General features: G+C 74.9%; 54 protein-coding genes and 1 pseudogene (1 of these 55 only partly in view). 41 read left to right on the top strand and 14 right to left on the bottom strand.

What is annotated here, in order from left to right; all coding sequences use genetic code 11:
- The 4 genes from GC722_RS13790 to GC722_RS13775 all read right to left on the bottom strand — a co-directional run.
- Nucleotides 1-1,308 carry the 5' portion of a thiamine pyrophosphate-requiring protein gene (locus GC722_RS13790; RefSeq protein ID WP_331714834.1) on the bottom strand. The gene continues 489 nt to the left of window position 1, outside the view, so 1,308 of the gene's 1,797 nt are visible here — the first part of the coding sequence; its start codon is at nucleotides 1,306-1,308; its stop codon lies beyond the left edge, outside the window.
- Between the two features lie 122 nt (nucleotides 1,309-1,430).
- A complete protein-coding gene (locus GC722_RS13785; protein WP_197430168.1) occupies nucleotides 1,431-2,222 on the bottom strand; it encodes a DeoR/GlpR family DNA-binding transcription regulator in 792 nt (263 codons plus the stop codon).
- Nucleotides 2,223-2,226: 4 nt separating this feature from the next.
- Nucleotides 2,227-3,261 (bottom strand): 4-hydroxythreonine-4-phosphate dehydrogenase PdxA, encoded by a 1,035-nt coding sequence (gene pdxA, locus GC722_RS13780; protein WP_156611158.1) that lies wholly within the window; start codon nucleotides 3,259-3,261, stop codon nucleotides 2,227-2,229.
- The gene (locus GC722_RS13775) at nucleotides 3,258-4,439 is read right to left on the bottom strand and encodes a four-carbon acid sugar kinase family protein (protein WP_156611156.1); all 1,182 of its coding nucleotides are present in this window, start codon (nucleotides 4,437-4,439) and stop codon (nucleotides 3,258-3,260) included. Before GC722_RS13775 ends, pdxA begins: the two co-directional genes overlap by 4 nt.
- Nucleotides 4,440-4,532: 93 nt before the next feature.
- On the opposite strand from GC722_RS13775, the gene GC722_RS13770 reads away from it, so the two are divergent.
- Nucleotides 4,533-5,519 carry an aldo/keto reductase gene (locus GC722_RS13770; RefSeq protein ID WP_331714833.1) on the top strand — a complete coding sequence of 329 codons (987 nt, stop codon included), beginning with the start codon at nucleotides 4,533-4,535 and terminating at the stop codon, nucleotides 5,517-5,519.
- Nucleotides 5,520-5,547: 28 nt separating this feature from the next.
- On the opposite strand, the gene GC722_RS13765 is transcribed toward GC722_RS13770, so the two are convergent.
- The 4 genes and pseudogenes from GC722_RS13765 to rhaI form a co-directional block, all read right to left on the bottom strand.
- Entirely contained in the window at nucleotides 5,548-6,045 is a 498-nt protein-coding gene (locus tag GC722_RS13765) for a hypothetical protein (protein ID WP_156611154.1), read from the bottom strand.
- Nucleotides 6,046-6,145: 100 nt separating this feature from the next.
- Nucleotides 6,146-7,487 (bottom strand): annotated as a pseudogene (locus tag GC722_RS19505) (rhamnulokinase).
- A 112-nt stretch (nucleotides 7,488-7,599) separates the two neighbouring features.
- Entirely contained in the window at nucleotides 7,600-9,636 is a 2,037-nt protein-coding gene (locus GC722_RS13755; protein WP_156611153.1) for a bifunctional aldolase/short-chain dehydrogenase, read from the bottom strand.
- Nucleotides 9,637-9,672: 36 nt separating this feature from the next.
- Entirely contained in the window at nucleotides 9,673-10,839 is a 1,167-nt protein-coding gene (rhaI, locus tag GC722_RS13750; protein WP_156611151.1) for an L-rhamnose isomerase, read from the bottom strand.
- 165 nt (nucleotides 10,840-11,004) lie between these two features.
- On the opposite strand from rhaI, the gene GC722_RS13745 reads away from it, so the two are divergent.
- Nucleotides 11,005-12,021, top strand: coding sequence for a LacI family DNA-binding transcriptional regulator (locus tag GC722_RS13745; protein WP_331714832.1), 1,017 nt, complete (start codon nucleotides 11,005-11,007; stop codon nucleotides 12,019-12,021).
- Nucleotides 12,022-12,076: 55 nt separating this feature from the next.
- Here GC722_RS13745 and GC722_RS13740 read toward each other — a convergent pair whose 3' ends face one another.
- On the bottom strand, nucleotides 12,077-13,588 hold the full coding sequence (locus GC722_RS13740; protein WP_156611148.1) for an aldehyde dehydrogenase (NADP(+)): 1,512 nt from the start codon (nucleotides 13,586-13,588) through the stop codon (nucleotides 12,077-12,079).
- A 42-nt stretch (nucleotides 13,589-13,630) separates the two neighbouring features.
- Nucleotides 13,631-14,452 (bottom strand): NAD-dependent epimerase/dehydratase family protein, encoded by an 822-nt coding sequence (locus tag GC722_RS13735; protein WP_156611146.1) that lies wholly within the window; start codon nucleotides 14,450-14,452, stop codon nucleotides 13,631-13,633.
- A gap of 118 nt (nucleotides 14,453-14,570) precedes the next feature.
- On the opposite strand from GC722_RS13735, the gene GC722_RS13730 reads away from it, so the two are divergent.
- From GC722_RS13730 to GC722_RS13675, 12 genes are all read left to right on the top strand, one after another.
- Nucleotides 14,571-15,695, top strand: a complete 1,125-nt coding sequence (locus GC722_RS13730) for a hypothetical protein (protein WP_156611144.1) — start codon at nucleotides 14,571-14,573, stop codon at nucleotides 15,693-15,695.
- A gap of 159 nt (nucleotides 15,696-15,854) precedes the next feature.
- A complete protein-coding gene (locus GC722_RS13725) occupies nucleotides 15,855-16,673 on the top strand; it encodes a (Fe-S)-binding protein (RefSeq protein WP_156611142.1) in 819 nt (272 codons plus the stop codon).
- Nucleotides 16,670-18,157 (top strand): LutB/LldF family L-lactate oxidation iron-sulfur protein, encoded by a 1,488-nt coding sequence (locus GC722_RS13720; protein ID WP_156611140.1) that lies wholly within the window; start codon nucleotides 16,670-16,672, stop codon nucleotides 18,155-18,157. Before GC722_RS13725 ends, GC722_RS13720 begins: the two co-directional genes overlap by 4 nt.
- Nucleotides 18,154-18,813: a LutC/YkgG family protein gene (locus GC722_RS13715; protein ID WP_331714831.1), complete on the top strand. Its 660-nt coding sequence runs from the start codon at nucleotides 18,154-18,156 to the stop codon at nucleotides 18,811-18,813. The genes GC722_RS13720 and GC722_RS13715 overlap by 4 nt, the downstream gene beginning before the upstream one ends.
- A gap of 54 nt (nucleotides 18,814-18,867) precedes the next feature.
- Complete coding sequence (locus tag GC722_RS13710) at nucleotides 18,868-19,428, top strand: DinB family protein (protein WP_156611138.1); 561 nt, start codon at nucleotides 18,868-18,870, stop codon at nucleotides 19,426-19,428.
- A gap of 121 nt (nucleotides 19,429-19,549) precedes the next feature.
- On the top strand, nucleotides 19,550-20,089 hold the full coding sequence (locus GC722_RS19330) for a protein-tyrosine phosphatase family protein (RefSeq protein ID WP_197430167.1): 540 nt from the start codon (nucleotides 19,550-19,552) through the stop codon (nucleotides 20,087-20,089).
- 78 nt (nucleotides 20,090-20,167) lie between these two features.
- Entirely contained in the window at nucleotides 20,168-21,619 is a 1,452-nt protein-coding gene (locus tag GC722_RS13700) for a glycoside hydrolase family 43 protein (RefSeq protein WP_156611136.1), read from the top strand.
- Nucleotides 21,620-21,680: 61 nt separating this feature from the next.
- A complete protein-coding gene (locus GC722_RS13695) occupies nucleotides 21,681-23,009 on the top strand; it encodes a M20/M25/M40 family metallo-hydrolase (RefSeq protein ID WP_156611134.1) in 1,329 nt (442 codons plus the stop codon).
- A 168-nt stretch (nucleotides 23,010-23,177) separates the two neighbouring features.
- Complete coding sequence (locus GC722_RS13690) at nucleotides 23,178-23,915, top strand: SDR family oxidoreductase (RefSeq protein WP_156611133.1); 738 nt, start codon at nucleotides 23,178-23,180, stop codon at nucleotides 23,913-23,915.
- Between the two features lie 74 nt (nucleotides 23,916-23,989).
- Nucleotides 23,990-24,904, top strand: coding sequence for an SDR family NAD(P)-dependent oxidoreductase (locus GC722_RS13685; RefSeq protein WP_156611131.1), 915 nt, complete (start codon nucleotides 23,990-23,992; stop codon nucleotides 24,902-24,904).
- A 97-nt stretch (nucleotides 24,905-25,001) separates the two neighbouring features.
- The gene (locus GC722_RS19020; protein WP_331714830.1) at nucleotides 25,002-25,613 is read left to right on the top strand and encodes a TetR/AcrR family transcriptional regulator; all 612 of its coding nucleotides are present in this window, start codon (nucleotides 25,002-25,004) and stop codon (nucleotides 25,611-25,613) included.
- Nucleotides 25,614-25,671: 58 nt separating this feature from the next.
- Nucleotides 25,672-25,899 (top strand): DUF5703 family protein, encoded by a 228-nt coding sequence (locus GC722_RS13675; RefSeq protein WP_156611127.1) that lies wholly within the window; start codon nucleotides 25,672-25,674, stop codon nucleotides 25,897-25,899.
- 18 nt (nucleotides 25,900-25,917) lie between these two features.
- On the opposite strand, the gene GC722_RS13670 is transcribed toward GC722_RS13675, so the two are convergent.
- Nucleotides 25,918-26,883, bottom strand: a complete 966-nt coding sequence (locus GC722_RS13670; protein ID WP_156611126.1) for an aldo/keto reductase — start codon at nucleotides 26,881-26,883, stop codon at nucleotides 25,918-25,920.
- Between the two features lie 72 nt (nucleotides 26,884-26,955).
- On the opposite strand from GC722_RS13670, the gene GC722_RS13665 reads away from it, so the two are divergent.
- A complete protein-coding gene (locus GC722_RS13665; RefSeq protein ID WP_156611124.1) occupies nucleotides 26,956-27,996 on the top strand; it encodes an LLM class F420-dependent oxidoreductase in 1,041 nt (346 codons plus the stop codon).
- Between the two features lie 42 nt (nucleotides 27,997-28,038).
- On the opposite strand, the gene GC722_RS13660 is transcribed toward GC722_RS13665, so the two are convergent.
- Nucleotides 28,039-28,872 (bottom strand): undecaprenyl-diphosphate phosphatase, encoded by an 834-nt coding sequence (locus tag GC722_RS13660; RefSeq protein ID WP_156611121.1) that lies wholly within the window; start codon nucleotides 28,870-28,872, stop codon nucleotides 28,039-28,041.
- Nucleotides 28,873-29,009: 137 nt separating this feature from the next.
- On the opposite strand from GC722_RS13660, the gene GC722_RS13655 reads away from it, so the two are divergent.
- From GC722_RS13655 to GC722_RS13640, 4 genes are all read left to right on the top strand, one after another.
- A complete protein-coding gene (locus GC722_RS13655; protein WP_331714829.1) occupies nucleotides 29,010-29,525 on the top strand; it encodes a flavin reductase family protein in 516 nt (171 codons plus the stop codon).
- Nucleotides 29,526-29,642: 117 nt separating this feature from the next.
- Nucleotides 29,643-31,196: an aldehyde dehydrogenase family protein gene (locus GC722_RS13650; RefSeq protein WP_156611119.1), complete on the top strand. Its 1,554-nt coding sequence runs from the start codon at nucleotides 29,643-29,645 to the stop codon at nucleotides 31,194-31,196.
- Nucleotides 31,197-31,279: 83 nt separating this feature from the next.
- Nucleotides 31,280-32,710, top strand: a complete 1,431-nt coding sequence (locus GC722_RS13645) for an aminotransferase class III-fold pyridoxal phosphate-dependent enzyme (protein WP_197430166.1) — start codon at nucleotides 31,280-31,282, stop codon at nucleotides 32,708-32,710.
- A 10-nt stretch (nucleotides 32,711-32,720) separates the two neighbouring features.
- The gene (locus tag GC722_RS13640; protein ID WP_197430165.1) at nucleotides 32,721-34,049 is read left to right on the top strand and encodes an aminotransferase family protein; all 1,329 of its coding nucleotides are present in this window, start codon (nucleotides 32,721-32,723) and stop codon (nucleotides 34,047-34,049) included.
- Here the strand turns inward: GC722_RS13640 and GC722_RS13635 are convergent.
- Complete coding sequence (locus tag GC722_RS13635; RefSeq protein WP_197430164.1) at nucleotides 34,021-34,578, bottom strand: GNAT family N-acetyltransferase; 558 nt, start codon at nucleotides 34,576-34,578, stop codon at nucleotides 34,021-34,023. The two genes, GC722_RS13640 and GC722_RS13635, sit on opposite strands and share 29 nt — an antisense overlap.
- A gap of 118 nt (nucleotides 34,579-34,696) precedes the next feature.
- Here GC722_RS13635 and GC722_RS13630 point away from each other — a divergent pair, with 118 nt between their 5' ends.
- The 7 genes from GC722_RS13630 (at nucleotide 34,697) to GC722_RS13600 (ending at nucleotide 39,949) form a co-directional block, all read left to right on the top strand.
- A complete protein-coding gene (locus tag GC722_RS13630) occupies nucleotides 34,697-35,407 on the top strand; it encodes an MSMEG_4193 family putative phosphomutase (protein ID WP_156611114.1) in 711 nt (236 codons plus the stop codon).
- A gap of 51 nt (nucleotides 35,408-35,458) precedes the next feature.
- Entirely contained in the window at nucleotides 35,459-36,064 is a 606-nt protein-coding gene (locus GC722_RS13625) for a DUF3090 domain-containing protein (RefSeq protein WP_156611112.1), read from the top strand.
- 6 nt (nucleotides 36,065-36,070) lie between these two features.
- A complete protein-coding gene (locus GC722_RS13620; protein WP_331714828.1) occupies nucleotides 36,071-36,889 on the top strand; it encodes an SCO1664 family protein in 819 nt (272 codons plus the stop codon).
- Nucleotides 36,890-36,958: 69 nt separating this feature from the next.
- The gene (gene mshC / locus GC722_RS13615) at nucleotides 36,959-38,203 is read left to right on the top strand and encodes a cysteine--1-D-myo-inosityl 2-amino-2-deoxy-alpha-D-glucopyranoside ligase (RefSeq protein ID WP_156611110.1); all 1,245 of its coding nucleotides are present in this window, start codon (nucleotides 36,959-36,961) and stop codon (nucleotides 38,201-38,203) included.
- Nucleotides 38,204-38,317: 114 nt separating this feature from the next.
- Nucleotides 38,318-38,581 carry a phosphoribosyl-ATP diphosphatase gene (locus GC722_RS13610; RefSeq protein ID WP_156611985.1) on the top strand — a complete coding sequence of 88 codons (264 nt, stop codon included), beginning with the start codon at nucleotides 38,318-38,320 and terminating at the stop codon, nucleotides 38,579-38,581.
- A gap of 20 nt (nucleotides 38,582-38,601) precedes the next feature.
- Nucleotides 38,602-39,459, top strand: a complete 858-nt coding sequence (hisG, locus tag GC722_RS13605) for an ATP phosphoribosyltransferase (RefSeq protein WP_331714827.1) — start codon at nucleotides 38,602-38,604, stop codon at nucleotides 39,457-39,459.
- Nucleotides 39,460-39,466: 7 nt separating this feature from the next.
- The gene (locus tag GC722_RS13600) at nucleotides 39,467-39,949 is read left to right on the top strand and encodes a PH domain-containing protein (protein ID WP_156611105.1); all 483 of its coding nucleotides are present in this window, start codon (nucleotides 39,467-39,469) and stop codon (nucleotides 39,947-39,949) included.
- An 11-nt stretch (nucleotides 39,950-39,960) separates the two neighbouring features.
- Here GC722_RS13600 and GC722_RS13595 read toward each other — a convergent pair whose 3' ends face one another.
- Nucleotides 39,961-40,485, bottom strand: a complete 525-nt coding sequence (locus GC722_RS13595; RefSeq protein WP_156611103.1) for a hypothetical protein — start codon at nucleotides 40,483-40,485, stop codon at nucleotides 39,961-39,963.
- A 184-nt stretch (nucleotides 40,486-40,669) separates the two neighbouring features.
- Between GC722_RS13595 and GC722_RS13590 the strand changes: the two genes are divergently transcribed.
- From GC722_RS13590 to tyrS, 15 genes are all read left to right on the top strand, one after another.
- On the top strand, nucleotides 40,670-41,188 hold the full coding sequence (locus GC722_RS13590; RefSeq protein ID WP_197430163.1) for an SseB family protein: 519 nt from the start codon (nucleotides 40,670-40,672) through the stop codon (nucleotides 41,186-41,188).
- A 328-nt stretch (nucleotides 41,189-41,516) separates the two neighbouring features.
- A complete protein-coding gene (gene infC / locus GC722_RS13585; protein WP_331715021.1) occupies nucleotides 41,517-42,206 on the top strand; it encodes a translation initiation factor IF-3 in 690 nt (229 codons plus the stop codon).
- A gap of 112 nt (nucleotides 42,207-42,318) precedes the next feature.
- Nucleotides 42,319-42,513, top strand: a complete 195-nt coding sequence (gene rpmI, locus GC722_RS13580; RefSeq protein WP_156611097.1) for a 50S ribosomal protein L35 — start codon at nucleotides 42,319-42,321, stop codon at nucleotides 42,511-42,513.
- A gap of 91 nt (nucleotides 42,514-42,604) precedes the next feature.
- Entirely contained in the window at nucleotides 42,605-42,976 is a 372-nt protein-coding gene (gene rplT, locus GC722_RS13575; RefSeq protein WP_156611095.1) for a 50S ribosomal protein L20, read from the top strand.
- Nucleotides 42,977-43,023: 47 nt separating this feature from the next.
- The gene (locus GC722_RS13570) at nucleotides 43,024-43,842 is read left to right on the top strand and encodes a TrmH family RNA methyltransferase (RefSeq protein ID WP_331715020.1); all 819 of its coding nucleotides are present in this window, start codon (nucleotides 43,024-43,026) and stop codon (nucleotides 43,840-43,842) included.
- A 97-nt stretch (nucleotides 43,843-43,939) separates the two neighbouring features.
- On the top strand, nucleotides 43,940-45,028 hold the full coding sequence (gene pheS, locus GC722_RS13565) for a phenylalanine--tRNA ligase subunit alpha (protein WP_331714826.1): 1,089 nt from the start codon (nucleotides 43,940-43,942) through the stop codon (nucleotides 45,026-45,028).
- Entirely contained in the window at nucleotides 45,025-47,526 is a 2,502-nt protein-coding gene (pheT, locus tag GC722_RS13560) for a phenylalanine--tRNA ligase subunit beta (RefSeq protein ID WP_156611093.1), read from the top strand. Before pheS ends, pheT begins: the two co-directional genes overlap by 4 nt.
- 64 nt (nucleotides 47,527-47,590) lie before the next feature.
- Nucleotides 47,591-48,622: an N-acetyl-gamma-glutamyl-phosphate reductase gene (argC, locus tag GC722_RS13555; RefSeq protein WP_156611091.1), complete on the top strand. Its 1,032-nt coding sequence runs from the start codon at nucleotides 47,591-47,593 to the stop codon at nucleotides 48,620-48,622.
- Nucleotides 48,619-49,815 (top strand): bifunctional glutamate N-acetyltransferase/amino-acid acetyltransferase ArgJ, encoded by a 1,197-nt coding sequence (gene argJ, locus GC722_RS13550; RefSeq protein ID WP_331714825.1) that lies wholly within the window; start codon nucleotides 48,619-48,621, stop codon nucleotides 49,813-49,815. Before argC ends, argJ begins: the two co-directional genes overlap by 4 nt.
- On the top strand, nucleotides 49,812-50,807 hold the full coding sequence (gene argB / locus GC722_RS13545) for an acetylglutamate kinase (protein ID WP_156611090.1): 996 nt from the start codon (nucleotides 49,812-49,814) through the stop codon (nucleotides 50,805-50,807). Before argJ ends, argB begins: the two co-directional genes overlap by 4 nt.
- On the top strand, nucleotides 50,804-52,069 hold the full coding sequence (locus GC722_RS13540; RefSeq protein WP_408609317.1) for an acetylornithine transaminase: 1,266 nt from the start codon (nucleotides 50,804-50,806) through the stop codon (nucleotides 52,067-52,069). Before argB ends, GC722_RS13540 begins: the two co-directional genes overlap by 4 nt.
- Nucleotides 52,066-53,016: an ornithine carbamoyltransferase gene (gene argF / locus GC722_RS13535; RefSeq protein ID WP_331714824.1), complete on the top strand. Its 951-nt coding sequence runs from the start codon at nucleotides 52,066-52,068 to the stop codon at nucleotides 53,014-53,016. Before GC722_RS13540 ends, argF begins: the two co-directional genes overlap by 4 nt.
- Complete coding sequence (locus tag GC722_RS13530; RefSeq protein ID WP_331714823.1) at nucleotides 53,013-53,525, top strand: arginine repressor; 513 nt, start codon at nucleotides 53,013-53,015, stop codon at nucleotides 53,523-53,525. Before argF ends, GC722_RS13530 begins: the two co-directional genes overlap by 4 nt.
- Nucleotides 53,526-53,712: 187 nt before the next feature.
- A complete protein-coding gene (gene argH / locus GC722_RS13525; protein ID WP_156611981.1) occupies nucleotides 53,713-55,086 on the top strand; it encodes an argininosuccinate lyase in 1,374 nt (457 codons plus the stop codon).
- Nucleotides 55,087-55,096: 10 nt separating this feature from the next.
- A complete protein-coding gene (gene tyrS, locus GC722_RS13520) occupies nucleotides 55,097-56,356 on the top strand; it encodes a tyrosine--tRNA ligase (protein ID WP_331714821.1) in 1,260 nt (419 codons plus the stop codon).
- Nucleotides 56,357-56,745 lie beyond the last annotated feature (389 nt).

Genomic DNA, 56,745 nt, shown 5'->3' with positions numbered 1-56,745 from the left:
CGGCCGTTCCGGGCGGGCCAGCTTCGCGGCCAGCCCGTACGGCAGCGCCGACCCCATCGAGGCCAGCGTGCTGGACAGGTGCGCCGGCACGCCCGGGGGCAGCCTGAGGTGGCGCGCGTACCAGTAGACGACGGAGCCGACGTCGACCGAGACCTGCGCGTCGGCCGGCAGCCGCGCGCTCAGCGACCGGACGACGTGCTGCGGGTTCAGCGGCTCGGCCGGCGCGGCGGCCCGCGTGGCGGCGACCTCGTGCCAGCGGCGGACCCAGCCCTCGACCTGGGTGCGCCAGGCCGTGTCCTGGCTGGGCGGCACGACGGCCAGCAGGGCGCGCAGCGTCTCGCGGGCGTCGCCCACGAGCGGCACCTCCACGGGGTAGCGGACCCCGAGGCGTCGCCCGTCCACGTCGACCTGCACGGCCCGGGCCTGCCCGGGCCGCGGGTAGAACTCGGTCCACGGGTCGTTGGTGCCGATCAGCAGCAGGGTGTCGCAGCCGCGCATCAGCTCGGCGCTGGCGGTGGTGCCCAGGTGTCCCATGACCCCGGTGTGGAAGGGCAGGGCCTCGTCCAGCACCGGCTTGCCGAGCAGGGAGGTGGTGATCCCGGCGCCCAGCCTCTCGGCCAGCTCGACGACCTCCTCGGCGGCGCCGTAGGCACCCTGGCCGACGAGGAAGGCCACCCGCTCACCGGCGGCGAGCACCTCCGCCGCGGCGCGGACGTCGTCGTCGTGCGGGACCACCCGCGCCGGGCGCAGGCCCGGGCTGGTCACCAGGACACCGTGCTGCTGCGCCGTCGGGTCCGGCGCGGGTGCCGTCTGCACGTCGTGCGGCAGCACGACGCAGGTGGGGCTGCGGGTGGCGATCGCGGTCCGGAAGGCCCGGTCCACCAGCATCGGCACCTGCTCGGGCGTGTGCGCGGACTGGACGAACTGCGCGCACACGTCGCCGAACAGGCGCACCAGGTCGATCTCCTGCTGGTAGGCGCTGCCCAGCACGGTGGACAGCTGCTGGCCGACGATCGCGACGACGGGCTTGGAGTCGAGCTTCGCGTCGTACAGGCCGTTCAGCAGGTGGACCGCACCCGGCCCCTGGGTGGACAGGCAGACACCCACCCCGCCGGTGTACTTGGCGTGCCCGACCGCCATGAAGGCCGCCGTCTCCTCGTGGCGCGCCTGCACGAAGACCGGCTGCCCGGCCCTGCGCAGCGCACCCAGCACGCCGTCGATGCCGTCCCCGGCGTAGCCGAACACCCGGTCCACGCCCCAGGCGGCGAGCCGTTCGACGAGGACGTCCGCCGCGGTGCGTTCAGGCACGGCGCGCACCTCCGGCTCGCCGGCGGGTCGCAAGGTCCATGGTCTCCTCCTCGGTCGGCTCCCGCTGTCGACTACCCGGCGGGCCGGTGGTGAATCCCCACCCGGCGGGAGGAGCCGCGCCGTCAGCCCGGGAGGTGGCGGTCGGCGGCCGGCACGGCGACGACCACCGCACCCGCGCGCTCCAGCCGGGCCACCAGCGCGTCCTCGACGCCGTCGTCGGTGACCAGCGTCCACCGCGGCGGCATCCGCACCCAGGCGTTGAACGGCTCGCTGCCGAGCTTGGAGGAGTCGGCCAGCACGTACACCTCGCGACCACGCCGCCACATCAGCTCCTTGAGGCGGGTCTGGGCCACGGTCGCCTCGCACAGCCCCCGCTCGGGGGAGACGCCGTCGGCGCCCAGGAAGACCCGGTCGAAGGTGAAGACCTCCAGCGCCGCCTCGGTCACCGGGCCGACGAAGCCCTGGCTGATCGCCCGGTAGTGCCCGCCGAGGCAGACGACCTCCCGGTGCGTCCCGGCGTCGAGCGCCTGCAGCGGGGTCAGCCCGGTGGTCACCACCGTCAGGTCGCGGGAGCTCAGCGCCCCGGCGAGGGCCGCGGTGGTCGTGCCGGCGTCCAGCAGCAGGGTCTCCCCGTCGCCGACCTGGCCGGCGGCCCACCGCCCGATCGCCCGCTTCGCCGCGCGCGCCTGCCCCGAGCGCTCGTCGGGGGCGGTCTCGCGCGGCGGCGTCATGGCGATGGCCCCGCCGTAGGTGCGGGCCAGCCGTCCCTCCGCCGTCAGCCGGGCCAGGTCGCGGCGGATCGTGGAGGCGGTGACCCCGAAGGTGGCCGACAGCTCCTCGACCTGGGCCAGCCCGACCGAGGCGGCCAGCTCGGCGATCCGCTCGCGGCGGGCGGCGGCGTCCGTGGTGCCCACCCGCTCAGCCCACCGAGGCCAGCTCGACGGCCTGGCGGAGGGCCTCCACCATGCTCTCGGTGCGGACCCTGCCGGTGCCGGCGATGTCGAAGGCCGTGCCGTGGTCGACCGAGGTGCGGATGACCGGCAGCCCCACGGTGATGTTCACCCCGGCCTCGATGCCGAGCACCTTGATGGGCCCGTGGCCCTGGTCGTGGTACATCGCCACGACGAGGTCGTAGTCGCCGCGGCCGGCCAGGTAGAAGGCCGTGTCGGCCGGCAGCGGCCCGGCGGCGTCGACGCCGTCGGCACGCAGCCGCTCGAGCGCGGGGACGATCTTCTCCTCCTCCTCGCCGTAGCCGAAGAGCCCGCCCTCGCCGGCGTGGGGGTTGATGGCGCACACGCCGATCCGCGGGTGCGGGATGCCGCTGCGGGTCAGCGCCTCGTGGCCGCGCCGCACCGTGCGCTCGACCAGGCCCGGCTCGATCATGGCCACCGCGTCGACGAGACCGATGTGGGTGGTCACGTGGATCACCTTCAGGCGCGGGCTCGACAGCATCATCGACACCTCGCTGGTCCCGGTCAGCTCGGCCAGCATCTCGGTGTGCCCGGGGTAGCGGTGGCCGCCCAGGTGCAGGGCCTCCTTGTTCAGCGGCGCCGTGCAAATGGCCTGCACCCGTCCGGCCACGGCCAGCTCGGCGGCGGTGCGCACGTAGTGGAAGGCGGCGTCACCGGCCACCGCTGACAGCTGCCCCCACGGCAGGTCCTCGGGCAGCAGGCCGAGGTCGACCACGTTGATCCGACCGGGCGCCACCACGGCCTCCGCGGGGGACCCGACGGCCACCACCTCGGCGTCCAGCCCGAGGACCGCGGCGGCCTGCTGCAGCCGCCGGCGGTCGCCGATCACGACCGGCACGCAGATCCGCTGCACCTGGGGGTCCAGGGTGGCGCTGACGGTGCACTCGGGCCCGACGCCCGCGCCGTCGCCCATGGTCACCGCCACCACGGGCAGCGGGCGGTCCGGGGAGCCGGGGTCGGGGTGGTTCGCGGTCGTGGTCATGCGGGTCCTTCCAGCCAGTCGAGCACCTGGGTGAGCGAGTCGGGGGAGCCGTGGCTGCCGGGTCGGGTGACCAGCAGCCGGCCCGTGGGGTCGAGCGAGGCGACGGCGCCGGGGTGGATCTGGGCCACGACCTCCAGCCGCTCGACGCCGGCCGCGGCCAGCACGCCGCGGGCGGTGGCGCCGCCGATGAGCACCAGGTCGACCGGCTGCTCCTCGACGGCCCGCACCACGGCGGCACCGAGCTGGGCGGCCAGCCGCGCGGGCTCCACACGGGCGGCCCGGTCGGGGAGCGGCAGGGTGACCACCACGTCGCCCCCGGCCAGGGCGGCGGTGAGGGAGGCGGAGAAGGCGGCCGTGTCGAGCCCGTCGTCGGGATGCAGCGGGGCCGGCAGCAGGCGGACGTGGTGGCGGGCGAGCAGCCGCCGGGTCTGCTCGGCCGCCTCCGCCGACGCCGACCCGACCACCACCAGCCGGCGGCCCGGGGGTGTCGTGCGGTGCCCGCGGGCCGGGGTGGCGCCGGCCACGGCGGCCAGCAGCCCGGAGGAGCCGACGGCCACCGTGCCCGGGTGCGCGCGGACGGCGGCGCCGAGCCGGGCCAGGTCGTCGGGACCCTCGGCGTCGCACACCAGGACGGGTGCCGGCGGATCGGCGAGGAGCTGGTGGAGCCCGCCCGCCCGCTGCCGGTCGCGGCCCACCACCGCTCCCGTCAGACCGGGGGGCAGCAGCCGGGCCACCCGGTCCGGTGCCGGCACGGGCTCGAGGTGCCAGGCGGTGGTGCGGTGCAGCGGCACCCCGTCCAGGTGCAGCACCCCGCCGCGGACGGAGCGTCCGTGGGCGGGCAGGGCCGGGCAGAGCACCACCGTGCCGCGCCGGGCGGCCACCGACACGGCCGCGGCCACCGGACCGCGCAGCAGCGAGTCGATCTTCACGAACAGGGTGTGCCCGGCGAGGGCCCGCGCGGCCCCCTCGAGCGCGCCCGCCGCAGCCGCGCCCGACCGCAGCCGGGCGTCGGCGTCCACCACGACGGGACCGGCGGGCACCCCGTGGTCGAGCAGCGGCTCCGGCGAGAGCAGCACCGGGGTGCCCGCGCCCAGCACGGCGGCGCACTCCACGGCGCCGGAGAGGTCGTCGGCCAGCACGCCGAGGGGACGCCCGGCGCTGGTCCCACGGTCCGGCATGTCCACCTCCTGGCGCTCGACCTGCGCGGATCACGCTACCGCCTGCGCACAACGCGCACTACAGTGCTGCCACCACCGGACGAAGGACGTGTCGTGACGCATGCCCCCTCTGCCGCCACCACCCTGCCCGGGCTGGAGGTCCCGCTCAGCCGCGCCGTGCTCGGCACGATGTCCTTCGGCGACACCACCGACGCCGCCCGCGCCGAGGAGGTCTTCGAGGCCGCGGTCGGGGCGGGCGTGAGCGGGGTGGACACCGCCAACGGCTACGCCGGCGGGGAGACCGAGCGCATCATCGCCCCGCTGGTGCGCCGGCACCGCGACCGGATCGTGCTGGCCACCAAGGCGGGGATCCCGCACCCGGACGCCGGGGGCCGTCCACCGCTGTCGGCCGAGGCGCTGCGACGGAGCCTGGAGGGGTCGCTGCGCCGCCTCGGCGTGGACCACGTCGACCTGTTCTACCTGCACCAGCCCGACCGCGCCACGCCGCTCGCCGAGACCGTCGACGCCCTGGCGGGCCTGCACGCGGCGGGACGGTTCACGGCCCTCGGGGTGTCGAACCACGCCGCCTGGCAGGCTGCCGACGTGGCCGCGGCGGCCGGTCGGGCCGGGATCCCGGTGCCGGTGGTGGGGCAGAACGTGTACAACCTGCTGGCCCGCCGGATCGAGGACGAGTGGCTGGAGTACGCCACCACCCACCGGGTCCACACCATGGTCTACAACCCGCTGGCCGGCGGGCTGCTGGGCTCGCGCCCCGACCCCGACGCGCCGCCCAGCCGGTTCCGGACGTCGCGGCTGGCCCAGATGTACAGCCGGCGGTACTGGTCGCCCGAGCTGCTCGCCGCCGCCGGCGCGGTGGCCGACGTGGCGGACGAGGCGGGGATGCCGCTGGCCGAGCTGAGTCTGCGGTGGGTGGTCTCCCGCCCGGGCGTGGGCAGCGTCCTGCTCGGCGCCAACCGGACCGCGCACGTGCTGGCCGGCGTCGAGGCGCTGGCGCGCGGACCGCTGCCCGCCGACCTGGTCGAGCGGCTGGACCGGCTCACGGAGCCGCTCCGGGGTGCCATGCCGGCCTACAACCGCTGAGCGCCGCGACGACCTGGCCGAGGGCCGGTCAGTGGCTGGTCCGTCCCCGCCGCGACCGGAGCGCCGGGCGGAGCAGCCGGTCGGCGACCATCCCGGTCACCACCGAGAAGACCGCCTTGTGCAGCACGTCGACGGCCTGCTCCCGTCGGGGCCAGCTCGGCGGGGGCGCGCCCGCCCCGGTGCCGTTCTCCAGGGTCTGGTCGAAGGCCAGCCGGACCACCGTGTGCCAGGCGTTGGCGTACGGCCCGCGGATCCCGGTGGCGGCCCACACCCCGCGGACCGCGCCCAGCACGGCCCCGGTGCCGAAGTGCATCACGTGGTTCCACACCACCGGCCGCTCGTCGTCGCCGGGGTGCCGGCCGAGCAGGGTCAGCAGCGTGCGGGCGGGCACGTAGGAGTCCGGGCGGGAGGTGAGGGCCTGCTCGAGCTTCTCGCCCAGCGACATCACCGCGGCTCCCGCCAGCCCGGCCAGGGCGCCGGTGGCGGCCGCGCGGCCGATGCCGCCGCTGCGTGCTGTGTCGGTCATGGCCTCCACCTACCCACCCGCGCGCGGCCCACCGCGCGGGCCCCCAGGTGCGCGACCGCGGGCCGTCCAGGTGCGCTACCGCGCGGGCCGTCCCGGTGCGCTACCGCGCGGGGACGCTCCTCGGCTCGAAGCGGTCCGGGGCGTGGTGGCGCGCCACCAGCCGGCGCAGCTCGTCCAGCCCGCCGTGCACCAGCCCGGCGGTGCGGGCCTGCACCAGCAGGTTGCCCATCGCCGTGGCCTCCACCGGTCCGGCCAGCACGGGCAGCCCCGCGTGGTCGGCCACCAGCTGGCAGAGCAGGGTGTTCAGCGCGCCGCCGCCGACCACGTGCACCACGTCCACCTCGCGGTCGGCCAGCGCGCACGCGGTCCGGACGGCCCCGGCCATGGCCGCGGCCAGGCTGGCCACGATGCTGGCCACCCACGCCTGCGGGGAGTCCGGGACCGCTCGGCCCTCGGCCCGCAGCAGCGCGGCGATCCGCGGCGTCATGGGGCCCGGCGCCAGCAGCGAGGCGTCGTCGACGTCGAAGAGCGGGGCCTNCGCCGGGACGACCCTCGGACTGCCACTCCCGCAGCGTCTCCGAGAGCACCCACAGCCCCATCACGTTGTGCAGGAACCGGATGGTGCCGTCCACGCCGAGCTCGTTGGTGAACCCGGCCTCGCGCGCCTCGAGGGTGGCCACCGGACGGTCCAGCTCGAGCCCGACCAGGCCCCAGGTGCCGCACGAGATCCACGCCGCCCGCGGGTCGGTCATCGGCACCGCGACCACCGCGGAGGCGGTGTCGTGCGAGCCGACCGCAACCAGCTCCACGCCCCGGTCGAGCCGGGTGCGCCCGGCCACCTCGGCGGCGAGGGTTCCGGTGCGGGTGCCGGGCGGCACCAGCGGCGCCAGCACCTGCCGCGGCAGACCGAGCCGCTGCAGCAGCGGCTCGTTCCACACCGGCGGCGAGTCCAGCGTGAGCAGGCCGGTGGTCGAGGCGTTGGTGGCCTCGCTGACCGCCTCGGCGCCGAGCCAGCAGGCCACCAGGTCGGGGATCATCAGCAGCCGGTCGGCCACGTCCAGCAGCCCCTGCTCCTGCTCGGCGGCCAGCTGGTACACCGTGGTGAAGGGTAGGAACTGCAGCCCGTTCTGGGCGTGCAGCTCGGCGAAGGGGACCCGGTCGTGCACCAGCTCTACCCCCCGCTCGCAGCGGGCGTCGCGGTAGTGCATCGGTGCGGCGAGCAGTCGCCCGCCCCGCAGCAGCCCGTAGTCGACCGCCCAGGAGTCGACGCCCACGCTGACCGGCTGCAGCCCGCGGCGGCCGGCCTCGGCCAGCCCGGCGGTGATGCCCCGGTACAGCGCGAGCAGGTCGGTCTGCAGGCCGTCCGGCGTCGGCACCGCCTCGTTGGGGAAGCGGGACAGCTGCTCGAGCTCGAGGACGTCCGGGCCCACCCGCCCGGCCATCACCCGGCCGCTGGTGGCGCCCAGGTCGACGGCCAGGACGGTGCCGTCGCCGCTCACCGCAGCCCTCCGACGTACGGTCGGTTCATCGGAGGCCCGCCGACGTACGGTCGGTTCATCGCAGAAACGCTGCGGCCACGCCGGCGTCGACGGGCACGTGCAGCCCCGTGGTGTGGGAGAAGTCCGAGGTGCACAGCGCGAACGCGGCGTTGGCCACGTGCTCGGGCAGCACCTCGCGCTTGAGGATGGTGCGCTGGGCGTAGAACTTGCCGAGGTCCTGCTCCTCGATGCCGTAGGTCTTGGCCCGGTTGGCGCCCCAGCCGGAGGCGAAGATGCCCGAGCCGCGGACGACCCCGTCGGGGTTGATGCCGTTGACCCGCACGCCGTGCTCGCCCAGCTCGGCCGCCAGCAGCCGGACCTGGTGGGCCTGGTCGGCCTTGGTCGCGGAGTAGGCGATGTTGTTGGGCCCGGCGAACACGGAGTTCTTGCTGGAGATGTAGAGGATGTCCCCGCCCATCTGCTGGTCGATCAGCACCCGGGCGGCGGCCTTGGAGACCAGGAAGGAACCCTTGGCCATCACGTCGTGCTGCAGGTCCCAGTCGGCGGCGGTGGTCTCCAGCAGCGGCTTGGACAGCGACAGCCCGGCGTTGTTGACCACCAGGTCCACACCGCCGAAGGCCAGCACGGCGGCGTCCACCATGGCCTGCACCGCGTCCTCGTCGGAGACGTCGGCCGCGACACCGATCGCCACGTCCGTGCCACCGAGCTCGGCGGCGGCGGCCTGGGCCTTCTCCAGCGAGAGGTCGGCGACGACGACGCAGGCGCCCTCGGCCGCCAGCCGGGTGGCGATGGCCTTGCCGATGCCGGAGGCGGCGCCGGTCACCAGGGCCACGCGGGTGGCCAGCGGCTTCGGCTTCGGCATCCGCTGCAGCTTGGCCTCCTCCAGCGCCCAGTACTCGATGCGGAACTTCTCCGACTCCTCGATGGGTGCGTAGCTCGACAGGCCCTCCGCACCCCGCATCACGTTGATGGCGTTGACGTAGAACTCGCCGGCCACCCGGGCGGTCTGCTTGTCCTTGCCGTAGCTGAACATGCCCACCCCTGGCACCAGCACGACGAGCGGGTCCGCACCGCGGATGGCGGGGGAGCCGGCGTCGGCGTGGCGCTCGTAGTAGGCCTGGTAGTCGGCCCGGTACTCGGTGTGGAGCTCGCGGAGCCGCTCCTTGACCTGCTCCAGCGGCGCGTCGGCGGGCAGGTCCAGCACCATCGGCTTGACCTTGGTGCGCAGGAAGTGGTCGGGGCAGGACGTCCCGAGCGCCGCCAGCCGCGGGTGCTCGCTCGCGGCCAGGAAGTCCAGCACCACGTCGGAGTCGGTGTAGTGGCCGACCATCGGCCTGTCGGTGGAGGCGAGGCCGCGGATCAGCGGGGCGAGGGCCGCGGCGCGGGCGTGCCGCTCGGCCTCGGGAAGGGGACCGTAGCCCTGCAGCGGTGCACCGAACGGCTCCGGCCGGGAGTTGGCCTCGATGTACTCGGCGGCGGTGCGGATGATCTCCAGCGAGTGCGCCTCGGACTCCTCGGCGGTGTCGCCCCAGGCGGTGATGCCGTGCCCGCCGAGGATGCAGCCGATCGCCTGCGGGTTCTGCTCCTTGATCGCGGCGATGTCGAGACCCAGCTGGAAGCCGGGGCGGCGCCAGGGCACCCACACCACCCGGTCGCCCCAGATCTTGCGGGTGAGCTCCTCGCCGTCGGCCGCGGTGGCGATGGCGATGCCGGAGTCGGGGTGCAGGTGGTCGACGTGGGCGGCGTCGACCAGCCCGTGCATCGCGGTGTCGATCGAGGGCGCGGCCCCGCCCTTGCCGTGCAGGCAGTAGTCGAAGGCGGCGACCATCTCGTCCTCGCGCTCCACGCCCGGGTAGACGTCGACGAGGGCCCGCAGCCGGTCCAGCCGCAGCACGGCCAGCCCCTTCTCGGTGAGGGTGCCGAGGTCGCCGCCGGAACCCTTCACCCACAGCAGCTCGACCGGCTGACCGGTCACCGGGTCGTCCTCGGTGCCCTTGGCGGAGGTGTTGCCGCCGGCGTAGTTGGTGTTGCGGGGATCGGCGCCGAGGCGGTTCGAGCGCTCGATCAGGCTGGTCACGGTGGGGTTGGTCATCGTTTCCTCGTTGTCGCTGCTGTGGTCGGTGGTCGCTCAGGCGCCCCAGCCGGCCTGCTGGCCGCCCACGCGCTCGGACTCGATCTGCTGCTGGTAGCCGGAGGCGGCGTAGGCCGCCATCGGGTCCGCGGGCAGCCCGCGGGTCTCGCGCCAGGCGGCGAGGTCGGCGCGGACGTCGGTCCAGAAGGCGTCCATCAGGATGCCGTTGGCGGCCAGCACGTCGCCGTCCTCCTGGGCCCGGGCCAGGGCCGCGGTGTCGACCAGCAGCGCCTTGGCGGTGGCCTCCTGGACGTTGAGCACCGAGCGGATCTGGCCGGGGATCTTGGCCTCGACGTTGTGGCACTGGTCGAGCATGAACGCCACCGGCGAGCCGGGCTCCATGCCGCCGCCGCGCACCACCTCGACCAGGATGCGGAAGAGCTGGAAGGGGTCGGCCGCCCCCACGATGAGGTCGTCGTCGGCGTAGAAGCGGGAGTTGAAGTCGAACGAGCCGAGCTTCCCGAGCCGCAGCAGCTGCATCACGATGAACTCGATGTTGGTGCCCGGGGCGTGGTGGCCGGTGTCGAGGCAGACCATCGCGCGGTCGCCGAGGGCGCTCACCTGCGCGTAGGAGGTGCCCCAGTCCGGGACGTCGGTGTGGTAGAAGGCCGGCTCGAAGAACTTGTACTCCAGCACCAGCCGCTGCTCGGGCCCGAGCCGGTCGTAGATGACGGCCAGGCTCTCGGCCAGCCGGTCCTGACGGCCGCGGAGGTCGCCCTGCCCGGGGTAGTTGGTGCCGTCGGCGAGCCAGATCTTCAGGTCGCGCGACCCGGTGGCGTCCATCACGTCGATGCAGGCCAGGTGATGGTCGATGGCCTGCTTGCGGACCGCGTCGTCGCGGTGGGTCAGGCTGCCGAACTTGTAGATGTCGTCCTGGAAGGTGTTGGAGTTGATCGTGCCCAGGCTGACGCCCTGGTCCTCGGCGTGGCGGCGGAGGGCGGCGTAGTCGTCGACGGCGTCCCAGGGGATGTGCAGGGCGACCGTGGGGGCCAGCCCGGTGAAGCGGTGGACGGTGGCCGCGTCGGCGATCTTCTCCTGCACGGTGCGCGGGGTGCCCGGGGTGCCGAACACCTTGAAGCGGGTGCCGGAGTTGCCGAAGGCCCAGGACGGCAGCTCGATCGCCTGCCTGGACAGCACGTCGGTGATCTGGTCGAAGGTCGGCATCATTGCTCCAGGGTCTCGGCGACGGTGACGCGGTCACTGTACACACCCGTGAAACGATTCAACAAGAGGGCCCGGCGGTGCGCCCTGACGGTCTCGCCGGGGTCGGCTACGCTCCGCCGCAAGCCGCGCGGTCCGTGCGGACGTCGAGGCAGACTGGAGGACCACGTGCCCACCGTGAGCATCCGCGAGGTCGCCCTGCAGGCCGGGGTCTCGGTCGGCACGGTGTCCAACGCGCTGAACTCCCCGGAGAAGGTGGCCGAGGCCACGTTGCAGCGGGTGCAGCAGGCGATCGAGAGCCTGGGCTACGTGCGCAACGACGCCGCCCGCCAGCTCCGCGCCGGCACCTCGCGCAGCATCGGGTTCATCGTGCTCGACGTGGCGAACCCGTTCTTCACCGACGTGGCCCGCGGCGCCCAGGCCGCCTCCGCCGAGGTGGGGCTGAACGTGCTGCTGGGCACCAGCGACCACGACCCGGCCAAGGAGCTGGCCTACCTGGACCTGTTCGAGCAGCAGCGGGTGCAGGGCGTGCTCTTCACCCCGATCGACACCGACGCCGAGGGGCTGGACCGGCTGCACCGGCGCGGCGTGCCGATCGTGCTGGTGGACCACCCCACCGAGGACCCGCGGTTCTGCTCCGTCGCGGTCGACGACGTCGCCGGCGGGGAGATGGCGGTGCGCCACCTGCTCGAGCAGGGCCGGCGGAGGATCGTCATGCTGGCCGGCCCTCCCGGGATCCGGCAGGTGGCCCAGCGCACCGAGGGTGCGCGCCGGGCGGTGGCCGCGGTGCCGGACGCCCGCCTCGAGGTGCTGCCGACGCCGTCGCTCACCGTGCTGGAGGGTCGCGCCGCGGGAGCCGCGCTGGCCGACCGCGCCCCGCAGGACCAGCCCGACGCGGTCTTCGCCGCCAACGACCTGCTCGCCGTCGGGTGCCTGCAGGGGCTCAGCCTGATGGGCCGGCCGCGGCGACGGGAGCCGGTCGCGCTGATCGGCTACGACGACATCGACTTCGCCAGCGCCACCGTGGTGCCGCTCAGCTCGATCCGCCAGCCCAAGGAGCTCCTCGGCCGCACCGCGGTGGAGCTGCTGCTCGCCCAGGTGGCCGGTGGTCCCGGCGCCCGGGCGGTGCACCACGTCTTCCAGCCCGAGCTGGTGGTCCGGGAGTCCAGCACCCGAGGGGTGTGAGCCCGGGCGCGGCCGCCCGCCGACGCGAGGTCGGGGGCGGCACGCGCCGGACGGCTCAGGAGGGCAGCACCAGCCTGCCGTCGACGCGGCGGGGGACGTCGGTGGCGTCGTCGCGCAGCTCGGGCGGCAGCACCTCCTGGGGTGCGTTCTGGAAGACGACCGGTCGCAGGAAGCGGCGGATCGCGGTGGCCCCCACGGAGGTGTGCAGCGAGTTGGTGGCCGGCCACGGGCCGCCGTGGTGCTGCGCCCACGACACCGCCACCCCGGTCGGGTAGGCGTTGAACAGGATCCGTCCCGCGTGGGCCTGCAGCGTGGTGGTGAGCTCGCCGAGCTGCCCGCCCTCGTCGCTGCCGGTGTGCACCGTGGCGGTCAGGGAGTCCTCCACCGCGGCCAGCACCCGCTCCAGCTCCTCGGTCGTGCTCCAGCGCACCACCAGCGAGGCGGGGCCGAAGATCTCCTTGATGTCGTCGCCGCTGAGGTCGGCCGCGTCGGCCTGGAACAGCGCGGTGCCGACGCTGAAGCCCTCGCCGGAGGCCTCGCCGCGAGCCACCTGCTGCACGCCGGGGGTGGAGGCGTAGGCCTCGGTGAAGGAGCGGTAGGAGTCGAGGATGCGGGAGTTCAGCAGCGGGACGGTGGTGGCCGAGCCCATCGCGCGGCCCATCGCCTCGACCACCGCGTCGCCCTCGGCGCCGGTGGGCACGAGCACCAGGCCGGGCTTGGTGCACAGCTGGCCGGCCGAGCCCGTGACGGCGACCGCCAGGCCCTCACCGACCTCCTGGCCGCGCTCGGCGGCCGCGGAGCGGGTGACCACCACCGGGTTGATGCTGCTGAGCTCGCCGTAGAAGGGGATCGGGGCGTCGCGCTCGGCGATCGCCTCCAGCAGGGCGCGGCCGCCCTGGGTGGAGCCGGTGAAGCCCACCGCGGTCACCTCCGGCGCCTGCACCAGGGCGATCCCGGCCTGCTGGCCGTGCACCATCCCGAAGACGCCCTCGGGGGCGCCCTTCTCGCGGGCGGCGGCGACCATCAGGTCGTGGCAGAGCACGCTGGTGGCCGGGTGCGACGGGTGGGACTTGACCACCACGGGGCAGCCGGCGGCGAGCGCGCTGGCGGTGTCGCCGCCCGGCACGGAGAAGGCCAGCGGGAAGTTGGAGGCGCCGAAGACGGCCACCACGCCGATCGGGACCAGCATCCGGCGCAGGTCGGGCCGGGGACCCATCGGGGTGTCGCCCGGCGGGTCGATGGTCACCTCCAGGTAGCTGCCCTCGGTGATCACGGAGCCGAAGAAGCGCAGCTGGTAGATCGTGCGCGTCAGCTCGCCGTTGAGCCGGGTCTCGCCCAGCCCGGTCTCGGAGTCGGCGGTGGCCACGATCTGCTCGCGGCCCCCCTCCAGCGCGTCGGCCATCGCCTCCAGCAGCGCGGCCCGCTCGCGGCGGGGCAGCCCGGACAGCCACGGGAAGGTCGCCGCGGCCCGGGCGACGACCTCGCGGACCTGCTCGGGGCTGGTCTCCTCGACCACCGGCTCCAGCGGGGCTCCGGTGTAGGGGTTGGTGGCGGTGATCATGGTCATCGCGTACCTCTCTTCGTCGTCGTCGGCGCAGGTCGGACGGCGTCAGGCCATCGGGACGCCCAGCGGCGCCGTCCTGAACGAGCCTCCCAGATGGGACACCGTGGGGTCGTCGGCGGGTGTGCTCCCGAGGGGGTGCTCGGCGACCAGGTGGGGCAGCTCGCGCTCCGCGTCGCCCTTGGGGGTGTAGCCCTCGATGGTCGGGTGGTGCACGTCGAACCAGCCGCGGGTGTTGGGCGAGATGCCCCAGACGATGCGGTACTGGCTGGTCCGCTCCTGCAGCCAGGCGAGCAGCATCGCGTCGTGGTCCCCGGGAGAGAACCAGGTGACCAGGGTGCGGGCGCCGGTGGGCTCCGCCAGCAGGGTGCCGATCCGCACCACCAGCACGTCGATGCCGAAGCGGTGGTGGTACAGCGCGCCGAGGGCCTCCATGGTCGCCTTGGAGACGCCGTAGTAGGTGTCGGGCAGCGGCAGGCAGTCGGCGGGCAGGCCCCCGGGCGGGGCGTCGGCGGCCCGGTACCAGCCCACGGCGTGGTTGCTGGAGGCCAGGTGCACCTTGCCGACGCCGGCCTGGCGCGCGGCCTCGAGCACCTTCTGGGTGCCGTCGATGTTGATCTCGAGGATCTCCTGCCAGGGGCGCTCGCGGGGCAGCCCGCCGAAGTGGAGCACGGCGTCGACGCCCTCGGTGGCCCGGGCGAGCAGCTCGGCGTCGGTCACCGAGCCGCGGAACAGCTCGGCGCCCTCGGGCGGGTCCGCCACCTCCCGGACGTCGAGCAGCCGGACCCGGTGGCCGGCGCCGGCGAGCGCGTGCGCGGCGCGTGAGCCCAGGTAGCCCGCGCCTCCGGTGATCAGCACCAGCTGGTTCATCGTGAGTCGTCCTCGTCTCTTCGGGGTGGGGTCCTGGTGTCGCGCACCTTAGCCTGAGCGGGGCCGAGCAGGGGAGGGGGACGTGGGCCCGGCCGGGGCGTAGGCCATCATCGTCGCCATGCGCACCATCGGCTACGCCTACCCCTGGGACCTCACCGAGGACCCCCGCCGCCGCGACCGCATCCTCTCCCTCGGCGTGGACGCCGTGGCCGTGGCCGGCGCCTACCACGCCGTGCGGGCGGCCACCCCCAGCCACCCGCGCCACCGGGTCAAGGACGCCCGCCACGCCGCCTTCTACCGCCCGGTCGAGCCCGCCCGCTTCCAGACGCTGGTGCCCGCGCCGGCGAGCTGGACCGAGGTCGAGGACGCCTTCGGCGAGGCGGTGGCGACCCTGCACGCCGGCGGTACCCGGGCGCTGGCCTGGACCGTGCTGACGCACTCCAGCGAGCTGGGTGAGCGCCACCCCGACCACACCGTGGTCAACGCCTTCGGCGAGGGGTACCCGTGGGCGCTGTGCGGCAGCTCCGAGGACGTCGTCGAGCTCGCCGCGGCGCTGGTGGGGGCCCTGGCCGCGGGCACCGACCTGGACGGCTTCGTGCTGGAGGCCCTCGGCCACCTGGGCTTCGAGCACGGCAGCCGGCACGACAAGACGATGTCCTACACCGCCGCCGACCGGGCGCTGCTGTCGATCTGCTTCGCCCCGGCGTGCCGGGCGCTGCGCGACGACCGCGGGGACGAGCTCGCCTCGGCCGTGCGGGCGGCGCTCGGCCCCGACGCGCCGCCGCGGGCGGCTGACGCGACGCTGGAGGAGGTGCTGGCGCCCGAGCTGGCCGCCGCCGTCAGCCGCGGCCGGGAGGCGGCGACGGAGCGGATGGCGTCCAGGGTGGCGGCGGCGCTGCCCGCAGGGGAGGTCCACCTGCACGCCAGCCCGGACGTCCACTCCACCGGCCCGTTCGCCCCGGTCGTGCCCGCGCTGCGCGGTCTGGGCCCGGGGACCGCCGTGGCCGCCAGCGCCTGGGGCTCCCCGGAGCGGATCGAGCGGCAGGTGCGGGCGCTGGCCGGCGCCGCCGGCGGCGCCGAGGTGGGTGCCTACCTCACGGTGCTGGAGCCGGGCTCGCCGCCGCTCGCCGAGCAGCTGGAGCGAGCCGCGGCCGCGGGCGCCACCACGGCGCACGTCTACCACCTGGGGCTGTGCTCGGAGGCCCAGCTCGACGAGGTGGCGGCGGTGCTGGCCGGCGGCTGAGCCGGGTCCGCCCGGTTGAGTCGTTTCAACGCCGAGGTCCGGACGCACTAGGCTCAGCCCCAGGTCGCGCGCCGTCCGTGCCACGTCCCGGTTCGTGGCAGATCAGCACCGTGGGCGGTGCCGCGCGGCCCCGAGCGGAGAGAGAGGTGACGGCGCCCGATGAGGATCGCGCTGTTCATCACCTGCCTGGCCGACGCGATGTTCCCCGACGTGGGGCGCGCGACGACCACGCTGCTGAGGCGCCTGGGCCACGAGGTGGTCTTCGACGCCGACCAGGTGTGCTGCGGGCAGATGCACGTCAACACCGGCTACCAGGCCGAGGCGCTGCCCATGGTGGAGCGCTTCGCCGACCTCTACGCCGAGGCCGATCTGGTGGTGGCCCCGTCCGGCTCCTGCGTGGGCTCGGTGCGCCACCAGCACCCGCTGGTCGCCGACCGGTTCGGCTCGCGGTCGCTGCAGCGCCAGACGCGCAAGGCCGCCGAGCACACCTACGAGCTCTCCGAGCTGCTGGTCGACGTGCTGGGTGTCACCGACGTCGGGGCGCACTTCCCGCACCGCGTCACCTACCACCCCACCTGCCACTCGCTGCGGATGCTGCGGGTGGGCGACAAGCCGCTGCAGCTGCTGCGGGCGGTGGACGCCATCGACCTGGTCGAGCTGCCCGGCGCGGACCAGTGCTGCGGCTTCGGCGGCACCTTCGCGGTCAAGAACGCCGACACCTCCACGGCGATGCTGGTGGACAAGATGCGGGCCGTGCTGGACACCGGTGCGGAGTTCTGCACCGCCGGCGACTCCTCCTGCCTGATGCACATCGGCGGCGGGCTGAGCCGGGCCCGCGCCGGTGCCCGGACCATCCACCTGGCCCAGATCCTGGCCTCCACCGCCGAGGACCCCTTCCAGCCCGACGTCGCGCCGGGCTCGGTCACCGCCGACGCGCCGGTGGTCGCCGCCCCGCGGCGGAGCGGAGGGGTGGCATGAGCACCGTCCTGCTCGGCATGCCGGGTCTGCCGCCCGCCTCGCCCCGCGGCACCGGCAACCTCCGCGGCGACGAGGCCTTCCCCGACGCCGCCCGCTCGGCCCTGGGCAACGCCCAGCTGCGCCGCAACATCGCCCACGCGACCACCACCATCCGCGGCAAGCGGGCCGCCGTGGTGGGGGAGCTGCCGCACTGGGAGCAGCTGCGCGAGGCGGGCCGGCAGCTGAAGAGCCACACGATGGCCCACCTGGACGAGTACCTGGTCCAGCTGGAGGCCGCGGTCACCGCCCGCGGCGGCGTGGTCCACTGGGCCCGCGACGCCGCGGAGGCGAACCGGATCGTCACCGAGCTGGTGCGGGCCACCGGCAGCGACGAGGTGGTGAAGGTCAAGTCCATGGCCACCCAGGAGATCGGGCTCAACGAGCACCTGGAGGCCGAGGGGATCGCGGCGGTCGAGACCGACCTGGCCGAGCTCATCGTCCAGCTCGGGCACGACAAGCCGTCCCACATCCTGGTGCCGGCCATCCACCGCAACCGCACCGAGATCCGCGAGATCTTCCTGCGCGAGATGGGCGACGCCCCCGCCGACCTGACCGACGAGCCGTCGGCGCTGGCCGCGGCGGCCCGGCGGCACCTGCGCCGCAAGTTCCTCTCCGCCCGGGTGGCCGTCAGCGGTGCCAACTTCGCCGTGGCCGAGACCGGCACCCTCAGCGTGGTGGAGTCCGAGGGCAACGGCCGGATGTGCCTCACCCTGCCGCAGACCCTGATCACGGTGATGGGGATCGAGAAGGTCGTGCCGCGGGTGCAGGACCTCGAGGTCTTCCTGCAGCTGCTGCCCCGCTCCTCCACGGGTGAGCGGATGAACCCCTACACCTCGATGTGGACCGGCGTCACCCCCGGCGACGGACCCCAGGAGTTCCACCTGGTGCTGCTGGACAACGGCCGCACCCGGGTGCTGGCCGACGAGCACGGCCGCGACGCCCTGAACTGCATCCGCTGCAGCGCCTGCCTCAACGTCTGCCCGGTCTACGAGCGCACCGGCGGGCACGCCTACGGCTCGGTGTACCCGGGACCGATCGGGGCGGTGCTGAGCCCGCAGCTGACGGGGGTGGAGGACAACGCCTCGCTGCCCTACGCCTCCTCGCTGTGCGGCGCGTGCTACGACGCCTGCCCGGTGAAGATCGACATCCCCAGCATGCTGGTGCACCTGCGCGCCGAGCACGTCGAGGAGCACCGGCGCCAGAGCCGGACGCCGGCGGTGGAGTCGGTGGTGATGCGGACGCTGTCGTGGGTGATGGGTCATCCGCGTCGCTGGACGGCCGCCGCCCGGATGGGCCGGCTGGGACGTCTGCTGCGCGGCCGGCGGGGGACCATCGGTGCCCTGCCGGGTCCGGTCGTCGGCGGCTGGACCAGCGCCCGCGACCTGCCGGCGCCGCCCACGCAGACCTTCCGCGACTGGTGGCGGGGTCAGGAGGACCAGAAGTGAGCAGCCCGGACGCCGGCTCCGCCCGCGAGGAGGTGCTGGGCCGCATCCGCCAGGCGCACACCGCCGCCGCCCCGCAGCCCTGGCCCTACGACGACATCGACCGGGGCTACCGCGAGCCCGAGCGGGCGACCGCGCTGACCGGCGAGGCCCTGGTCGAGCTGCTGGTCGACCGGCTGGTCGACTACAAGGCGGTCGTGCACCGGTGCGCCGCCGACGCGGTGGGGGAGACCGTCGCCGCGCGGCTGGCCGGGCGCGGCGCCCGCCGGGTCGTCGTCCCGGTGGGGCTGGACCCGTCGTGGCGCACCGCCGAGGTGGAGTGGCTGACCGACGAGCCGGCCCTGACCGTGGACCAGCTGGACGGGGCCGACGCCGTGGTGACGGGGTCGGCGGTGACGGTGGCCCTGACGGGCACCATCGTCCTCGACGCAGGCCCGGACCAGGGTCGCCGCGCGCTGACCCTGGTACCGGACCACCACGTCTGCGTGGTGCGTGAGGAGGACGTGGTGCACGGCGTCGGCGAGGCGCTGACCCGTCTCGACACCGGTCGCCCGCTGACCTGGATCAGCGGCCCCAGCGCCACCAGCGACATCGAGCTGAGCCGGGTCGAGGGCGTGCACGGCCCACGGCTGCTGGACGTCGTCCTGGTCGGGAGCTGACTGCCTGGCGGCAATCCCCTGGCGGGGCCGGGCGGTGCGGACCAGCATGGGCCCATGAGCGAGTCCCCGACGCGGTGGACCAGGGCCACCGTCTACCCCGACATGTGGGTCGACCCGGACGACGACCCGCGCAACAGCGACGGCCCCAGTCCGGACGGTGAGCTGGCGACCCTGCAGGAGTACCTGCGCGACTACCGGATCACCCTGCGGATGAAGTGCGAGGGTCTGGACGCCGAGCAGCTGGCCCGCCGCTCGGTGCCGCCGTCGACGATGTCGCTGCTCGGGCTGGTGCGCCACCTCGCCCAGGCCGAGCGCGACTGGCGCGGCTGGATCGCCGAGAGCGACCCGCCGCCGAAGCTGTACGGCCCCCGGGATGCCGACTTCGACGGCGCGGTGGCGGACCCGGCCGTGGTGGAGGCCGCCTGGTCCGCGCTGGCCGAGGAGCAGGCCGCCACCGACGCGGTGCTGGCGGCCCACGCCGACCTGGGGGAGCGGCTGGGCCCGGAGCAGATCGCCGTCCGCGACCTGATGGTGCACCGGATCGAGGAGTACGCCCGCCACTGCGGGCACGCGGACCTGCTGCGCGAGTGCGTCGACGGTCGCGTGGGTCAGTGAGGGCGACGCGGATCGGTGAGGCGGCGGCGAGCGGTGAGGTGGGCGCCCGGGTCCGTCCCGCGGGTCGACGTGCTCGTCCCCCGGCCGAGGCTGTGGCCAGGTGGTGGTCGAGGGAGGTGACGTGAGCGGGAGCCGGGTCCACGTCTGGTGCCCGGAGCGCGGCGTCTCCTGGGTCGCCGGCGTGGAGCCGGCCCGGTGCACCGAGCCGGGGCACCGGCACCAGCGGCACGAGGTGCACCGGCACCGGGACGTGGTGCTGCTGCCCGACCGGACGCCCGTCACGGCGGTGTCCTTCGACCCCGTCGAGCCCTACGCCCGGGACCGGCCCCCCGACTTCGCCCTCTACCTGGACCCCCGCTGGCGGCCGGGCTGGCCGCACGACCACCACGCGTGGCCGGACCTCGGCGTGCCCGACGACGCCTCCGCCGCGCTCGCCGCCCTGGCGGCGCTGCTGGCCCGGGCGCGGGACGGCGAGCAGGTCGAGATCGGGTGCCTCGGCGGCCACGGGCGCACCGGGACCGCGCTGGCCGCGCTGGCCGTGCTCACCGGCGAGGACCCCCGCTCAGCGGTGGCCTGGGTGCGGGCGCGGTACTGCCCGATGGCGGTCGAGACCGCCGAGCAGGAGGAGTGGGTGGCCTCGCTGCCTCCCGCGACCGGCTGACCGATCCTCTTTACATCGATGAAATCGTGTGCCTATGGTGCCGGGACCGCAGCGACGACGCTGCCCGGGAGGAGAACCATGAGCCTGTCCATGACCCGACGCACCCTGCTGGCGGGTGGCCTGGCCGCCGTCGCCGTCCCCGGCTCGGCGGTGGCGCGCGACCGGTCGCCGGTCCCGCCGACGTGGGTGAGCGCCTCCGTGCACGACCCCGACCTGGTCCGCTCGGGACGCTGGTCCTACGTGTTCGGCTCCCACGCCGCCTTCGCCCGGACCGACGACCTGCTCCGCTGGGAGCAGCTGGGCGGGGACGGGCTGGCCGCCAGCCCGCTGTTCGAGGACGGTCCTGCCGAGCTGGCCGAGGCGCTGAGCTGGGCCCGCGCCTCGACGCTGTGGGCCCCGGGCGTCACGCAGCTGCGCGACGGGCGCTGGGCCTACTACTACTGCGCTTGCGAGGGCACCTCACCGCGCTCGGCGATGGGCCTCGCCGTGGCCGACCAGGTGACCGGCCCCTACCGCGACACCGGGCTGCTGCTGCGCTCGGGCATGGGCCAGGGCGAGGAGGACCCGACCAGCGAGGACGGCACCCCCTACGACGCCCGGGTGCACCCCAACGTCATCGACGCCGACCTGGTCACCGACGCGGAGGGCCGGCCCTGGATGGTCTACGGGTCCTTCTCCGGCGGCATCTTCCTGCTCGAGCTCGACCCGGGCACCGGACGGCCCCTCCCGGGGCAGGGCTACGGCCAGCACCTGATGGGGGGCAACCACGCCCGGATCGAGGGCCCGGCGGTGCTGCACCACCCGGGGAGCGGCTGGTACTACCTCTTCGTCACCTTCGGCGGGCTGGACGCCCACGGCGGGTACAACGTGCGGGTCGCGCGGGCCCGCGAGCTCGCCGGGCCCTGGCGGGACGTCGAGGGCACCGACATGTCGACCGTGCGCGCCGACCCCGACCTGCCGCTGTTCGACGACGCCTCGATCGCCCCGCACGGGGTCAAGCTGCTCGGCAACCACCAGTTCCGGGCGCCCGACGGCACGCCCGGGCACGGCTACGTCTCGCCGGGAGGGGTGTCGGCCGAGCTGGATCCCACGACGGGTGAGCCCTTCCTCGTCTTCCACACCCGCTTCCCCGGCCAGGGCGAGCGGCACGAGCTGCGCACCCACCCGATGGCGCTCACCGCCGACGGCTGGCCGCTGGTGCTGCCGCTGCCGCACGACGGGCGACGCGACCCGCGCCCGGTCCGCGGCGCCGACGTCCCCGGCCGCTACCAGGTGGTCCACCACCGCAAGCCCATCACCGCCGACGTCGCCACCCCCGTGGAGGTGGAGCTGCACCGCGACGGCCGGGTCAGCGGCGGGCTGCAGGGCCGCTGGCGCCCGTCGGGTCGCTCCCGGGCCGTGCTGGACGTGCAGGGCGGGCGGCACCAGGTGGTGCTGGCGCGGCAGTGGAGCGCCGACGCCGACGGGATCCGCACCACCTTCGCCGCCCTCGCCCCCGACGGCACCACCCTGGCCGGCATCGCCCGCTGAACCGCGGCCCCGGCCGGGCCCGCCCGCGACCCGGGCGCGCCCGTCACGGGAGGATGGGGTCATGGACACTCCCACGCCGACCCGGTCCGACCCGGCAGCCGAGGTCGTCGAGCTCTGCCGGCGGCTGATCCGCTTCGACACCTCCAACTACGGCTCCGACCCCGGACCGGGGGAGCGGGCGGCGGCGGAGGACGTCGCCCTGCTGCTGGACGAGGTGGGCATCGGGTCCCGGCTGTACGAGTCCGAGCCGGGACGCACCACGCTGGTCGCCCACTGGGAGCCGGAGGGCTGCGACAGCTCGGTCTCGCCGCTGCTGGTGCACGGCCACCTGGACGTGGTGCCGGCCGACGCCGCCGACTGGACCTACCCGCCCTTCGCGGCCGAGGTGGCCGACGGGTGCGTCTGGGGCCGCGGGGCGGTGGACATGAAGGACTTCGACGCCATGCTGCTCAGCGTGGTCCGCGACCGGGTCCGCAGCGGCCGGCCGCCGCGGCGCCCGCTCCGCATCGTGCTCACCGCCGACGAGGAGGCCGGCGGTGCCAAGGGCGCGGTGTGGCTGGCCGAGAACCACCCCGAGGCGCTGGAGGGGTGCGAGGAGGCCATCGGCGAGGTCGGCGGCTACTCGATCACCGTCCGCGACGACCTGCGGCTGTACCTGGTGCAGACCGCCGAGAAGGGCATCGCCTGGCTCAACCTCTTCGCCGAGGGGCGGGCCGGCCACGGCTCCTTCCGCCACGAGGACAACGCGGTCACCGAGCTCGCGGCCGCCGTGGCCCGCATCGGCGGCCACCGGTGGCCGCAGCGGGTCACCGCCGCGCAGCAGGCCTTCCTGGAGGCGGTGGCCGAGGCCTTCGAGGTCGAGCTCGACCTCGACGACGTCGAGTCCCTGCTGTCGCGGCTGGGCAGCATCAGCCGCATCGTGGGCGCCACCATGTCCAACACCGCCAACCCGACCCGGCTCGCGGCCGGCTACAAGCACAACGTCATCCCGGGCCGGGCCAGCGCGGCGGTGGACGGGCGCTTCGTGCCCGGCTACGAGGCCGAGTTCTTCGAGACCATCGCCGAGCTGGCCGGCCCGCGGATCCGGGTCGAGACCGAGCAGCACGAGCGCTCGGTCGAGACCGAGTTCGCCGGCGACCTGGTGGAGGCGATGAAGGCCAGCCTGCTCACCGAGGACCCCGGCGCCCGGGCGGTGCCGTACCTGATGAGCGGCGGGACCGACGCCAAGGCCTGGGACCGCCTCGGCATCCGGAGCTTCGGCTTCGCCCCGTTGCGGCTGCCGCCCGAGCTCGACTTCGCCGGCATGTTCCACGGCGTGGACGAGCGGGTGCCGGTGGAGTCGCTGGAGTTCGGCGCCCGGGTGCTGGACGCCTTCCTGGACCGCGCCTAGGGACCTGCCCGGGGCGGCGACCCGCCCCGGGCTGCTCCGTCGCGGTGCGGACCCGCGCCGGCGGGGGACGGACGGGCCGGGCAGATCTACCTGCTCGGAACTTGTGGACGCGGCGTCCACTATGTGCTTATATGGACGTAACGTCCACATCACACCAGAGGAGCAGCCATGAGCACCACCCAGAGCCGCGTCGCCCTCGTCACCGGCGGATCGGGCGGCATCGGCCGCGCCGTCGTGCGGCGCCTCGCCTCCGACGGCTTCGACGTCGCCGTGCACTACGTCGGGAACGCCGCACGAGCCCAGGAGGTCGTCGAGGAGGCCACCGCGACCGGGAGCCGGGCGATCGCCGTCGGCGGGGACGTCGCCGACGAGACGGCGATGGCCGAGGCCTTCGACGCCGTGCAGGCCGAGCTCGGCGGCGTCGACGTGGTCGTCAACACCGCCGGCGTGATGGTCCTCGGCCCCATCGCGACCTTCGACCTCGACGCCCTCGACCGCATGCACCGCACCAACATCCGCGGGACGTTCGTGGTGTCCCAGCTCGCGGCGAACCGGCTCCGCCGGGGTGGCGCGCTGATCAACTTCTCGACCAGCCAGACCCGGGCCCAGCACCCGACCTACGGTCCCTACGTCGCCAGCAAGGCCGCCGTCGAGGGCCTGACGCTGGTGCTGGCCCGCGAGCTGCGGGGACGGGACGTCACGGTGAATGCCGTCGCCCCCGGGCCGGTCGCCACCCCGCTGTTCCTCGACGGCAAGGACGAGGAGACCGTCGCCGGTTTCGCCCGCCTCGTGCCGCTCGAGCGGCTGGGAGAGCCCGCCGACGTCGCCGAGACCGTCGCCTTCCTCGCCGGCCCCGCACGCTGGGTCAACGGCCAGGTCCTGTTCACCAACGGCGGGCTCGTCTGACCCGACCGCGCACCCCCTCCCAGCCCCCCCTCCCACCACGCAGGCCCGTCCCACACGCAGAGGAGCAGCACACCATGTCCGAGAAGATCGTCCTCATCACCGGGGCCTCCAGCGGCTTCGGCGCTCTCACCGCCCGCGCCCTCGCCGACGCCGGGTCCACCGTGTACGCCGGCATGCGGCACACCGACGGGCGCAACGCCGCCCAGGTGCGGGCCGCCGCCGACTACGCCCGTCAGCACGACGTCGACCTCCGTGCCCTCGAGCTCGACGTCGGCTCCCAGGACTCCGTCGACGCGGGGGTGGCGCGCGTCCTGGCCGAGCAGGGGCGCATCGACGTGCTGGTCCACAACGCCGGCCACATGGTCGTCGGTCCCGCCGAGGCCTTCACCCCGCAGCAGCTGGCCGAGCTGTACGACGTCAACGTCCTGTCGACCCAGCGGGTCAACCGGGCGGTCCTGCCGGGTATGCGGGCACGTGGCGCGGGTCTGGTCGTCTGGGTCTCCAGCTCCAGCGTCAAGGGCGGCACCCCGCCGTACCTGGCCCCGTACTTCGCCGCCAAGGCCGCGATGGACTCCCTGGCGGTCAGCTACGCCGGCGAGCTCGCCCGATGGGGTGTCGAGACCTCGATCGTCGTCCCGGGCTCCTTCACCCGCGGCACCAACCACTTCGCCCGCAGCGGGAGGCCCGCCGACACGGCGGTCGAGGCCGCCTACGGAACCCGGTACGCCGGCCTGGTGGACCAGGTCGCGCAGAAGCTCGCCGCTCTGGCCCCGGCGGACGCGGAGGCCACCATGGTGTCGGACGAGATCGCCCGGGTGGTCTCGCTGCCCGCGGGGCGGCGCCCGTTCCGGGTCCACGTCGACCCGGCCGACGACGGTTCGCAGGAGGTCTCCGAGGTGGCCGACCGCGTCCGCCGGCAGTTCCTGGCCCGGGTCGACCTGTCCGACCTGCTCGAGGTGGCGTCCCGGCCGGGCTCCGCCCCCGCGTGAGGTCGCCCAGGAGGGGGCGGCGCCCGCCGGCCGCCCCCTCCCGGCGTCGGGCGTCCCTAGACTCCCGATGGCCATCCCGGCACAGGAACGAGGACGAGTGAGCACGCCACAGGACGCCAGCACGACACCGCGCCCACGGGGGAGGGGCCGCCGCCCGGCCGACGAGGTCCGCGCGGACGTCCTCGCCACGGTGGGCCAGCTGATGCTCACCGAGGGCATCGCGGAGCTGACCTTCGAGCGGGTCGCGCGTCTCGCCGGGGTCAGCAAGACCACGCTCTACAAGTGGTGGCCCTCCCGGGGAGCCCTGGCGCTGGACGGCTACTTCCACGCCGTCGAGAACACGCTGGCCTTCGACGACACCGTGGACGTCCGCGAGGACCTGCGCCACCAGCTGCACTCCTTCGCCGACGTGATGACCACACCGGGAGGACGGGCGCTGCTGCAGCTCATCGGCGAGTCGCAGACCGACCACGACCTGGCGAGCGCCTACCGCGCGCTGTACTCCTCCGGCCGGCGCGAGCTGGCCTACCAGCGGCTCCGCCACGCCCAGCGCGACGGCCAGATCCGGGACGAGGTCGACGTCCGTGTCCTCGTCGACCAGCTCTGGGGGGCGGTGTACCACCGCCTGCTCATCCGCGACGAGCCCGTGACCCCCGCCTTCCTCGACGCCCTGGTGGACAACCTCTTCGACGGCATCGCCCCGCGCTGACCGGGCGGGGCGGCGCCCGGGGCTGCCGCGGCGGGTCGGCCGGAGTAGCCTGCACGCCATGTCCGTGCAGGGAGTGGAGTACGAGGTGCGCCGGGTCCGGCTCGACCGCGACCTGTCCCGCAACGCCGTCCGCCGGCTGCTGACCGACCACGCCGAGTACGGCGGCTGGGAGCTCAGCCGGCTGCGGCGCTACCGCGACGGCAGCCGGGAGGCCTGGATGCGCCGCAAGATCATCCGGGTCCGCCGTCCCGACGACTTCTGGCCGGTGGGCGCCGACGTCGGCTGAGGCGGTCCTGCCCGCCGGTCAGGCGTCCCGGGCCGACAGCGGACCGCCGCTGACGTCGTCCAGCGCGCGGGCGATCTCCTCGGGCAGCTCGAGCTCCTCCACCGACAGGCAGGCCTGCAGCTGGCTGACCGTGCGGGCCCCCAGCAGCGGGGCCGTCACCGTGGGGGCGTCGCGCACCCACAGCAGCGCCACCTGCAGCGGGGTGAGGTCGAGGCCGTCGGCCGCCCTGGCCACCGCCTCCACCACCGCCCGCGAGCGCTGCTCGAGGTAGGGCTCGACGAACCAGGCGAAGTGGTCCGAGGCGCCGCGGGAGTCGCGCGGCGTGCCGGTGCGGTACTTGCCGGTCAGCACCCCGCGGCCCAGCGGCGACCACGGGAAGAAGCCCATCTCGAAGGCCCGCACCGCCGGCAGCACCTCGATCTCCGCGCGCCGGGCCAGCAGCGAGTACTCCACCTGGGTGCTCACCACCCGGGCGCGGCCCGGCACCGCCCGCTGCCAGGTGGCGGCCTGCGCGGTCTGCCAGCCCACGTAGTTGGAGACCCCGACGTAGCCCACCCGGCCCGAGCTCACCGCCTGGTCCAGCGCGGCCAGCGTCTCCTCCAGCGGCGCCTGGCCCCAGGCGTGCACCTGCCACAGGTCGATGTGGTCGGTGCCGAGCCGGCGCAGCGACCCGTCGAGGTCGCGGAGCAGGGCGCGGCGCGAGGTGTCGACGACGCGCTCGCCCTCCCGGACGCCGAAGCCGGCCTTGGTGGCGATCACCAGCTCGTCCCGCGGCACCACCCGGTCCAGCATCGAGCCGAGCATGGACTCCACCGCCCCCGACCCGTAGGCGGCGGCCGTGTCGACGAGCGTCCCGCCGGCGTCCACGAAGGTGGTGAGCAGGTCGCCCGCGGTGTCCAGCGAGACGTCGCGACCCCAGGTCAGGGTGCCGAGACCGAGCCGGGAGACGCTGAGCCCCGAGGCTCCCACCGAACGCTGCCGCATGGGCTCCGACCCTAGACCAGCCGGCCACCGCCTCCGGCCAGCCGGACGCGGGCGGCGGCTAGGTTGGCGGCCATGCGACTCGGACTGAACCTCGGCTACCTCGTCGGCGGCGACGACCCGGCCGGCCAGCTGCGGCTGACCCGGCACGCCGAGACGCTCGGCTTCGACGTGGTCTGGGCCGCGGAGGCCTACGGCTCGGACTCGCCGACCGTGCTGGCCTGGCTGGCCGGGCAGACCAGCCGGATCCACCTGGGGTCGGCGGTGATGCAGATCCCCGGCCGGACACCGGCGATGACGGCGATGACCGCCGCCAGCCTGGACATCCTGAGCGGCGGCCGGTTCCGGCTCGGGCTGGGCGTGTCGGGGCCGCAGGTCTCGGAGGGCTGGCACGGGGTCCGCTTCGCCCGGCCGCTCGAGCGCACCGCGGAGTACCTCGACGTGGTGCAGGCCGCCCTGCGCGGCGAGACCGTCCGCTACAGCGGCCGGCACCACCAGCTGCCGCTGCCCGACGGGCCCGGCAAGGCGCTCCGGCTGATGGTGCGACCGCGCAGCGAGCAGCTGCCGGTCTACCTGGCCGCCGTCGGGCCCCGGAACCTGCGGCTGGCGGGGGAGCGGGCCGACGGCTGGCTCGCGGTCTTCTACGCCGTCGAGCACGCCGCGGAGCAGCTGGCCGAGATCCGGGCGGGCCGCGAGAGCCGCGGTCTGCAGATGACGGGCTTCGACGTGGTGCCCACGTTCCCCCTGGTGGTCGGCCCCGACGTGGCGGCCTGCGCCGATCCGGTGCGTCCCTACGCGGCGCTGTACGTCGGCGGGATGGGCAGCCGCGAGCAGAACTTCTACAACGCGCTGGCGGTCCGGATGGGCTACGCGGAGCAGGCCCGGGTGGTCCAGGACCTCTACCTCGACCGGCGGCCGCGGGAGGCGGCGGCGGCCGTGCCGGCGGAGCTCATCGACGCCACCTCCCTGCTCGGGGACCGCTCCCGGCTGGCCGAGCGGCTGGCGGCGCTGCGCGACTCCGGGGTCACCACCTGCACCGTCACCCCGTTCGGCCCGGACCTGGAGGCCAGGTGCCGTGCCCTGACCGTGCTGGCCGAGGCCCACGCCACGCTCTGACCGCGGGCGGGGTGACCGCCGCCGGGCGTCCGGGAGGAGGGCTCAGCCCTGCGGCAGGGGTTCCAGCACGCCCGCGAGGAGCAGCCCGGCGACCACCGCGGCCAGCACGACGCGGTAGACGACGAACGGCATGAAGCTGTGGGTGCTGATGTAGCGCAGCAACCAGGCGATGACCGCGTAGCCGACCACGAAGGAGACCACCGTGGCCAGCGCGATGGGTCCCCAGGCGGGCGGGACGGGGTCGGTGCCGACGTCGGTCAGCTTGTACAGCCCCGAGCCGACGACGGCCGGCACCGCCAGCAGGAACGAGTACCGGGTGGCGGCCTCGCGGCGGTAGCCGAGCGCCAGACCGGCGGCGATGGTCGCCCCCGAGCGGGAGACGCCGGGGACCAGCGCCAGGCACTGCGCCAGTCCCATCAGCAGGCCGTCGCGCCAGCTCAGCCGCTCGAGCGGGATCACGTTGCGCGCCAGCCGGTCCGCCACCGCCAGCACCACCCCGAAGCCGGCGAGCATGGCCACCGTCACCCACAGGTTGCGCAGCGCCGTGTCGATGGCGTCCTGGAACAGCAGCCCCAGCACGACGATCGGCACGCTGCCCAGGATCACCAGCCAGCCCATCCGGGCGTCCGGGTCGTCGCGGGGGACGGTGCCGCGCAGCGAGCCGAACCAGCGGGCCACGATCCGGCCGATGTCGCGGGCGAAGTAGACCAGCACGGCGGCCTCGGTGCCCAGCTGGGTGATGGCGGTGAAGGCCGACCCCGGGTCCTCGCCGCCGACCAGCTGGCCGACGATCGACTGGTGGGCGCTGGAGGAGATGGGCAGGAACTCGGTCAGTCCCTGCACGATCCCCAGGATCAGGGCGTCCCACCAGCTCATCGGCGTCTCGTTCCTTCCGTCCGGCCGCAGGCGGGTCCCGGGCCGCGGACCACAGTAGGGGTGAGTGCGGGCCGGCGACGACAGCCCGTGGTCCACGCCGGACGCGCCCCCGGTCGGCCCGCGGGCAGACTGGCGCTGTGACGATCCACAGCGAGCACCCCTTCGCCACCCCCGAGGAGGGGCGCGACCCGCTGCGCCGGCTCCGCGGCCGGCTGCCGTCCCCGGTCACCGTGTGGACCTGCGGCGAGGGGGCGGGCCGGGAGGGCTGGACGCTCAGCTCGGTGCTGCTGGCCGACGGCGACCCCGGCCAGGTGCTGGGGCTGCTGGACGCCGACAGCGACCTCGCCGAGGAGCTGCTGCCCGGCACCCCGCTGGTGGTCAACGTGCTCGCCGCCGGGCAGGGACCGGTGGCCGACGCCTTCGCCCGCCTCGCGCCCTCCCCGGGAGGCCCCTTCCGCACCGGGAGCTGGCAGCAGTCCGAGCACGGTCCCCGGCTCGTCGGCGCCCAGGGGTGGGTGTCGGCCCGGGTGCTCGCCGAGGAGCCGCTGCAGGCGGGCTGGTTCCGGCTGGTCCGTGCGGCGGTCGACGCGGTCGAGGTGGACCCGACGGTGGGCGGGCTGGTGCACCACCGAGGGCGCTACTCGGCCTCCTGAGCCCTCGCCACCGCCGCCCGTCACGGGATACAGTGCGGTGCACCGAGGTTCTGACGAGAGATCGGACGGCTGGCGCCGCGATCTGCGACGAATCCTCGTGAGCGAGAGGGGTCATCGATGACGGAACGGTTCCGGGTCACCTACGCCACGCTGAGCGCGGACAACGAGGAGCTGCACGCCGCCTACGAGGCCGGCGTCGAGCGGGTCCGGTCCTGGCTGGGCACCGAGGTGGCCGCCCCGGGTGACCCCCGGCCCGGCGCACCGGTCCGGGTGGCCAGCCCGGCCGACCCGTCGGTGACCGTGTGCCGCGTCTGCCCGGCCTCTCCGGCGGCCGTGGCGCAGGCCGTGTCCGCGGCCCGGGCCGCCTTCCCCGGCTGGGCCGCGACCCCGTGGCGGCAGCGCGTGGAGCTGCTGCGCCGCTGCGCCGACGCGGTCAGCGACGCCGCCGACGAGCTGGCCGCGCTGGTGAGCGTCGAGGTGGGCAAGAACCGGCTCGAGGCCCTCGGCGACGTCGAGGAGGCGGCGGTGTTCTTCCGCTACTACGGCGACATCATGACCGCCAACGACGGCTACGACGTCGCGATGGACTCGCTGTCGGAGCGGGAGCGGACCCGAAGCGTGCTCAAGCCGTACGGGGTGTGGGGGGTGATCAGCCCCTTCAACTTCCCGGTGGCGCTGGCGGCGGGCCCGACCGCGGCCGCGCTGCTGGCCGGCAACACCGTGCTGGTCAAGCCCAGCCTGCAGGGGACGGCGAGCGCCTGGCGGCTGCACGAGGTGCTGACCGGGGCGGGCCTGCCGGAGGGCGTGCTGCAGCTCGTCCCCGGGGGTGACGAGGTCGGGCGTGCGCTCGTCTCCGCGCCCGACGTCGCCGGGCTGACCTTCACCGGCTCATACCAGGCCGGCATGCAGATCCTCGCCCAGGGCGGGTCGGCCTGGCCCCGGCCGGTGATCACCGAGATGGGTGGCAAGAACCCGGCCGTGGTGGCCGCCTCGGCCGACCTCGACGCCGCCGCCGAGGGCGTCGCCCGCTCCGCCTTCGGCTACTCCGGGCAGAAGTGCTCGGCGTGCTCGCGGGTCTACGTCGAGGCCTCGGTGCACGACGACTTCGTCGCCCGGCTGGTCCGGCGGGCCGAGTCGGCCGTGGTGGGGGACCCGCTGCAGCGCGACACCTTCGTCGGGCCCGTCATCGGGGCTGAGTCGGTGGAGCGCTTCCGCGACGCCGTGGCCCAGGCCCGCCGCCGCGGGCAGGTGGTCGCCGGGGGCGAGGTGCTGACCAGCGAGGAGCTGCCCGGCCACTACGTCGCCCCCACCGTGGTCACCGGGCTGGCCCCGGACGACCCGCTGCTGGGCACCGAGCTGTTCCTGCCCTTCGTCACGGTCGTGCCCGTCGAGTCGGTCGAGGAGGGGATCGAGCGGGCCAACGCGACCGTCTTCGGCCTGACCGCCGGGTTCTTCTCCGGCGACGACGCCGAGGTGGAGGAGTTCCTCCGCCGGGTCGAGGCCGGCGTCGTCTACGTCAACCGGCGCGCCGGGGCCACCACCGGCGCCTGGCCCGGGGTGCAGCCCTTCGGCGGCTGGAAGGGCTCCGGCTCCTCCGGCAAGGCCGGTGGTGGCATCCACTACCTCCCGCTGTACCTGCGCGAGCAGTCCCAGACCGTGGTCACCCCCTGACCGCGGTCCAGAGCAGCCCGCCGTCCCGAGCACCCCGCCATCCCGAGCACCCCGCCATCCCGAGCACCCGAGAGGACGCCCCTGTGACGTCGACCCCCACCGCCCCCACCAGCACCGACCTCACCAGCACCGACGCGGTCGCGACCGTGCCCGCGGCCACCGACGGCGGCCGGACCGTCCCGGAGTGGCTCGCCGGACGGCCGGTGCCGCACCTGGTCACCGAGGTGCCCGGGCCGCGGACCCGCGAGGTGGTGCGCCGCGACCGGTCCGTCACCAGCCCGTCGCTGCCGCGGGCGTACCCCTTCGCGCCGCGGCGCGGCTGCGGCAGCGTGCTGGAGGACGTCGACGGCAACCTGTTCCTCGACTTCAACGCCGGCATCGCGGTCAACTCCACCGGCCACGCCCACCCGCGGGTGCGCCGGGCGGTGCAGGAGCAGGCCGAGGAGCTGCTGCACTACTCGGCCAGCGACTTCTTCCTGCCGGTCTACGGCGAGACGGCGCAGGCGCTGGCCCGGGTGGCCCCGATGAGCGGGCCTGTCCGCGTCTTCCTGACCAACTCCGGCGCCGAGGCCGTCGAGGGCGCGCTCAAGCTGGTGCGGCACGCCACCGGACGCAGCCACGTCATCAGCTTCCACGGCGCCTTCCACGGCCGCACCTACGGCGCGCTGAGCCTCACCTCGTCCAAGGCGAAGTACCACACCGGCTTCGGCCCGCTGGTCCCCGACGTGCACCACGTGCCGTTCGCCGACCCGGCCAAGGTCGCCGCCGGTGAGCCCGACGAGGCCACCTTCGACGCGCTGGAGCGGCTGTTCCGCCACGACGTCGACCCGCGCCAGGTGGCGGCGGTCTTCGTGGAGCCGATCCAGGGCGAGGGCGGCTACATCGTCCCCGGGGAGGGCTGGCTGCGCCGGCTGCGCGACCTCTGCGACGCCGCCGGCATCCTGCTGGTCGCCGACGAGGTGCAGTGCGGGATGGGCCGGACGGGCCGGATGTGGGCCGTCGAGCACACCGGCGTGGAGCCGGACGTGCTGATCAGCGCCAAGGGGCTGGCCTCGGGTCTGCCGCTGGGTGCCTTCCTGGCCCGCGCCGAGCTGATGGAGTCGTGGCCGGCCGGGACCCACGGCTCCACCTACGGCGGCAGCCCGCTGCCCTGCGCCGCCGCGCTGGCCACCCTCGCGGTGATCGAGGAGGAGTCGCTGCTGGACAACGCCGTCGAGCGCGGCGAGGAGGTGCTGGCCGGGCTGCGCGAGCTGCAGCGCCGGCACCCCGACCTGGTGGTGGACGTCCGCGGCGTCGGGCTGATGATCGGCCTGCAGCTGGTGTCGGGAGCCGCGGCCGAGGCGCTGCAGCAGGCCTGCTTCACCCGCGGGCTGCTCGTCCTCGAGGCGGGGGAGGACGTGGTGCGGATGTCGCCGCCGCTGGTGGTCACGGCCGCGGAGGTGCGGACCGCCCTCGGCGTGCTGGCCGAGGCACTGGCCGAGGTGGCCGGCACGGACGCCGCCGGTCCGGCCTGAGGCGCGGGCGGTGGCCGGGCACGTCTTCGCCCGCGGCGCCGGGCTGCCCACGGTGGCCCGCGCCCGGGGGGTCGAGGTCGTCGACACCGACGGCCGCCGCTACCTCGACGCCAGCGGGGGTGCGCTCGTCGTCGGCGTCGGCCACGGCGTCGCCGAGGTGGTCGAGGCGGCCGCCGAGCAGGCCGCCCGGGTGGCCTACGTGCACGGCACCGTCTTCACCTCCGAGGTGCTGGAGACCTACGCCGACGAGCTGGCGGCCGTGCTGCCCGTCGACGACGCCCGCACCTACCCGGTCTCGGGGGGCAGCGAGGCGGTGGAGACGGCGCTCAAGATGGCCCGCGCCTACCACCTGGCCCGCGGCCAGGACCGCTCGGTGGTGGTCGGGCGGGTGCACAGCTACCACGGCAACAGCCTGGGCGCCCTGGACGTCTCCGGCCGCGCCCGGCTCCGCGCCCCCTACCTGCCCTGGCTGGGACGCGCGGTGCACACCAGCACCCCGCAGGAGCACCGCTGCCCCTTCCCCGGCCACCCCGACGGCTGCGGCGCCCGGCACGCCGAGCTGCTCGAGCAGACCATCCTGCGGGCGGGCCCCGACCGGGTCGCCGCCTTCGTCGCCGAGCCGGTGGCCGGCGCCGGGCTGGCGGCGTGCGTCCCGCCGCCGGACTACTGGCCGGCGGTGGTCGAGGTCTGCCGCCGCCACGGCGTGCTGGTGGTGGCCGACGAGGTGATGACGGGGTTCGGGCGCACCGGCAGCTGGTTCGGCTGCGAGGCCGAGGGGGTGCGTCCGGACCTGCTCACCGCGGGGAAGGTCGCCGGCTCCGGGTACTGGCCGCTGGGTCTGGCGGTGGCCAGCGGGCAGGTGCACGACACCATCGGCACCGGGCTGGTGCACGGCTTCACCAGCTCCCACCACGCCGTCGGCGCGGCCACCGGGCTGGCGGTGCTGCGCCACCTCCGCGAGCACGACCTGGTCACCGCCTCGCGGGAGCGGGGCGCCCAGCTGCTGACGCTGCTGCGCGAGCGGCTGGCGGAGCACCCGTGGGTGGGCGACGTCCGCGGCCGCGGGCTGATGGTCGGCGTCGAGCTGGTGGCCGACCGCTCGACCCTCGAGCCCTTCGACCCCGGGCTGCGGCTCACCGAACGGCTGGTGGCCGGCGCCCGCGAGCTCGGGCTGCTGGTCTACCCGGCCGCCGGCTGCGCCGACGGCACCCGCGGGGACGCCGTCCTGCTCGGCCCGCCGCTGGTGATCACCGCGGCGGAGGTGGCCGAGGTCGTCGACCGGCTCGGCCGTGCGCTGGACCGGCTGCTCGTCACGTCCGGGGCGGCGGGGCGTCGCTGAGGTCGCGGGCGAGCCGCCGCTCGTGCAGCACCACCTCGCCCCGGTCGTCGGTCCTCAGCAGCCGGTCGTCGGTCCAGCCGCGGCGCCGGTAGAACCGGGCGGCCCGCTCGTTGCCGCGCAGCACCCACAAGGTGGCGGAGGTGAAGCCCCGCTGCCGCAGCCGCTGCAGCGCCCGCTCGTGAAGCGCGTGGCCCAGCCCGCCACCCCAGTGCTCCGGGTGCACGTAGAGGACGAACAGCTCGCCGCGCGAGCCGTCGGCGGGGGCGTCGGGGTCGGCGGCGGGCCCCACCACCGCGATGCCCCGCACCCGGCCCCCGACCACGGCCACCAGCTCGTCGGTGGTGCGGTCCTCGCGGCGGAGCTGGGTCCGCCAGCGCTCCTCGGCCGCCGCCAGCGGCAGCGCGTCCAGGTAGTCCTGCGGCAGCAGCCCGGCGTAGCCGCGCTGCCAGCCGAGGGTGTGCACCCGGGCCACCGCCTCCGCGTCCGCCGGCTCCGCGGGGCGCACCAGCACCTCCGACCGCTCGACCACCGCGCCACCTCCTCGCACCCGCGTCCGGCTCCCCGCCGACCTCCGCATCGTCTCGCACCACCGGGGCCCGTGTCGGCGCCGACCGGGGCCGCGCACCCCTCTCGCCTAGGCTCGCCCCATGACGACCCTGCTGCTGGTCCGCCACGGCCGCACCACCGCCAACCGGACCGGCGTGCTGGCCGGGCGCACGCCCGGGGTCGACCTGGACGGGACCGGTGTCGAGCAGGCCCGCGCCGCCGGCCGGCGGATCGCCGGGCTGCCGCTGGCCGAGGTCGTGAGCTCCCCGCTGCGGCGCTGCCGCCACACCGCCCAGCTGCTGGTCGAGGGCCGCAGCGACACCGCACCGGTCGTCTACGAGGGACGGCTGACCGAGTGCGGGTACGGCGAGTGGACCGGACGCCACCTCAAGGACCTGGCCAAGGAGAAGCTCTGGCGCACCGTCCAGGAGACGCCCTCGGCCGTCCGGTTCCCCGGCGGTGAGGCGATGACGGAGATGTCGGCGCGGGCCGTCGCGGCCGTCCGCGACCGCGACGCCGCCCTCGCCGCCTCCGCCGGGGACGGCGCGGTCTGGGCCGCGGTCAGCCACGGCGACGTCATCAAGGCCGTGCTGGCCGACGCCCTCGGCATGCACCTGGACGCCTTCCAGCGGATCGTGGTCGACCCCGCCTCGATCTCGGTGATCCGCTTCACCGCCGGCCGCCCGTTCGTGGTGGCGATGAACACGACCGCGGGCGACCTGTCCCACCTGGCCCCGCCTCGGGGCCGGAGCCGCCGTCGCACCCCGCCGGCGGACGCGGCCGTCGGCGGCGGCCTCGGCAGCACCGAGTAGGCCCGCGAGCACCGAGCGGGCGGGGCAGCCGACCCACGTAGGGTGGTGCTCATGGCGATCGTCGTTCACCGCTACGAGGCCCCGGACCGGTTCGTCGCCGGCACCGTCGGGGAGCCCGGGGAGCGGACCTTCTTCCTGCAGGCGCGCGAGGGCAACCGGATCACCAGCGTGGCCTGCGAGAAGCAGCAGGTGTCCGTGCTGGCCGAGCACCTGGAGCGGGTGCTGGACGAGGTGGTGCGCCGCACCGGCGGCCGGGTCGACGTCCCGCCGCCGCGCCAGGTGCCCGACGACACCCAGCCGCTCGACGCCCCGATCACCGAGGAGTTCCGCGTCGGCACGATGACGATCGCCTGGGACTCCGAGGACAACCGGATCGTGATCGAGATGTTCTCCAGCACCGACGCCGAGGTCTCCGGGCTCGAGCTCACCGAGGACGACCCCGAGATCGAGGCCGAGGTGGTGCAGGCGATGGAGGAGGAGCGCGCCGAGGAGGTCTTCGTGGTCCGCATCACCCCGCGCACCGCCCGCGACTTCGTGGCCCGCGCCCAGGCCGTGGTCTCGGCCGGGCGCCCCTCCTGCCCCTTCTGCCTGCAGCCGATGGACCCCGAGGGCCACATCTGCCCGCGGGCCAACGGCTACCGGCGCCCGCTGTTCTGAGACGACGTGGCTGAGGACGGGCCGGAACCGGTCGAGATCGAGCCCCTGGACGTCGACCCGCTCGACGTCGACCTCTCCGAGGGCGAGCTGGAGGTGCTGGGACGGCTCCCCACGGCCTCCAACGGCACCTTCCTGTCCCGGCTCTGCCGCGCCGACGGCGACCTGCTGGCGGTCTACAAGCCGATCGCCGGGGAGCGTCCGCTGTGGGACTTCCCCGACCGCACCCTCGCGCTGCGCGAGGTCGCCGCCTACGAGCTGTCGAGCCGCTGCGGCTTCGACGTGGTGCCCTGCACCGCGCTGGTCGAGGGGCCCCTCGGGCCCGGGTCGCTGCAGGCGTGGGTGGCCGGCGACGACGCCGGTGAGGACGTGGTCGACCTCCGCCCGGTCGACGAGGCCGAGCAGCCCGGCTGGTTCGCGGTGCTGGAGGGCATCGACGCCGCCGGCGACGACGTGGTGGTCGTCCACGCCGACGACGCGCGGCTGCGCCGGCTGGCCCTGTTCGACGTGGTGGCCAACAACGCCGACCGCAAGGGCGGTCACGTCATCGGCCACCGCGGCCGGCTCTTCGGGGTCGACCACGGGCTCACCTTCCACGCCGCCCCCAAGCTCCGCACGCTGCTGTGGGGCTGGGCCGACGCCGAGCTCACCGACGACGAGCGCGAGGTGCTGCGCCGGGTGCTGGCCGACGGGGCGGCGGCGGTCGCGCACCTGCTGGCCGAGGACGAGGTGGCGGCCCTGCTGCGACGGGTGCGCACCCTGCTCTCCCGCGGCCGGATGCCCGACGTCGACCCGCACCGCCCGGCGGTGCCCTGGCCCCCCTTCTGACCTCCGGGCGGTCGTGCCCGGGCTGGGCGGTGGCGGCCCGCCGCCGCCGGAGTGGATAGGTTGACGACCATGCATGCCTGGAGCGCCCCCAGCGTCCCCGTCCTCCCGCCGCTGCCGGAGGTGCCGGTGCTGCTGCACGACACCACGACGGGCGCCCGCGCCGAGGTGGGGCCCGCGCCCGCCGACGGCGCCGCGGCCCGGTTCTACGTCTGCGGGATCACCCCCTACGACGCCACCCACATGGGCCACGCCAACACCTACGTGGCCTTCGACCTGCTGCACCGGGCCTGGCGGGACCGCGGGCTCGACGTGCACTACGTGCAGAACGTCACCGACGTCGACGACCCGCTGCTGGAGCGCGCCACCGCGACCGGGGTGGACTGGACCGAGCTGGCCTCGCAGCAGACCCAGCTGTTCCGCGACGACATGGAGGCCCTCAACGTCATCCCGCCGCGCCACTACGTGGGTGCGGTGGAGTCGATCGAGCTGGTGCACCGGCTGCTGGCCACGATGCCCTCGGCGCTGTACCAGGTCGACGACCCCGAGCACCCCGACTGGTACTTCTCGGTCCGCGACGCGCAGGGCTTCGGGTCGGTCTCGGGGCTGGACCCCGAGCAGATGGCGAGCGTGTTCGCCGAGCGCGGCGGCGACCCCGACCGCCCGGGCAAGCGGGACCCGCTGGACTGCCTGGTGTGGCGGCTCGCCCGTCCCGGCGAGCCGTCCTGGCCCAGCCCGCTGGGGGAGGGACGTCCCGGCTGGCACATCGAGTGCACCGCCATCGCCCTCGCCCACCTCGGGCCCTCCTTCGACGTGCAGGGCGGCGGCTCCGACCTGGTCTTCCCCCACCACGAGATGTGCGCCGCGGAGGGCGAGGTGGCGTGCGGGCAGCCGTTCGCCCAGCACTACGTGCACAGCGGCATGGTGGGCCTCGAGGGGCGCAAGATGTCGAAGTCGGAGGGCAACCTGGTGCTGGTCTCCCGGCTGCGCGAGCAGGGCGTCGAGCCGGCCGCCATCCGGCTGGCGCTGCTCTCGCAGCACTACCGCAGCGACTGGTCCTGGACGCCGGAGCTGCTGGCTGCGGCCGAGGAGCGGCTGGCCGCCTGGCGCTCGGCGGTGGCCCGGCCCAGCGCGCTCGGTGCGGAGGAGACCGTGGCCGAGCTGCGCCGGGCCGTCCGCGACGACCTCGACGCCCCCGCCGCGCTGGCCGCCGTGGATGCCTGGGCCGCGGCCTCGGCCACCGTCGACGGCGACGACGCCGAGGCGGGCGCGCTCGTCACCCGTGCGGTCGACGCGGTCCTCGGCGTCCGGCTCTGATCCCGCGCCCGGCCCGCGGCACGACACCGGCGACCCGCAGGCCGTAGGGTCACTGGCGTGAACGACCCCGGCACCGAGCCCACCGCGTCTGGGCCGACGAGCACCGCGTCCGAGCTGAAGACCTTCGAGGAGCTGTTCGCCGAGCTGCAGCACCGGGCCCGGACCCGTCCCGAGGGCTCCGGCACCGTGGCCGCCCTGGACGCCGGCGTGCACGCCATCGGCAAGAAGGTGGTCGAGGAGGCCGCCGAGGTGTGGATGGCCGCGGAGTACCAGTCGCGCGACGAGGCCGCGGAGGAGATCAGCCAGCTGCTGTACCACCTGCAGGTGCTGATGATCAGCCTCGACCTGGGGCTGGACGACGTCTACCGCCACCTCTGAGCCGACTAGGGTTGCCAGCCGTGAGCCGTCCTCTCCTGCGTGTCGCCGTGCCCAACAAGGGCTCGCTGTCCGAGTCCGCCGCCGAGATGCTGCGCGAGGCCGGGTACCGGCAGCGCTCCGACACCAAGGAGCTCGTGCTGGTCGACGAGGCGAACGGGGTCGAGTTCTTCTACCTGCGTCCGCGTGACATCGCCACCTACGTCGGCGAGGGGACCCTCGACTGCGGCATCACCGGCCGCGACATGCTGCTCGACTCCGGCGCCGCCGCCGACGAGGTAATGCCGCTGGGGTTCGGCGCCTCCCGGTTCCGCTTCGCCGCCCCCGCCGGTCGGGAGCTGACCGTCGCCGACCTGCAGGGTCTGCGGGTGGCCACCTCCTACCCGGGCCTGGTCCGGGCCCACCTGGCCGAGGCCGGCGTGGAGGCCCGGCTGATCCGCCTGGACGGTGCCGTGGAGAGCGCGATCCGCCTCGGGGTGGCCGACGTCATCGCCGACGTGGTCGAGACCGGCACCACGCTCCGCCAGGCCGGCCTGGCGCTGTTCGGGGAGCCGATCCTGCTGTCGGAGGCCATCGTGATCCGGCGCTCGGAGGCCGCCGAGCCGGAGGGGCTGTCGACGCTGCAGCGCCGGCTGCAGGGGGTGCTGGTCGCCCGCAACTACGTAATGCTCGACTACGACGTGAGCGCCGAGGCGCTCGAGCACGCCACCGGCCTCACCCCCGGGTTCGAGTCCCCGACCGTGTCGCCGCTGGCCCGCGAGGGCTGGTACGCCGTCCGTGCCATGGTCCGCCGGTCCGAGGCGCAGACCATCATGGACGACCTCTGGGAGGTGGGTGCCCGTGCCATCCTCGTCACCGACATCGCCGCCTGCCGGCTCTGAGGCCGCGATGAGCGCAGGGGACGCGTCCGCGACCGGCTCGCCGCCGGCCGGCCGGGTGGTGTTCCGCCCGCGGGTGCTGCTGACCTTCGTGACGGTGGTCTCGGTGCTGTTCGTGGCCGCCTGCCTGGTCGGCTGGTTCGCCCTGGGCGACCTGCGCCAGCAGTTCACCCTGCTCCAGGTGGCCACCCTGGTGCTGTTCCTGGCCTGGACGGTCGGGATGATGCTGGCGCTGGCGCTCAGCGTCGTGGTGGTCGACGACCGCGGCGTGACCGTGCGCAACGGTCTGGTGCGCCGCCGCTACGGCTTCGACGAGGTCCGGGCGGTCCGCTACCGCGAGCACGACTCCTGGGCCTTCCTGGAGCTGCACCGCACCGACGAGGGGGGCGAGCACGTCCGGCGCCAGATGATGGCCATCCAGCGCGTGGACGGGCCGCGCTCGCGGGCCGACGCGCAGCGGCTGCGGGACCTGATCAGGGCCCGTCGCGGCTGACCTCGGTCAGCTCACTCGATGCCGCGCTTGCGGAGCAGCGCCTCGATCTCGGCCATGTCGTCGTCCTCGGCCGGCTGGCCCTTGGCCGCCGGCTGACCCGCAGCGGCCGGCTTCTGGGCGGTCGCGCTGGACCGACCACGCCCGGCCGGGGCCGCCGGAGCCCCGCCGGCGGCCACGGCCGGGGTGCTCCGACCAGCCACCGGGCGCTCGCCCGTACCGGAGCGCAGGTGGCTGCGGCGCACCAGCAGCGAGCCGACCACGAACAGCACCACGGCCAGCGCCAGCAGCGTGAACCCGGTCCAGACGGCGGGGGAGAAGACCACCCGCGAGGCCCAGGAGATCAGCGCCACCACCGCGTCCCACACCATCCGCAGCAGCCCCGTCAGGTACAGCGCGACCGGCAGCAGCGTCCAGGCCAGGCCCTGCAGGATCCGGCCGCGGGAGGCCCGCCGGCTCCGCCAGAACACCACGGTCAGCAGCAGCCCGACCAGGGACAGGGCGACGCAGAGGGGCAGCAGGGCGGTGTCGGCGTTCATGCACCCAGCGTCCCACGCCCGGACGCCTCCGGGCGGGCGCGCCGCCCCCGAACCGTCCCTGGTCGTGCCCCGCACCACCTGGGGGATCGCCCCGGTCGGCCTCCTCCCCGAGCCCCGGCGGTGCTGCCGGCCCGCAGCGTGGCGCGGTTTCGTCCCGGCGGGAGAAGCGCCTACGGTGGGGATCATGCCCGAGCTCTCGCGCACCCTGGCCGACCCGCTCCGCTCCTTCGCCGACGACACCGGGGAGGCCGACCCGGCGGTCCGCGAGGCGTTGCGACGCAGCGAGACCGAGGCGGGCGAGGACAGCTACCTGCAGGCCGTGGCCGCGCTGTGCGGCAGCCGGCTGCTGACGCCCGTGGTGGCCGTCGGCGAGCTGGCCGCCGACGGCGGCGACAAGAGCGCCGAGATGTCCACGGTGATGCTGCAGGACGCCTGCGGGGAGCGGGCGATGCTGGTCTTCACCGGGGTCGACGCCCTGCAGCGCTGGAACCCCACCGCCCGGCCCGTGCCCGCCACCCTCGACAAGGTCGCCGAGGCCACGCTGGCCGGCGGCGCCGTGGCGCTGCTGGTCGACCTCAACGGCCCGTACCCGCTGGTGCTGGAGGACCCGGTGCTGAGCGAGCTGGCCCGTGGCCGGCGCCTGGTGACGCTCGCCGACGGCGGCTTCGGCTGGCTGCAGGCGGCCCCGCGCGAGCGCGGCTGAGGCTCCCGCCGGCGCACGGCCCGGGCCCGCCCCGAGCACGGCGGAGGAATAACCGGACCGGAGGATGTGCTTTACCCGGTGCAGTCGAGTAGGCTGTGCCCCGACCGGTCCGGGTCTACCTCGGACCTGCAAGCGGAGGCCCGATCTCCCACCCGCCACGACCCCAGGGTCGTCGGGTCGGTCGCCAGCTCTCCTCGGTGCTCCGAGGAGTGTCCGGTGGTGCTCAGGGCTCCCGCGTGCGCGGGGGCCCTTTCGTCGTCCCCGGGCGAGCAGGCTCGACCGGTCGACGGCAGGACAACGGCCCAGATCATCCAGCACTGGAGGACACATCAGCACCGAACCACGCATCAACGACCGCATCCGCGTCCCTGAGGTCCGTCTCGTCGGCCCGGCGGGGGAGCAGGTGGGCGTCGTGCGCATCGACGACGCGCTGCGGCTGGCGCGTGAGTCCGAGCTCGACCTCGTCGAGGTGGCCCCGATGGCCCGCCCGCCGGTGGCCAAGCTCATGGACTACGGCAAGTTCAAGTACGAGAACGCCCAGAAGGCCCGCGAGAGCCGGCGCAACCAGTCGAACACGGTCATCAAGGAGATGAAGCTCCGGCCGAAGATCGACAGCCACGACTACGAGACCAAGAAGGGTCACGTGGTGCGCTTCCTCAAGGCCGGGGACAAGGTGAAGATCACCATCATGTTCCGGGGTCGTGAGCAGAGCCGTCCCGAGCTCGGCTTCAACCTGCTCAAGCAGCTGGCCGACGACGTCGAGGAGTTCGGCTACATCGAGTCCACGCCCAAGCAGGACGGGCGAAACATGCTGATGGTGCTGGGTCCGCACAAGAAGAAGACCGAAGCCCGGGGCGACGTGGCGGCCGACCGCGACGCCAAGGCGGCCGCGCGTGCCGCGGACGCCCAGCTGGAGGAGAGCGAGCGCGCCACCCAGCGCGCGACGCACCAGGCCCAGCCCAAGAAGCAGAAGAAGAAGGGCCCGGCCGACAACATGGATCCCGACATCGACCTCTGAGCGGTCCTCGACCGCCGACTGCGAGGTCGGAGCGCCCGCCGCGAGGCGGGCGCGACCCGGTGGCCAGCGCTCACCGGGACGCACACGAAGTACAGGAACGGAGCGGCTAGCCATGCCGAAGATGAAGACGCACTCCGGTGCCAAGAAGCGGTTCAAGCTGACGGGCTCGGGCAAGGTCATGCACCGCAAGGCGGGCAAGATGCACCTCAACGAGCACAAGCCGTCCACCCGGACCCGTCGCCTCGACGGCGACGCCGTGCTGTCCCCCGGCGACGCCGCCAAGGCCAAGAAGCTGCTGGGCAAGTGAGCCCGGGCCCTCGGGCCCTCCCACCCGGCCGCACCCGGCCACGAACCACCCTGCCCTGCGCACCAGGGCAGGCACCTGAAGGAGACACACCATGGCACGCGTCAAGCGTTCTGTGAACGCCCAGAAGAAGCGCCGCGAGGTCCTCGAGCAGGCCTCCGGCTACCGGGGCCAGCGCTCGCGGCTGTACCGCAAGGCCAAGGAGCAGGTCACCCACTCGCTGGTCTACGCCTACCGCGACCGTCGCGTCCGCAAGGGCGACTTCCGCAAGCTGTGGATCCAGCGGATCAACGCCGCCGCGCGTGCGCAGGGGATGACCTACAACCGCTTCATCTCCGGGCTGAGCACCGCCGGCGTCGAGGTGGACCGCAAGATGCTGGCCGAGCTGGCCGTCAGCGACCCCGCCGCCTTCACGGCGCTGGTCGAGGTCGCCCGCGCCAACCAGCCGGTCGACCAGGCCGCCTGAGCAGCGTGCCGGGTCCCACCGACCCGCGCGCCACCGACGAGCCGACCGTGCCCGACCGTCCCGACACCGCCACCGGTGCCGGTCCGGAGGGGCTGCGGTCGGCTCGTCGTCTGCTGCGCCGCCGTCAGCGCGAGGCCGAGGGCCGCTGGCTGGTCGAGGGGCCGCAGGCCGTCACCGAGGCGCTGGCTGTCCCCGGCCTGGTGCAGCGGGTCTTCCTCACCGCGGAGGCGGGCCGGCGCCAGCCCGCGCTGCCGGCCGCCGCCCGGGACGCCGGGGTGCCCGTCGTCGTGGTGGACGAGCCCACGCTGCGCACCCTCACCGAGACGGTCACCCCGCAGGGCGTCGTGGCCGTCACCGCCGCCGTCCAGGTCGACCTCGACCGCGCCCTCGGTCCGGCGCCGCGGCTGGTGGTGGTCTGCGCCCAGGTGCGCGACCCCGGCAACGCCGGCACCGTGATCCGCTGCGCCGACGCCTTCGGCGCCGACGCCGTGGTGCTCACCGACTCCTCGGTCGAGCTGGGCAACCCGAAGCTGCTGCGGGCCAGCGTCGGCAGCGTCTTCCACCTGCCCGTCGCCACCGGCGTCCCGCTGGCCGTCGCCGTGGAGGCCTGCCGCGCCCGCGGCCTGCAGGTGCTGGCCGCCGACGGGTCGGCCGCCGACCGGCTCGACGAGCTGCAGCGGGCCGGCGAGCTGGCCCGTCCCACCGCCTGGGTGATGGGGAACGAGGCCTGGGGGCTGCCGCCCGAGGACGCCGCCCTCGCCGACCGCTCGGTCGGCGTCCCGCTGTGGGGGAGCGCGGAGAGCCTCAACCTCGCCACCGCCGCCGCGGTCTGCCTCTACACCACCGCCGCCGCCCAGCGCGGCTGAGCGCGGCCGCGGGTCGCCGGCGGCCCCTGGACCGGTACGACAGCGTGCCGACACGTCCCTAGACTGACCGGCGCACCGACCACGACCGAGGAGAACAGTGCCAGCCGAGGACGCCAACCCCCTCGCCCCCGAGCGCGTGGCCCGCGCGGTCGAGGAGGCCTGCCAGGCCTTCGCCGACGCGCGCACGGCCGCGGAGCTGAAGGAGGCCCGGATCGCCCACACCGGTGACCGGTCGCCGCTGGCCCTGGCCAACCGCGCCATCGGCACGCTCCCCGGACCCGAGCGCAAGGACGCCGGGCAGCGGATCGGCCGCGCCCGGGCCCAGGTCGCCCAGGCGCTCTCGGCCCGCGAGCAGGAGGTCGTGGCCGCCGAGCTCGAGGCGCGGCTGGTCGCCGAGACCGTCGACGTCACCGTCCCGGTGGCCTCGGCCCCGGTCGGCGCCGTGCACCCGATCACCGCGCTGATGGACCAGATGTGCGACGTCTTCGTCGGCATGGGCTGGGAGGTCGCCGAGGGCCCCGAGCTGGAGGCGGAGTGGCTGAACTTCGACGCCCTCAACCTCGGCCCCGACCACCCGGCCCGCTCGACCGCCGACACCCTCTTCGTCGATCCGGTCGACCACCAGACCGTGATGCGGACCCACACCTCCCCGGTGCAGGCCCGCACCCTGCTGACCCGTCGGCCGCCGGTCTACGTCGTCTGCCCCGGCAAGGTGTACCGCGCCGACGAGTTCGACCCCACCCACCTGCCGGTCTTCCACCAGATCGAGGGCCTGGTGGTCGACAAGGGCATCACCATGGCCCACCTGCGCGGCGTCCTCGACCACTTCGCGCGCGCCATGTTCGGCGACATCCGCACCCGGATGCGCCCCAACTACTTCCCCTTCACCGAGCCGTCGGCGGAGGTGGACCTGGAGTGCTTCGTCTGCCACGGCGAGTCCGTCGGCAACCCCGACCGTCCCTGCCGGACCTGCTCCTCCGAGGGCTGGATCGAGTGGGGCGGCTGCGGCGTGGTGAACCCGCGGGTGCTGGTGGCCTGCGGGGTGGACCCGGAGGTGTACAGCGGTTTCGCCTTCGGCATGGGGATCGACCGGACGCTGATGTCGCGCAACAACGCGGCCGACCTGAGGGACATGGTGGAGGGTGACGTGCGGTTCAGCCGCTCGCTGGTGGGGATGGCCCGATGAGGGCGCCGATGGGGTGGCTGCGCGAGTACGCCGCGCTGCCCGAGGAGCTGGACGCGCGTGAGCTCGCCGAGCGGCTGATCGGCTACGGCCTCGAGGTCGAGACGGTCGAGGACGCCGGCGGGGACGTGACCGGCCCGGTGGTCGTGGGCCGGGTCCTCAGCCAGCAGCCCGAGCCGCAGAAGAACGGCAAGACCATCAACTGGTGCACCGTCGACGTCGGCGCCCACAACCCCGAGGGCGAGCCGGGCCGCGGCATCGTCTGCGGGGCGCACAACTTCGGCGTCGGCGACCTCGTGGTGGTGGCCCTGCCGGGCGCGGTGCTGCCCGGCGACTTCGCCATCGCCGCGCGCAAGACCTACGGCCACGTGTCGGACGGGATGATCTGCTCCTCCACCGAGCTCGGGCTCGGCGGCGACGGCTCGGGCATCATCGTGCTCCCCGGCGCCGACGACGAGGGCCGCCCGCTGGAACCGGGCCAGGACGCGGCCACGGTGCTGCACCTGCGCGACCAGGTGCTCGACATCGCCGTCACCCCCAACCTGGGGCACTGCTTCTCCATCCGCGGGCTGGCCCGCGAGGCCGCGGACGCCTACGGCGTGCCGCTGCGCGACCCGGTCGACCGCCCCCTGCCGGTCGAGGTCGCCGAGGGCTACCCGGTGCGGGTCGAGAGCCCCGCCTGCAGCACCTTCGTCGCGCTGACGGTCAGCGGGCTGGACCCGACGCGGCCCACCCCGCGGTGGATGCAGCGACGGCTGCAGCTGGCCGGGATGCGGCCCATCTCCCTCGGGGTGGACGTCACCAACTACGTCATGCTGGCCACCGGCCAGCCGCTGCACGGCTACGACCTGCGCCGGCTCCGCGGCCCGCTGGTCGCGCGCCAGGCGCGGGTGGGGGAGACGCTCACCACGCTGGACGGCACCACCCGCACCCTGGACCCGGCCGACCTGGTGATCGCCGACGACTCCGGCCCGATCGGCCTGGCCGGCGTGATGGGCGGGCAGAGCACCGAGCTGGCCGACGACACCGGCACCGTGGTGCTCGAGGCCGCCCACTTCGACCCGGTCACCGTCGCCCGCACCTCCCGGCGGCACAAGCTCTCGAGCGAGGCCTCGCGGCGCTTCGAGCGCTGGGTCGACCCGCAGGCCGGCTACGCCGCCGCCCGGCTGGCCGCGCGGCTGCTGGTCGAGCTGGGCGGCGGCCGGCTGGAGCAGTCCGAGACCGTGGTGGGCCGCCCCGAGCGCCCCGCGCAGCAGCGGGTGCCGGTGGACCTGCCCAGCCGCGTGCTGGGCGTGCCCGTGCCGCCCGAGCAGGTGGTGGCCCACATCGCCGCCGGCGGCACCGAGGTCACCCTCGAGGGCGGGGAGCTGGTGCTCACCCCGCCGAGCTGGCGCTCGGACCTGCGCGACCCCTACGACTGGGTGGAGGAGGTCGGCCGCAAGGTCGGGCTCAACACCATCACCCCGGTGCTCCCCGTCGCGCCGCCCGGACGGGGGCTGACCTTCAGCCAGCGGGCCCGGCGCGCGGTCAACGCCGCCCTGGCCGCCACCGGCCACGTCGAGGTCCTCAGCTTCCCCTTCGCCAGCGCCCAGGACCTGGACCGGATGGGTGTGCCGGCCGACGACGGGCGGCGCCGGCTGGTCCGGCTGGCCAACCCGCTGGCCGACACCTCGCCCTACCTGCGCACCACGCTGCTGCCGGCCCTGCTCGCCGCGGTCGCCCGCAACAGCAGCCGCGGCACCCCCGACCTCGCCGTGCACGAGATCGGGCTGGTCTTCCTGGCCCGCCCCGACAGCGGGGTGGCGCCCCGCCCGGAGGTCAGCCGACGTCCCAGCGACCTCGAGATCGCCGCGCTCGACGCCGCCCTGCCCGACCAGCCCCGCCACCTGGCCGTCGTCCTCAGCGGCGACTGGCTGCCGGCCGGGCCGGGCCGTGCGGCGGTGCCCGCCTCCTGGCAGCACGCCCTCGACGCCGCCGACACCGCCGCCCGCCAGGTCGGCGTGACGCTGACCCGCCGCGCCGCCCGGCACGCCCCCTGGCACCCCGGCCGCTGCGCCGCGCTGCTGGTGGGGGAGGAGGTCGTCGGCCACGCTGGCGAGCTGCACCCCGGCGTCTGCGAGGAGTTCGGCGTCCCGGCGCGCACCAGCGCGATGGAGCTGGACCTGGACCGGCTGGTCGAGCTGGCTCCGCGCGGTGGCACGGTGGCGCCGCTGTCCACGTTCCCCGTCGCCAAGGTGGACATCGCGGTGGTGGTCGAGGAGTCCGTCCCGCAGGCCGAGGTGGAGGCCGCGCTGCGCGAGGGCGGCGGGGAGCTGGTCGAGTCGATCCGGCTCTTCGACGTCTACCGCTCCGAGGCGCTGGGCGCGGGCCGCAGGTCGCTGGCGTACGCGCTGCTGCTGCGTGCTCCGGACCGGACGCTGACCGACGCCGAGGCGCTGGCCGTCCGTGACGCCGCCGTGGCCGAGGCCGCCCGGCGCACGGGGGCGGAGCTGCGCAGCTGAGCCGGCCCGGCCCGCCGACCGGGATCGCGTGGCATAAATATTCCGTCTGTGTAATAGTTATGCCATGACATCCGTGGCAGTGGCCGGGTGCACCGGGTACGCCGGAGGAGAGCTCCTCCGGCTGCTGGTCCAGCACCCCCAGACCGAGATCGGCGCGCTCACGGCGGGGTCCAGCGCCGGGCGACGCCTCGGCGAGCTGCAGCCGCACCTCACGCCGCTGGCGGACCGGGTGGTCGAGGAGACCACGGTGGAGACCCTGTCCGGGCACGACGTCGTCTTCCTGGCCCTGCCGCACGGCACGTCGGCCGCCATCGCCCGTGAGCTCGGCGACGACGTCGTGGTCATCGACTGCGGTGCCGACTTCCGGCTCACCGACGCCGCCGCCTGGCAGCGCTTCTACGGCACCGAGCACGCCGGCAGCTGGCCCTACGGGCTGCCCGAGCTGCCCGGTCAGCGCGAGCAGGTGGCCGGGGCCACCCGCATCGCGGTCCCCGGCTGCTACCCGACCACCGCGACCCTCGCGCTGGCCCCCGCGGTCAGCAGCGGCCTGGTCGACGGCCACGACGTGGTGGTGGTGGCCGCCAGCGGGCCCTCCGGTGCCGGCAAGTCGCTCAAGCCGCACCTGCTGGGTGCGGAGCTGATGGGCTCGGCCAGCGCCTACGGCGTGGGCGGGGTGCACCGCCACGTCCCCGAGATCTGCCAGAACCTGGCCCTGCTGGGGGCCCAGGACCCCACCGTCTCCTTCACCCCGGTGCTGGTGCCGATGTCGCGCGGCATCCTGGCCACCTGCACCGCCCCGCTCGCCGACCCCACCACCAGCACCGAGACCGCCCGCGGCGTCTACGCCGAGGCGCTGGCCGAGGAGCCCTTCGTCACCCTGCTGCCGGAGGGGCAGTGGCCCCAGACGCAGTCCGTGCTCGGCAGCAACACCGTCCACCTGCAGGTCGCCGTGGACGCCGCCGCCGGCCGGCTGGTCGCCGTGGCCGCGCTGGACAACCTCACCAAGGGGACCGCGGGAGGAGCCGTGCAGTGCATGAACCTCGCCCTCGGGCTGCCCGAGACCCTCGGTCTGCCGCTGGTGGGGGTGGCCCCGTGACCGGGCAGCCGACCACCGCCACGGGTGGCACCGGCGTCACCGCCGCAGCCGGGTTCACCGCCACCGGCGTCACCGCCGGTCTCAAGCCCAGCGGGGCGCCGGACCTGGCCCTGGTGCAGAACCTGGGCCCCGACCACGCCGCCGCGGCCGTCTTCACCACGAACCGGATCCAGGCCGCCCCCGTCACCTGGAGCCGTGGGGCGGTCGCCGACTGCCGGCTGCGGGCCGTCGTGCTCAACTCCGGCGGCGCGAACGCCTGCACCGGGGCCCCCGGCCTGCAGGACGCCACCACCATGGCCGCCCGGACCGCCGACGCCCTCGGGCTGGAGGCCGGGGACGTGGCGGTGTGCTCCACCGGCCTGATCGGCACCCGGCTGCCGATGGACCTGGTGACCGACGGCATCGACCGGGCCGCCGCGCAGCTGGGTGCCGACGGCGGCGCGGCCGCCGCGCGCGCCATCATGACCACCGACACCCGGCCCAAGGAGGCCGCCCGCACGGCCACGGGTGCCGCCGGCAGCTGGACGGTGGGCGGCATGGCCAAGGGGGCGGGCATGCTCGCCCCCGGGCTGGCCACCATGCTGGTCGTGCTGACCACCGACGCCCGGGTCGAGCCCGAGGTGCTGCGGGGCTGCCTGCGCGAGGCCTGCCGGCTCACCTTCGACCGGGCCGACAGCGACGGCTGCATGTCGACCAACGACACCGTGCTGCTGCTGGCCAGCGGCGCCAGCGGGGTCGAGGTCGGCGCCGAGGAGCTGCAGGCCCCGCTGACCGAGGTCTGCGCGGACCTGGCCGCCCAGCTGATCGACGACGCCGAGGGCGCGGCCCACACCATCGCCGTCACCGTGGCGGGCGCGGCCACCGAGGACGACGCGGTCGAGGTGGCCCGGGCGGTGGCCCGCAGCAACCTCTTCAAGTGCGCGGTGTACGGCCGCGACCCCAACTGGGGCCGGGTGCTCGCCGCCGTCGGCACCACCCGCGCCGCCTTCGAGCCCGACCAGGTCGACGTCACCTTCAACGGGGTGACGGTCTGCCGCGGCGGCGGCATCGGCGACGACCGCTCCGGCGTCGACCTCAGCGGGCGGCAGGTCACCCTGCTGGTCGAGCTGGGGGCGGGCACCGCCTCCGCGACCGTCTGGACCAACGACCTGACCCACGACTACGTCACCGAGAACTCGGAGTACTCCACATGAGCGACACCGCCACGCCGCCGGTCATCCGGGAGCCGGGCTACAAGGAGGAGTGGGTGCGCAAGGCCTCCATCCTCACCGAGGCGCTGCCGTGGCTGGAGACCTACGCCGGCAAGACGGTCGTCATCAAGTACGGCGGCAACGCCATGATCGACGACGAGCTCAAGGCCGCCTTCGCCTCCGACATCGTGTTCATGAAGCGCTGCGGGGTGCACCCGGTGGTCGTGCACGGGGGCGGGCCGCAGATCTCGTCCATGCTGGAGCGGCTCAGCATCCCCTCGGAGTTCCGCGGCGGCTTCCGGGTCACCTCGCCCGAGGCCATGGAGATCATCCGGATGGTGCTCGTCGGCCAGGTCGGGCGCGAGCTCGTCGGGCTGATCAACTCCCACTCGCCGCTGGCCGTGGGCATGTCGGGTGAGGACGGCGGGCTGTTCACCGCCGAGCGCCGCACCGTGCAGGTGGACGGCGAGGAGGTCGACCTCGGCCTGGTCGGCGACGTGGTGGACGTGCGCACCGAGGCGATCAACGGCCTGATCGAGGCCGGCCGCATCCCCGTGGTGGCCAGCATCGCCCCCGACGCCGACGGGGTGGTGCACAACGTCAACGCCGACACCGCCGCCGCGGCGCTCGCGGTCGGGCTGCAGGCCGAGCGGCTGGTGGTGCTCACCGACGTCGAGGGCCTCTACCGCGACTGGCCCAGCAGCACCGAGGTGATCAAGGAGCTCTCCGCCAGCACCCTGCGCGAGATGCTGCCCACCCTGTCCTCCGGCATGGTGCCCAAGATGGAGGCCTGCCTGCGCGCCGTCGACGGCGGTCTCACCCGGGCCACCGTCACCGACGGCCGGGTGCCCCACGCGCTGCTGCTGGAGATCTTCACCAACGCCGGGATCGGCACCATGGTCACCCAGGACGGCATGGTCCGCCACGGCAGCCGGGTCTTCTCCGCCGACACCGGCATCCCCGAGCACGAGCTCTACAACGGAGGTCAGCCGTGAACCCCGCACCCGCTCCCACCGCGCCGGCCGACGCCGCCGCGCTCGCCCCCGCGCTGGCCGGCGGGGCCAGCACCGCCGGCGTCCTCGAGGGGTACTCCCGCTCGATGATCGGCGTCTTCGGCACGCCGCAGCGGGTGTTCGTCCGCGGCGAGGGGGTCTTCGTCTGGGACGCCGAGGGCCGCAAGCACCTCGACCTGCTGTCCGGGCTGGCGGTCAACGCCCTCGGCCACGCCCACCCGTTCGTGCTGTCGGCCATCACCAGCCAGCTCTCGACCCTGGGCCACGTGTCGAACTTCTTCGCCACCCCGGCCCAGGTGGCGCTGGCCGAGCGGCTCACCGCCCTGGTGGCCGAGCCGGACGTCCCGGCCAAGGTGTTCTTCACCAACTCCGGCACCGAGGCCAACGAGGCCGCGCTGAAGATCACCCGGCGCACCGGCCGCACCACCGTGGTGGCCTGCGAGGGGGCCTTCCACGGCCGCACCATGGGCGCGCTCTCGCTGACCCACAAGGCCTCCTACCGCGAGCCCTTCGAGCCGCTGCCCGGCGACGTCCGCTTCGTCCCCTACGGCGACGCCGAGGCGCTCGCCGCGGCGGTCGACGAGACCGTGGCGGCGGTGGTGCTCGAGCCGATCCAGGGCGAGAACGGCGTGGTGACCCCGCCGGAGGACTACCTGCTGCGGGCCCGCGAGATCACCTCCGCGGCCGGGGCGCTGCTGTGGCTGGACGAGGTGCAGACGGGGATGGGGCGCACCGGCGCCTGGCTGACCCACCGCGACGGCCCCCACCCCGTCACCGCCGACCTGGTCACCGTGGCCAAGGGCCTCGGCAACGGCTTCCCGGTGGGGGCCTGCCTGGCCACCGGCCGCGCCGCCGACCTGCTCGGTCCGGGCGACCACGGCACGACCTTCGGCGGCAACCCCGTGGCCGCCATCGCCGGGCTGGCCGTCATCTCCGTCATCGAGCGCGACGGGCTGCTGGCCAACGCCCGCGCCCGCGGCGAGCAGCTGGCCGAGGGGGTGCAGGCGCTGCAGCACCCGCTGGTGGCCGGCGTCACCGGACGCGGCCTGCTCCGCGGCATCCGGCTGACCGAGCCGGTCGCCGCCCAGGTGGTGGCCCGCGCCCTGGACGCCGGGTTCGTCCTCAACGCCCCCCGCCCGGACGTGCTGCGCCTCGCGCCCCCGCTCATCATCACCGCCGAGCAGGTGCAGCTGTTCCTCGACGCCCTGCCCGGCCTGCTCGCCGCCGACGGGGAGGCGTCGTGACCCCGCCGCTGCGTCACCTGCTCGCCGACGACGACCTCACCGCGGCCGAGCAGGCCCGGGTGCTCGACCTGGCCGCCCGGCTCAAGCGCGACCCCTACGCCGTCGACGTGCTGCGCGGTCCCCGCAGCGTCGCCCTGGTCTTCGACAAGCCGACGCTGCGCACCCAGGCCAGCTTCATGGCCGGCGTCGTCGAGCTGCAGGGTGCGCCCATGGTGGTGGACGGCCGGCTGGCCGGGATCGGCGTGCGGGAGTCGGTGCCCGACGTGGCGCGGGTGCTGGGACGCCAGGTGTCGCAGATCGTCTGGCGCACCTTCGCCCAGAGCGACCTGGCCTGCATGGCCGAGCACGCCGGCGTCCCGGTGGTCAACGCCCTCACCGACGACTTCCACCCCTGCCAGCTGCTGGCCGACCTGCTCACCGTGCGCGAGCACAAGGGCCGGCTGGCCGGCCTGCGCATCGCCTACATCGGCGACGGCAGCAACAACATGGCCCACTCCACGCTGCTGGCCGGGGCGCTGGCGGGGATGCACGTGCAGGTCATCACCCCCGACGGCTACCGGCCCGACCCGGGCGTGGTGCGCCGGGCCGAACGGGCCGCGGCCTCGACGGGAGGCGGCGTCGAGGTCGTCGCCGACCCCGAGGCGCTCGCCGGCGCCGACGTGCTCGTCACCGACACCTGGGTCTCGATGGGCTCCGAGGACGAGGCGGCGGTCCGCGAGGCCGCCTTCTCCGGCTACCGGCTGACCACGGCGCTCGCCGACACCGCACCGGAGGCGGTCGTGCTGCACTGCCTGCCGGCCTACCGGGGCAAGGAGATCGACGCCGAGGTGCTCGACGGCCCCCGCTCGGTGGTGTGGGACCAGGCGGAGAACCGCCGCCACGCCCAGAAGGCGGTGCTGGCGCTGCTCGCCGTGCGGTTCGGCGAGCTGCCGGGGGAGCACGGGTGAGCGGCGGCCGCGTGCCGCCGACCCGGGCGGCCCGCCACGCCCGCATCGCCGAGCTGATCGGCCGCCACGAGATCTCCTCCCAGGCCCAGCTCGCCGACCTGCTGCTCGCCGAGGGCATCCCGGTCAGCCAGGGGACGCTGTCGAAGGACCTCCTCGAGGTCGGCGCGGTCCGCGTCCGCGGCCGGGACGGGCTGGTCTACCGGGTCCCCGACGAGGGCGCCGACCGCTCCATCCGGACGGGGGAGTCCGAGGCCTCCGCGGCGCGGCTCGCCCGGCTCTGCTCGGAGGTGCTGATCTCCGCGGACGCGTCGGCCAACCTCGCGGTGCTGCGCACCCCGCCCGGTGCGGCCCAGTACCTGGCCTCGGCCATCGACCACGCGAGCTGGCAGCAGATCCTGGGCACCATCGCCGGTGACGACACCGTGCTGGTGATCAGCCGGGACCCGGCCGGCGGCGCCGTCCTGGCCGAGCAGCTGCTCGAGCTCAGCCAGCGCGAGCACCACCGCTGACCCCCGGCCGTCCGCTGGCCTACCCTCGCCCTGGACCGCACCACCCGAACAGGAAGTGACCGATGACCGCACGCCTCCCCGCCCGCCCCCGAACCGCGAGCCCGCGGTGAGCGCTCCGGAGTCCGGGTCCGGGGTGTCGGCCGGCCGGCTGTGGGGCGGACGCTTCGCCGGTGGCCCCGCGGAGGCGATGGCCGAGCTGTCCCGCTCGACCTCCTTCGACTGGCGGCTGGCCCCCCACGACCTCGACGGCTCGGTGGCGCACGCCAACGCCCTGCTCCGGGTGGGTCTGCTCACCCCGGCGGAGCACGAGCAGATGGTGGCCGAGCTGCAGCGGATGCGGGCCGAGGTGCTGGCCGGCACGCTGGGCCCCGACCCCGACGACGAGGACGTGCACGGCGCCCTCGAGCGGATCCTGATCGAGCGGCTGGGCGCCGACCTCGGAGGACGGCTGCGGGCCGGCCGGTCGCGCAACGACCAGATCGCCACCCTGATCCGCCGCTACCTGCGCAGCGAGCTCCGCGTCGTGCTCGGCTCGCTGCTGGAGGTGGTGGAGGCGCTGGCCGACCAGGCCGCCGCCCACCCGGAGGCGGTGATGCCCGGACGCACCCACCTGCAGCACGCCCAGCCGGTGCTGCTCGCCCACCACCTGCTGGCCCACGCCTGGCCGCTGCTGCGGGACGGGCGGCGCGTGGTCGACCTCGACGCGCGGCTGGCCGTCAGCCCCTACGGCTCCAGCGCCCTGGCGGGCAGCTCGCTGGGCCTGGACCCGGAGGCCGTCGCCGCCGACCTGGGCTTCAGCGGCAGCGTCGCGAACTCCATCGACGGCACCGCCGCCCGTGACCTGGTGGCCGAGGCGGCCTTCGTGCTGGCCCAGGTCGGGGTCGACCTGTCGCGGCTGAGCGAGGACGTCATCTTGTGGTGCACCGCCGAGTTCGGCTTCGCCACCCTCGCCGACGCCTGGTCCACCGGGTCCAGCATCATGCCGCAGAAGAAGAACCCCGACGTGGCCGAGCTGGCCCGGGGCAAGGCGGGCCGGCTGATCGGCAACCTGACGGGCTTGCTGGCCACCCTCAAGGGGCTCCCGCTGGCCTACAACCGGGACCTGCAGGAGGACAAGGAGCCGGTCTTCGACTCCCTCGACCAGCTGCGGGTGCTCGTCCCCGCGGTGGCGGGCATGGTGGCCACGCTGACCTTCCATCCCGGGCGGATGGCCGCGCTGGCCCCGCAGGGGTTCTCGCTGGCCACCGACGTCGCCGACTGGCTGGTGCGCCGCCGCGTGCCCTTCGCCGAGGCGCACGAGATCGCCGGCGCCTGCGTCCGCCGCTGCGAGGCCCTCGGGATCGGGCTGGACCAGCTGAGCGCGGCGGACCTGGCGGAGGTCTCGGAGCACCTGAGCCCCGAGATGCTGCCCGAGCTGACCGTCGAGGCCTCGGTGCGCGCCCGCGACCAGCGGGGCGGGACGGCCCCGCAGCGGGTGGCCGAGCAGCTCGCCGAGGTGCGGGCCGAGGCCGCCGCCCTGGCCGCCTGGTCGTCGGCCGGACCGGCCGGTCCCCGCGGGTAGGGTGCTGCGGGTGAGCAACGTCCTCGATGAGCTGATGTGGCGCGGGCTGGTGGCGCAGAGCACCGACGAGGAGGCGCTTCGCGCCCACCTCGACGAGGGCCCGGTCACCTTCTACGTGGGCTTCGACCCCACCGCGCCGAGCATCCACATGGGCAACCTGGTCCAGCTCGTGGTGGCCCGCCACCTGCAGCGGGCCGGGCACCACCCGCTGATCCTGGTCGGCGGCTCGACCGGGCTGATCGGCGACCCGAAGCAGACCGCCGAGCGGACCCTCAACGAGCCCGAGGTGGTGGCCGGCTGGGTCGAGCGCATCCAGGCCCAGGTCGGCCGGTTCCTGCGGCTGGACGGCGAGGGCGGCGCCCGGCTGGTCAACAACCTCGACTGGACCGCCTCGCTGTCGACCCTGGAGTTCCTCCGCGACGTGGGCAAGCACTTCCCGGTGAACCGGATGCTGGCCCGCGACGTGGTCCGCAACCGGCTGGAGTCGGGGATCTCCTACACCGAGTTCTCCTACGTGCTGCTGCAGTCCCTGGACTACCGCGAGCTCTTCCGCCGCCACGGCTGCACCCTGCAGTACGGGGGCAGTGACCAGTGGGGCAACATCACCGCCGGGGTCGAGCTGATCCGGCGCTCCGAGGGGGCCCGCGTGCACGCGCTGGCCACCCCGCTGCTCACCAAGGCCGACGGGACCAAGTTCGGCAAGACCGAGTCCGGGACAGTCTGGCTGGACCCGGAGATGACCTCGCCGTACGCCTTCCACCAGTTCTTCCTCAACGCCGAGGACGCCAAGGTGGTGGAGTACCTCAAGGTCTTCAGCGACCGGTCCCGTCAGGAGATCGACGAGCTGGCCCGGCTCACCGAGGCCGAGCCGCACCGGCGCGCGGCCCAGAAGGCGCTGGCCGACGACGTCACCGACCTGGTGCACGGCACCGGCGCCCGGGAGGAGGCGGTCGCCGCCGCCGGCGCTCTGTTCGGACGCACCGAGCTCGACGACCTCAGCCAGGACGCGCTGGCCGCGGCGGTCCAGGAGGTGGGGGCGGTCCCGGTCGGGCCCGAGCTGCCGGGCGTGGCCGAGGCGATGGAGCTCGCCGGGATCGTGCCCAGCCGGTCCGCCGCCCGGCGCGCCATCAGCGAGGGCGGCGCCTACGTCAACAACCGCAAGGTCACCGACCCCGAGGCCCGGCTGGGCGAGCAGGACCTGCTGCACGGTCGCTGGGTCGTGCTCCGGCGGGGTCGTCGCACCGTCGGCGCCCTGTCCAGGACGCTCTGACGACGCTGTCCAGGACGCTCTGACGGACCCGCCCCAGGACGCTGTGAACCGACGCGTCCAGGGCTCCCGCAACCGGCCCCGGAGGCGCGTGACGCAGGCCACAACCGCCCGGCTTGCGTGCCCGCCGGGGCCGGTCTAATGTTCTCCGAGTCGCCGGAGAGCGGGGGACACCAGGAAGGGCCGGAAGGCCCCAGCGGGGTCCAGCTCGAGGCGGCCGTCCTGCTGCTGATCGGCTCTCGATCGGGTGCGCGTCCTGGTTCGGACCCACCGACGAACGAGGCCTAGGTGGCGGGGAGGATCTCCGGGTCCCGGGTTTGCATCCGGGACGAGGAGGGCCTAGTATGGCTGAGCCGCTGGAGATCGGGGCGGGGCTCGGGAGAGCTTCTTCC

The organism is Auraticoccus cholistanensis (genome assembly GCF_009742705.1).
Classification (GTDB): domain Bacteria; phylum Actinomycetota; class Actinomycetes; order Propionibacteriales; family Propionibacteriaceae; genus Auraticoccus; species Auraticoccus cholistanensis.
Note: the sequence above shows the minus strand (reverse complement) of the source record. Positions and strands in the feature narration are given on the sequence as shown.

Coding starts and splice junctions, on each gene's coding strand:
- argB (WP_156611090.1), top strand. CDS start 49,812: ATGAGCGACACCGCCACGCCGCCGGTCATCCGGGAGCCGGGCTACAAG.
- GC722_RS13695 (WP_156611134.1), top strand. CDS start 21,681: ATGGACACTCCCACGCCGACCCGGTCCGACCCGGCAGCCGAGGTCGTC.
- GC722_RS13775 (WP_156611156.1), bottom strand. CDS start 4,439: ATGCCGGACCGTGGGACCAGCGCCGGGCGTCCCCTCGGCGTGCTGGCC.
- mshC (WP_156611110.1), top strand. CDS start 36,959: ATGCATGCCTGGAGCGCCCCCAGCGTCCCCGTCCTCCCGCCGCTGCCG.
- GC722_RS13665 (WP_156611124.1), top strand. CDS start 26,956: ATGCGACTCGGACTGAACCTCGGCTACCTCGTCGGCGGCGACGACCCG.
- rpmI (WP_156611097.1), top strand. CDS start 42,319: ATGCCGAAGATGAAGACGCACTCCGGTGCCAAGAAGCGGTTCAAGCTG.
- GC722_RS13720 (WP_156611140.1), top strand. CDS start 16,670: ATGAGCACCGTCCTGCTCGGCATGCCGGGTCTGCCGCCCGCCTCGCCC.
- GC722_RS13735 (WP_156611146.1), bottom strand. CDS start 14,452: ATGAACCAGCTGGTGCTGATCACCGGAGGCGCGGGCTACCTGGGCTCA.
- GC722_RS13730 (WP_156611144.1), top strand. CDS start 14,571: ATGCGCACCATCGGCTACGCCTACCCCTGGGACCTCACCGAGGACCCC.
- GC722_RS13660 (WP_156611121.1), bottom strand. CDS start 28,872: ATGAGCTGGTGGGACGCCCTGATCCTGGGGATCGTGCAGGGACTGACC.
- GC722_RS13685 (WP_156611131.1), top strand. CDS start 23,990: ATGTCCGAGAAGATCGTCCTCATCACCGGGGCCTCCAGCGGCTTCGGC.
- GC722_RS13740 (WP_156611148.1), bottom strand. CDS start 13,588: ATGACCATGATCACCGCCACCAACCCCTACACCGGAGCCCCGCTGGAG.
- pheT (WP_156611093.1), top strand. CDS start 45,025: ATGAGGGCGCCGATGGGGTGGCTGCGCGAGTACGCCGCGCTGCCCGAG.
- argC (WP_156611091.1), top strand. CDS start 47,591: ATGACATCCGTGGCAGTGGCCGGGTGCACCGGGTACGCCGGAGGAGAG.
- GC722_RS13710 (WP_156611138.1), top strand. CDS start 18,868: ATGAGCGAGTCCCCGACGCGGTGGACCAGGGCCACCGTCTACCCCGAC.
- GC722_RS13765 (WP_156611154.1), bottom strand. CDS start 6,045: ATGACCGACACAGCACGCAGCGGCGGCATCGGCCGCGCGGCCGCCACC.
- GC722_RS13670 (WP_156611126.1), bottom strand. CDS start 26,883: ATGCGGCAGCGTTCGGTGGGAGCCTCGGGGCTCAGCGTCTCCCGGCTC.
- GC722_RS13675 (WP_156611127.1), top strand. CDS start 25,672: ATGTCCGTGCAGGGAGTGGAGTACGAGGTGCGCCGGGTCCGGCTCGAC.
- GC722_RS13690 (WP_156611133.1), top strand. CDS start 23,178: ATGAGCACCACCCAGAGCCGCGTCGCCCTCGTCACCGGCGGATCGGGC.
- GC722_RS13725 (WP_156611142.1), top strand. CDS start 15,855: ATGAGGATCGCGCTGTTCATCACCTGCCTGGCCGACGCGATGTTCCCC.
- GC722_RS13755 (WP_156611153.1), bottom strand. CDS start 9,636: ATGACCAACCCCACCGTGACCAGCCTGATCGAGCGCTCGAACCGCCTC.
- GC722_RS13700 (WP_156611136.1), top strand. CDS start 20,168: ATGAGCCTGTCCATGACCCGACGCACCCTGCTGGCGGGTGGCCTGGCC.
- GC722_RS13595 (WP_156611103.1), bottom strand. CDS start 40,485: ATGAACGCCGACACCGCCCTGCTGCCCCTCTGCGTCGCCCTGTCCCTG.
- GC722_RS13600 (WP_156611105.1), top strand. CDS start 39,467: ATGAGCGCAGGGGACGCGTCCGCGACCGGCTCGCCGCCGGCCGGCCGG.
- GC722_RS13630 (WP_156611114.1), top strand. CDS start 34,697: ATGACGACCCTGCTGCTGGTCCGCCACGGCCGCACCACCGCCAACCGG.
- GC722_RS13650 (WP_156611119.1), top strand. CDS start 29,643: ATGACGGAACGGTTCCGGGTCACCTACGCCACGCTGAGCGCGGACAAC.
- rhaI (WP_156611151.1), bottom strand. CDS start 10,839: ATGCCGACCTTCGACCAGATCACCGACGTGCTGTCCAGGCAGGCGATC.
- rplT (WP_156611095.1), top strand. CDS start 42,605: ATGGCACGCGTCAAGCGTTCTGTGAACGCCCAGAAGAAGCGCCGCGAG.
- pdxA (WP_156611158.1), bottom strand. CDS start 3,261: ATGACCACGACCGCGAACCACCCCGACCCCGGCTCCCCGGACCGCCCG.
- GC722_RS13590 (WP_197430163.1), top strand. CDS start 40,670: ATGCCCGAGCTCTCGCGCACCCTGGCCGACCCGCTCCGCTCCTTCGCC.
- argH (WP_156611981.1), top strand. CDS start 53,713: ATGGCCGAGCTGTCCCGCTCGACCTCCTTCGACTGGCGGCTGGCCCCC.
- GC722_RS13625 (WP_156611112.1), top strand. CDS start 35,459: ATGGCGATCGTCGTTCACCGCTACGAGGCCCCGGACCGGTTCGTCGCC.